Origin of the sequence: Thermophagus xiamenensis (assembly GCF_900112795.1) — a bacterium.
Taxonomy (GTDB): domain Bacteria; phylum Bacteroidota; class Bacteroidia; order Bacteroidales; family Marinilabiliaceae; genus Thermophagus; species Thermophagus xiamenensis.
Genome location: NZ_FONA01000025.1, coordinates 1 through 57,671, shown reverse-complemented (window position 1 = coordinate 57,671; position 57,671 = coordinate 1). Strand labels below are relative to the sequence as shown.

The 57,671-nt window shown below is 39.0% G+C and carries 47 protein-coding genes (1 of these 47 running past the window's edge); 17 read left to right on the top strand and 30 right to left on the bottom strand.

Translation table 11 applies throughout. From position 1 onward, the window contains the following. From nhaD to BM130_RS13630, 3 genes are all read right to left on the bottom strand, one after another. Window positions 1-700 carry the 5' portion of a sodium:proton antiporter NhaD gene (nhaD, locus tag BM130_RS13640; protein ID WP_010528454.1) on the bottom strand. It extends 683 nt beyond the left edge of the window, so only the first 700 of its 1,383 coding nucleotides appear in the window; its start codon is at window positions 698-700; the stop codon falls past the left edge of the window. 311 nt (window positions 701-1,011) lie between these two features. Then, the gene (locus BM130_RS13635) at window positions 1,012-1,281 is read right to left on the bottom strand and encodes a hypothetical protein (RefSeq protein ID WP_010528453.1); all 270 of its coding nucleotides are present in this window, start codon (window positions 1,279-1,281) and stop codon (window positions 1,012-1,014) included. A 177-nt stretch (window positions 1,282-1,458) separates the two neighbouring features. Continuing rightward, a complete protein-coding gene (locus BM130_RS13630) occupies window positions 1,459-2,136 on the bottom strand; it encodes a phosphatase PAP2 family protein (RefSeq protein WP_010528452.1) in 678 nt (225 codons plus the stop codon). Between the two features lie 102 nt (window positions 2,137-2,238). Here BM130_RS13630 and BM130_RS13625 point away from each other — a divergent pair, with 102 nt between their 5' ends. The 5 genes from BM130_RS13625 to BM130_RS13605 all read left to right on the top strand — a co-directional run bounded on the left by BM130_RS13625 (window position 2,239) and on the right by BM130_RS13605 (window position 6,940). Then, window positions 2,239-3,171 (top strand): diacylglycerol/lipid kinase family protein, encoded by a 933-nt coding sequence (locus tag BM130_RS13625; RefSeq protein WP_010528451.1) that lies wholly within the window; start codon window positions 2,239-2,241, stop codon window positions 3,169-3,171. Between the two features lie 362 nt (window positions 3,172-3,533). Next, on the top strand, window positions 3,534-4,106 hold the full coding sequence (locus BM130_RS13620; protein WP_010528450.1) for a YceI family protein: 573 nt from the start codon (window positions 3,534-3,536) through the stop codon (window positions 4,104-4,106). A 37-nt stretch (window positions 4,107-4,143) separates the two neighbouring features. After that, entirely contained in the window at window positions 4,144-5,430 is a 1,287-nt protein-coding gene (locus BM130_RS13615) for a hypothetical protein (protein ID WP_010528449.1), read from the top strand. A gap of 35 nt (window positions 5,431-5,465) precedes the next feature. After that, complete coding sequence (locus tag BM130_RS13610; RefSeq protein ID WP_010528448.1) at window positions 5,466-6,155, top strand: YceI family protein; 690 nt, start codon at window positions 5,466-5,468, stop codon at window positions 6,153-6,155. Window positions 6,156-6,484: 329 nt separating this feature from the next. Further along, window positions 6,485-6,940, top strand: coding sequence for an RrF2 family transcriptional regulator (locus BM130_RS13605; RefSeq protein WP_044138813.1), 456 nt, complete (start codon window positions 6,485-6,487; stop codon window positions 6,938-6,940). Here the strand turns inward: BM130_RS13605 and BM130_RS13600 are convergent. Next, the gene (locus BM130_RS13600) at window positions 6,937-7,686 is read right to left on the bottom strand and encodes a GIN domain-containing protein (protein WP_237706162.1); all 750 of its coding nucleotides are present in this window, start codon (window positions 7,684-7,686) and stop codon (window positions 6,937-6,939) included. The genes BM130_RS13605 and BM130_RS13600 overlap by 4 nt on opposite strands. Before the next feature lie 179 nt (window positions 7,687-7,865). Beyond that, window positions 7,866-8,996 carry an acyloxyacyl hydrolase gene (locus tag BM130_RS13595; protein ID WP_010528445.1) on the bottom strand — a complete coding sequence of 377 codons (1,131 nt, stop codon included), beginning with the start codon at window positions 8,994-8,996 and terminating at the stop codon, window positions 7,866-7,868. Window positions 8,997-9,633: 637 nt separating this feature from the next. Here BM130_RS13595 and queC point away from each other — a divergent pair. From queC to BM130_RS13580, 3 genes are read left to right on the top strand one after another with little or no spacing between them, the layout of a single operon-like run. Further along, window positions 9,634-10,305 carry a 7-cyano-7-deazaguanine synthase QueC gene (gene queC / locus BM130_RS13590; RefSeq protein WP_010528444.1) on the top strand — a complete coding sequence of 224 codons (672 nt, stop codon included), beginning with the start codon at window positions 9,634-9,636 and terminating at the stop codon, window positions 10,303-10,305. Next, on the top strand, window positions 10,302-11,159 hold the full coding sequence (locus tag BM130_RS13585; protein WP_010528443.1) for a 7-carboxy-7-deazaguanine synthase QueE: 858 nt from the start codon (window positions 10,302-10,304) through the stop codon (window positions 11,157-11,159). Before queC ends, BM130_RS13585 begins: the two co-directional genes overlap by 4 nt. A 40-nt stretch (window positions 11,160-11,199) precedes the next feature. Continuing rightward, a complete protein-coding gene (locus tag BM130_RS13580) occupies window positions 11,200-12,075 on the top strand; it encodes an NADPH-dependent 7-cyano-7-deazaguanine reductase QueF (RefSeq protein WP_010528442.1) in 876 nt (291 codons plus the stop codon). A gap of 35 nt (window positions 12,076-12,110) precedes the next feature. Here the strand turns inward: BM130_RS13580 and BM130_RS13575 are convergent, their stop codons facing one another. From BM130_RS13575 to proS, 3 genes are all read right to left on the bottom strand, one after another. Then, a complete protein-coding gene (locus BM130_RS13575; RefSeq protein ID WP_029626701.1) occupies window positions 12,111-12,617 on the bottom strand; it encodes a SixA phosphatase family protein in 507 nt (168 codons plus the stop codon). 77 nt (window positions 12,618-12,694) lie between these two features. Continuing rightward, on the bottom strand, window positions 12,695-13,927 hold the full coding sequence (gene pepT, locus BM130_RS13570; RefSeq protein WP_010528440.1) for a peptidase T: 1,233 nt from the start codon (window positions 13,925-13,927) through the stop codon (window positions 12,695-12,697). A 605-nt stretch (window positions 13,928-14,532) separates the two neighbouring features. Beyond that, the gene (proS, locus tag BM130_RS13565; protein WP_010528439.1) at window positions 14,533-16,008 is read right to left on the bottom strand and encodes a proline--tRNA ligase; all 1,476 of its coding nucleotides are present in this window, start codon (window positions 16,006-16,008) and stop codon (window positions 14,533-14,535) included. Window positions 16,009-16,313: 305 nt separating this feature from the next. On the opposite strand from proS, the gene BM130_RS13560 reads away from it, so the two are divergent. Continuing rightward, window positions 16,314-17,804 carry a hypothetical protein gene (locus BM130_RS13560; RefSeq protein WP_010528438.1) on the top strand — a complete coding sequence of 497 codons (1,491 nt, stop codon included), beginning with the start codon at window positions 16,314-16,316 and terminating at the stop codon, window positions 17,802-17,804. A gap of 96 nt (window positions 17,805-17,900) precedes the next feature. After that, window positions 17,901-19,469 (top strand): OmpP1/FadL family transporter, encoded by a 1,569-nt coding sequence (locus tag BM130_RS13555; RefSeq protein WP_010528437.1) that lies wholly within the window; start codon window positions 17,901-17,903, stop codon window positions 19,467-19,469. Window positions 19,470-19,612: 143 nt separating this feature from the next. On the opposite strand, the gene BM130_RS13550 is transcribed toward BM130_RS13555, so the two are convergent. From BM130_RS13550 to BM130_RS13490, 13 genes are all read right to left on the bottom strand, one after another. Beyond that, complete coding sequence (locus BM130_RS13550; RefSeq protein WP_010528436.1) at window positions 19,613-19,906, bottom strand: PG0541 family transporter-associated protein; 294 nt, start codon at window positions 19,904-19,906, stop codon at window positions 19,613-19,615. A 296-nt stretch (window positions 19,907-20,202) separates the two neighbouring features. After that, window positions 20,203-23,328, bottom strand: a complete 3,126-nt coding sequence (locus BM130_RS13545) for an efflux RND transporter permease subunit (protein ID WP_010528435.1) — start codon at window positions 23,326-23,328, stop codon at window positions 20,203-20,205. A 51-nt stretch (window positions 23,329-23,379) separates the two neighbouring features. Next, window positions 23,380-24,417 carry an efflux RND transporter periplasmic adaptor subunit gene (locus BM130_RS13540; RefSeq protein ID WP_010528434.1) on the bottom strand — a complete coding sequence of 346 codons (1,038 nt, stop codon included), beginning with the start codon at window positions 24,415-24,417 and terminating at the stop codon, window positions 23,380-23,382. Window positions 24,418-24,512: 95 nt separating this feature from the next. Further along, a complete protein-coding gene (locus tag BM130_RS13535; RefSeq protein WP_010528433.1) occupies window positions 24,513-25,904 on the bottom strand; it encodes a TolC family protein in 1,392 nt (463 codons plus the stop codon). 300 nt (window positions 25,905-26,204) lie between these two features. Next, complete coding sequence (locus BM130_RS13530; protein ID WP_010528432.1) at window positions 26,205-26,831, bottom strand: TetR/AcrR family transcriptional regulator; 627 nt, start codon at window positions 26,829-26,831, stop codon at window positions 26,205-26,207. 253 nt (window positions 26,832-27,084) lie between these two features. Then, window positions 27,085-28,362 (bottom strand): sulfate adenylyltransferase subunit 1, encoded by a 1,278-nt coding sequence (locus BM130_RS13525; protein ID WP_029626699.1) that lies wholly within the window; start codon window positions 28,360-28,362, stop codon window positions 27,085-27,087. A gap of 99 nt (window positions 28,363-28,461) precedes the next feature. Then, window positions 28,462-29,367, bottom strand: coding sequence for a sulfate adenylyltransferase subunit CysD (gene cysD / locus BM130_RS13520; RefSeq protein ID WP_010528430.1), 906 nt, complete (start codon window positions 29,365-29,367; stop codon window positions 28,462-28,464). A gap of 249 nt (window positions 29,368-29,616) precedes the next feature. After that, window positions 29,617-30,462, bottom strand: a complete 846-nt coding sequence (locus BM130_RS13515; RefSeq protein ID WP_010528429.1) for an enoyl-ACP reductase FabI — start codon at window positions 30,460-30,462, stop codon at window positions 29,617-29,619. A 275-nt stretch (window positions 30,463-30,737) separates the two neighbouring features. Then, a complete protein-coding gene (gene recN, locus BM130_RS13510) occupies window positions 30,738-32,396 on the bottom strand; it encodes a DNA repair protein RecN (protein WP_010528428.1) in 1,659 nt (552 codons plus the stop codon). An 8-nt stretch (window positions 32,397-32,404) separates the two neighbouring features. Continuing rightward, complete coding sequence (porD, locus tag BM130_RS13505) at window positions 32,405-33,304, bottom strand: type IX secretion system protein PorD (protein ID WP_010528427.1); 900 nt, start codon at window positions 33,302-33,304, stop codon at window positions 32,405-32,407. A 2-nt stretch (window positions 33,305-33,306) separates the two neighbouring features. Beyond that, on the bottom strand, window positions 33,307-34,506 hold the full coding sequence (gene coaBC, locus BM130_RS13500) for a bifunctional phosphopantothenoylcysteine decarboxylase/phosphopantothenate--cysteine ligase CoaBC (RefSeq protein WP_010528426.1): 1,200 nt from the start codon (window positions 34,504-34,506) through the stop codon (window positions 33,307-33,309). A gap of 166 nt (window positions 34,507-34,672) precedes the next feature. Next, window positions 34,673-35,017: a DNA-directed RNA polymerase subunit omega gene (locus BM130_RS13495; RefSeq protein WP_010528425.1), complete on the bottom strand. Its 345-nt coding sequence runs from the start codon at window positions 35,015-35,017 to the stop codon at window positions 34,673-34,675. Window positions 35,018-35,039: 22 nt separating this feature from the next. Next, window positions 35,040-35,843 (bottom strand): outer membrane protein assembly factor BamD, encoded by an 804-nt coding sequence (locus BM130_RS13490; protein ID WP_010528424.1) that lies wholly within the window; start codon window positions 35,841-35,843, stop codon window positions 35,040-35,042. A 480-nt stretch (window positions 35,844-36,323) separates the two neighbouring features. Between BM130_RS13490 and BM130_RS13485 the strand changes: the two genes are divergently transcribed. After that, window positions 36,324-37,547, top strand: a complete 1,224-nt coding sequence (locus tag BM130_RS13485) for an aminotransferase class I/II-fold pyridoxal phosphate-dependent enzyme (RefSeq protein ID WP_237706161.1) — start codon at window positions 36,324-36,326, stop codon at window positions 37,545-37,547. Between the two features lie 228 nt (window positions 37,548-37,775). After that, window positions 37,776-38,531: an MBL fold metallo-hydrolase gene (locus BM130_RS13480; RefSeq protein ID WP_044138814.1), complete on the top strand. Its 756-nt coding sequence runs from the start codon at window positions 37,776-37,778 to the stop codon at window positions 38,529-38,531. Window positions 38,532-38,611: 80 nt separating this feature from the next. Here the strand turns inward: BM130_RS13480 and BM130_RS13475 are convergent, their stop codons facing one another. Together BM130_RS13475 and BM130_RS13470 are read right to left on the bottom strand one after the other, a co-directional pair. Beyond that, window positions 38,612-38,998: a DUF3127 domain-containing protein gene (locus BM130_RS13475; RefSeq protein WP_010528421.1), complete on the bottom strand. Its 387-nt coding sequence runs from the start codon at window positions 38,996-38,998 to the stop codon at window positions 38,612-38,614. Between the two features lie 18 nt (window positions 38,999-39,016). Next, a complete protein-coding gene (locus tag BM130_RS13470) occupies window positions 39,017-39,469 on the bottom strand; it encodes a peptidylprolyl isomerase (RefSeq protein ID WP_010528420.1) in 453 nt (150 codons plus the stop codon). Between the two features lie 174 nt (window positions 39,470-39,643). On the opposite strand from BM130_RS13470, the gene BM130_RS13465 reads away from it, so the two are divergent. Beyond that, a complete protein-coding gene (locus tag BM130_RS13465; RefSeq protein ID WP_010528419.1) occupies window positions 39,644-41,221 on the top strand; it encodes an endonuclease/exonuclease/phosphatase family protein in 1,578 nt (525 codons plus the stop codon). A 5-nt stretch (window positions 41,222-41,226) separates the two neighbouring features. On the opposite strand, the gene BM130_RS13460 is transcribed toward BM130_RS13465, so the two are convergent. Beyond that, a complete protein-coding gene (locus tag BM130_RS13460) occupies window positions 41,227-41,829 on the bottom strand; it encodes a plasmid pRiA4b ORF-3 family protein (RefSeq protein ID WP_010528418.1) in 603 nt (200 codons plus the stop codon). 608 nt (window positions 41,830-42,437) lie between these two features. Then, on the bottom strand, window positions 42,438-43,667 hold the full coding sequence (locus BM130_RS13455; protein ID WP_010528417.1) for a transaldolase family protein: 1,230 nt from the start codon (window positions 43,665-43,667) through the stop codon (window positions 42,438-42,440). Between the two features lie 411 nt (window positions 43,668-44,078). Between BM130_RS13455 and BM130_RS13450 the strand changes: the two genes are divergently transcribed. After that, window positions 44,079-44,933, top strand: a complete 855-nt coding sequence (locus BM130_RS13450) for a hypothetical protein (protein ID WP_010528416.1) — start codon at window positions 44,079-44,081, stop codon at window positions 44,931-44,933. Window positions 44,934-45,273: 340 nt separating this feature from the next. Then, window positions 45,274-45,783 (top strand): UpxY family transcription antiterminator, encoded by a 510-nt coding sequence (locus BM130_RS13445; RefSeq protein ID WP_010528415.1) that lies wholly within the window; start codon window positions 45,274-45,276, stop codon window positions 45,781-45,783. A 141-nt stretch (window positions 45,784-45,924) separates the two neighbouring features. Here the strand turns inward: BM130_RS13445 and BM130_RS13440 are convergent, their stop codons facing one another. The 3 genes from BM130_RS13440 to BM130_RS13430 form a co-directional block, all read right to left on the bottom strand. After that, the gene (locus BM130_RS13440; protein WP_029626697.1) at window positions 45,925-47,235 is read right to left on the bottom strand and encodes a TolC family protein; all 1,311 of its coding nucleotides are present in this window, start codon (window positions 47,233-47,235) and stop codon (window positions 45,925-45,927) included. Between the two features lie 106 nt (window positions 47,236-47,341). Next, window positions 47,342-50,512, bottom strand: coding sequence for an efflux RND transporter permease subunit (locus tag BM130_RS13435; protein ID WP_010528413.1), 3,171 nt, complete (start codon window positions 50,510-50,512; stop codon window positions 47,342-47,344). A 3-nt stretch (window positions 50,513-50,515) separates the two neighbouring features. Continuing rightward, window positions 50,516-51,631, bottom strand: a complete 1,116-nt coding sequence (locus tag BM130_RS13430) for an efflux RND transporter periplasmic adaptor subunit (RefSeq protein WP_010528412.1) — start codon at window positions 51,629-51,631, stop codon at window positions 50,516-50,518. 623 nt (window positions 51,632-52,254) lie between these two features. Here BM130_RS13430 and BM130_RS13425 point away from each other — a divergent pair. After that, the gene (locus BM130_RS13425) at window positions 52,255-53,160 is read left to right on the top strand and encodes a DMT family transporter (RefSeq protein WP_010528411.1); all 906 of its coding nucleotides are present in this window, start codon (window positions 52,255-52,257) and stop codon (window positions 53,158-53,160) included. On the opposite strand, the gene BM130_RS13420 is transcribed toward BM130_RS13425, so the two are convergent. Together BM130_RS13420 and rpiB are read right to left on the bottom strand one after the other, a co-directional pair. After that, complete coding sequence (locus BM130_RS13420; protein ID WP_010528410.1) at window positions 53,157-54,044, bottom strand: DMT family transporter; 888 nt, start codon at window positions 54,042-54,044, stop codon at window positions 53,157-53,159. The genes BM130_RS13425 and BM130_RS13420 overlap by 4 nt on opposite strands. A 329-nt stretch (window positions 54,045-54,373) precedes the next feature. Continuing rightward, entirely contained in the window at window positions 54,374-54,811 is a 438-nt protein-coding gene (gene rpiB / locus BM130_RS13415; protein WP_010528409.1) for a ribose 5-phosphate isomerase B, read from the bottom strand. Window positions 54,812-56,001: 1,190 nt separating this feature from the next. Here rpiB and BM130_RS13410 point away from each other — a divergent pair. Next, window positions 56,002-57,378 (top strand): methyltransferase RsmF C-terminal domain-like protein, encoded by a 1,377-nt coding sequence (locus BM130_RS13410; RefSeq protein WP_010528676.1) that lies wholly within the window; start codon window positions 56,002-56,004, stop codon window positions 57,376-57,378. The last annotated feature ends 293 nt before the right edge of the window (window positions 57,379-57,671 follow it).

Genomic DNA, 57,671 nt, shown 5'->3' with positions numbered 1-57,671 from the left:
GCGTAGTGGCACCCTTCATTACCAAAGAGAATATACAAAGCGGAACCAGCATTGAAACTAAACTGGGAATCAAAAGAGATTTTACAATTCCGGCTGCCGTTACTTGCCCGCCAATCCACAACATTATGGTCGTTACATCCCCCATTGGCGACCATGCTCCACCGGCATTGGCGGCCAAAACAACCATGCCTGAAAACAACCATCGATTATCTTGTTTACTTAATAATTTCTGTAGAAGAGTAATCATGACAATGGATGTTGTCAAATTATCCAATACAGCCGAAATGAAAAAGGTTATAAAACTAATTATCCAAAGCAATTTAATTCGATTGGTGGTATGTATGCGATCAGTGATTATCCGAAAGCCCTGGTAACGGTCTATCACCTCCACTATGGTCATGGCACCTAAAAGAAAAAAGATAATTGATGCAACATCTCCCAAATGCTCAATGACGGCATGATGCGTTATAAAATCCATCACCTCACTCGCAGTCCCCAAACCTGAATCAGCAGAATACTTAAGCCATTCTGAATTCAAATTCAATTGCATAATCCTTGGCCCATCAATCACTAACAATGTCCATAATAAAGCACCGGTTAATAGTGCAGAAGCTGCCTTATCAATTTTGTTAACGTGTTCCAACACAATGAATCCATAGCCTATGATAAAGACTATGACCATAGCATAAAAAACAATCATAATGCCTTTCTTTTAAAAACTCATTAATAATTTATTTCTCTTACTTTTTTATTTAAATGCCTATCCAAATAGAATTTGCATAAAAATTAAATCAGAATTAATAACTATACTTGATTATATCAGAAATAGGTAGCGTTTTGCGTGGTGCAAAAGTATATCTTCGAATTAATTTTCTGCATCCTAATCACAATTTTAATATTGTTTAACGCTGCCCAGTAACTGAAGCAATAAACACAGATTCTATCAAAACAAAAGCGGGAAAGCTCCCATATAGGAACTCTCCCGCTTTTGTTTTTAAAGTGATATTAATTCTAGTTGGTTAGATGTATTTCTCTTTTCCCTTCCAAAATTTCTCTAGCCATTTCAAGAATAGTTGTGTCGTCCAATACAACAATTCCACCATCAGGTCCCTGTTCCAGATGGATTCCTATGCTTTTACCCCGATCGTAGTTAGCACCACCGAAATAGTTTCTTACTGTTTCTACGTCGAGGTTTAATGCCTCAGCGATGCTTCTCATGCTTCCTTCAGGAAGACTGTCTTTTATCCTCCTGAGCTGGTTAAATGTTATTGTTGCACTCATATCTAAAATATTTTTAAAGGTTATTGAAGTGTCATAAAATTAAGGATAATAACACAGATTTAAAACAGTTTTAACAACAAAAGTATAGGTTTTAACAATTATTAAACTCTATTTATTTCATAAGTTATGCTTAAAACATCAATAACCTTTAAAGTTTAACCCGGCAACTTACCAATCTTACATCAATTCTAGCAACAATACTGAGGAAATAAAAACAATAATAATCGTCAAGATCCCGGTAAAAATAACAGGAGAAACAGAAGATAATTGAAACGAGTAATCTCTTGCGGCATAAGTGATAACAAAGCGTCTGGAAATCTTTTTATAAAGCCAGAAAACAAACCACCCAATCAATGATCCTAAAATCATCCCCCCCAATATATCTCCCGGATAATGAAGCCCCATGTAAATACGGGAATAGCTGTTTAATAAGGCCCAAAAAATAATAAAAATGGAATACCATCTTTTTCTAAACAACAAAAGGGAAAAGATGGCTAGTCCGAATGAATTGGTGGCATGTGACGACACAAAACCATATTTTCCTCCTTTTTTCCCATTAATCAAATCAACCAATCCCGAAAGAGCCGGTTCATGAGAAGGTCTAAAACGTTCAAAACCTTCCTTAAATATATTCGTAGAAATCTGATCAGATAAAACAAGCATAAGAAGCAACGCCAGTAACGTTACAATCCCTTTTAATCCCTGCTGGCGAAATATTACATACAGAATCATAAAATACATTGGAAACCAGATGCTTTTACTGGTTACCACCCAAAAAAAGTTGTCAAATAATGGTGAAGTAAATGAATTTAAATAAAGAAGTAATTCCTGGTCGAGATGAATTAATGTTTCCACTTTTTTTTATTTCAAAGAAAATAAAAATTCTGCAATTACTCCAAACAGTAGAATTACAAAAATATATGTATAAATTTGCGCAACGTTAACCAACGCTTAAAAATGGATAAAAAAGCTTTGTTTATAATAAACCCTGCCTCGGGACAAGGACGCCAGAAGGAACTGGAGCGAAGTCTTATTAATCAAGCCAAGTCCTCCGGTTATGATATTATTTTTTCGGAAAAACCGGGACACGCTTTTCAACTGAGTTCGCAAGCTGCAGGGAACTACGACATAGTTGTTGCAGTTGGTGGCGACGGTACCGTTAATGAAGTGGGTAGAGGGTTAATAAATTCCTCAACAGCATTAGGCATTATTCCGACCGGTTCGGGAAACGGACTGGCGCGTTTTCTTCAAATCCCCGTAAAAATTAACAAGGCTTTTGAAGTCATTAAAGAAGGTTCGGTTAAATCGATAGATGTAATAAAGATAAATGACTATTATTCATTTAATGTTGCCGGCATCGGGTTTGATGCATATATCAGTCACAAATTTGCCCACAAAAAAAAGCGGGGCCCGCTGGCTTATATGCAACTAATATCCAAAGAATTCCCCAAATACAAATCAGAGAATTATACCATTTTCGTAGATGGAGCAAAAATTCAACTCGATGCTTTTTTAGTTAGCTTTGCCAACTCCAGCCAATACGGAAATAATTTTCATATTGCACCGGGAGCTTTAATTGACGACGGTCTTATAGATGTATGTCTCATTAAAGATTTCCCGAAGTTTTCAGCCCCCGCTCTCTTGATCAGCATGTTGGATCAATCTATCGACAAAAACAAATACGATACCATTATTCGGGCGCGAAATATTACTATTCGGCATCCTAAACCTTTATTTGGCCATGTGGATGGCGAACCGGTAAATTTAGGTGTAGAAGCTCATATTAATATTTTGCCACTGGCACTTAAAGTCACAACTCCACCCGAACATCTTATCCAGGCCCCAAATATTCTTCAACCGCTGATGGATATGATTCCTCTGGGAATTTAAAAGAAGTTTTGTCGAAAACAAACCTTAAACATCTTAAACAAAATATTGAATTTTAATATTGATCTCGCCGCGCTCATTCAAGTAAATTTGTCTGGCATCCCTGGCCCCAGCATAAATTTATCTTAACCTCTGGTCGAAGAATAAAACACGATTCCCCAAAACAGTGAAATACAAAGATCAATATCTGTCTATTCCTCTCTGCCTGTACTCTTTTTATACATCTTCTTCGTTTGATAATCTTGAATTTGGTCATACTCATTTCATTTTCTAATTTTTTTGATGGGTAATTTTATATAAACGGTATTTAATTACTCATTTTTTTACTACTTTTGCGCTAGGATTAAAATTAAAACAATTATAACATGACTAAAATTAAATTAATTTCCGCTTACCTACTGGCTTTGTTGGTATTACCCTATATAGTTAATGGGCAAGAAATTAACCTTACAGGAGACAATAATACCTTAAAAGTTACGGGGACGTCAACACTTCACGATTGGGAGATGGAAATGAAAAAGTTTGATGTATCAGCCAGGTTTGAACAAACTGAAAACAGCAACTTCCTTCTTTCCAATACAAAGTTTACAGCCAATGCCAAAGATCTTTTAAGTTCTAAATCTATGATGAACAATAAAGCGCATGAGGCATTGAAGGCAAAAAAGCATCCGTCGATTTCTTTCACACAAGACAAGCCAATCGAGGTAAATAAAAACCAACAAAATTATTTCGTCCCGGGTCAACTGACAATTGCCGGAAAAACCAATTCGGTTACAATTCCTGTTCATCTTTCTTGGAATGAGAAAAATGAATTAAAAGTTACCGGGGATATAGAACTAAAAATGACCGATTTTGATATGGAACCACCCTCAGTGATGTTTGGTTCGATTAATACCGATGACTTGGTTAAAGTTAGCTTCAGTATATCATTAAAATAATTCATCTGTTTTTAACCATAATTTAAGAAGAGACGTTATGAAAAAAAGTTTTTTGCACATAATTCTTTTTTCGGGCCTAATTGCGTTTGCACTTCCGGCCCTAAGTCAAAGAAATATTAATTATTATCGCTACCCCGACAAAAGAGGAATTAACCAATTTGAAGCACCCAAAGAGGCCGAAAGCGAATTTGATGGGGTTAAAATTCGCATTGGAGGTGCCTCTACCCTTCAGTTTCAGGCTTTGGATCATGAAAACTCGGGAAGTGTGGCTTTAGAAGAGATTGGAAGCAACTTCAATCTGGCAACGGCTAACCTTGACCTGGATGTTGCACTTTATGATGGCGTGAGGATGCATTTACGCACCTATCTGTCGTCCCGACACCATACCGAAACGTATGTAAAAGGCGGGTACTTCCAGATAGACAAACTCGACTTTATCCGCGAAGGTTTCCTCCAAAACCTGATGCAATATGTCACCATCCGGGTTGGGCATATGGAGAATAACTATGGTGATGCTCATTTCCGCAGAACCGACAATGCCCAGGCTTTTTTTAATCCCTTCGTCGGCAATTTAATTATGGATGGCTTCACCACTGAAGTGGGAGGCGAAGTCTACTTTAGAAAAAACGGCTTTATCAGCATGTTAGGATTAACAAACGGGAAGCTCAATCAGGCGGTTACTTCACCCGGTACTACTAAACCTTCATTTATTGCCAAACTGGGCTATGACAATTATTTAAATTCCGATTTTAGATTAAGGCTTACCGGTTCTGTTTATTCTACAGGTGAAAGTGCCAGAACCTATCTATATGCCGGCGACAGGGCCGGGGCTCGCTATTATTTCGTAATGGAAGAAGTGGGTGCTACTTCATCCGGTAATTTCCGCTCCGGGCGGTGGGACCCCGGTTTCTCTAATGAGCTTACAGCACTAATGTTTAATCCATTTATAAAATATAAAGGATTAGAATTTTTTGGGGTTGTAGAACAAGCCAAGGGAAAAGCTAATGACGAAACATCCACACGTAAATTTAATCAGTATGCCGCTGAGCTAATATATCGATTCGGTGCCAACGAAAATTTCTATGTGGGTGGCCGTTACAATATCGTTTCAGGCGAAGGCAAATTTACAAATGAATCAGATGTAACAGAATTTGCCGACGTCGATATTAAACGTTTTCAATTAGGCGGCGGATGGTTCATGACACAAAACATTCTGGCTAAAGTGGAATACGTCAATCAATCCTATAACAATTTTCCTACCTATAACAAATACAATGAAGGAAAATTTAATGGTTTAATGTTAGAGGCTGTAATTAGTTTCTAAAATATTAACAAAACCATTTCTAAAGCCTTATTTTTATGATGGTTCAAGAAAAACAAAAAACAAGGAGTTATTTTCTTAAGTTTTTCCCAAATATTACCTTACACAAACTATCTAAAATTAGTGGACGGAAAAACTTCAGGAAACTAATACCCCTGTTTTTTGTTTTTCTTACCTATGATGTTATTGCACAATCAGACATTGATATAAATACCCAACCAATTTTCAATACTGAAACAGAAGGATGCAAAGATTTCATAAAGATTGACGGCTCAACCAATGTTAATCAATTTTATTTTATCCAAAAGTTAGACGATAATCCTAGGGTTGTAAAAAGTAAAAACCCTTCCAATGATGTTCTTATCTTAAAAATCCCCGCTCACGACTTCGAGCCTTCTAACCCAATGATGTATAAAGACTTCCTCGACTTCATTAAAGCTAAAGAATTCCCGTATATCGACATCACCATTTTTTTCGATAATTTAAGGTTACCTGTAGGAAATACCACTACCGTAGTCCCCAAAATTAAAGTAGGCTTAGCAGGACACACACAAACCTATGAAATACCGGGCTATGTTAATGAATGCCTGGATAAAGAACTCCACATAAAAGGGAAGGTAAAGATTAACCTCAAAGATTTTGGATTGGAACCCCCATCCAAATTTTTAGGTATGGTAAAGGTTAGGCAGGAAGTTTTTATTAACTTTGGCTTTACATTAGAAAATTGACCCTGCCGCCTTGAATCGAGACCAACCAACCAAAGTTTGCCTCAATTGGAACATGATTAAAAAGATAAAGGCAGAAGTGCTGTTAGGTCAATAGGTCAATAGGCCGATAGGCAATTAGGTCATTAGTCAATTAGTTATTAGTGTTGATTTACTAATGACTAATTAACTAACCACTAACCATTAATTTTAAGAATTAATAATTCAATGAAATAAGAAAATTTTATATGAATGAAACGAGCATGGCGGCTTTAACCACAAAAGAACATGTATAAATTTGATTAAGCCATGCGAGTTCCATCCAGCCAATAACTTAGATAAATTTTATACGGATGAAGTTAAATACCAAAACAAGGTATGGACTTAGGGCAATGATAGAAATTGCCAGAGAAACCTACAAAGGAGGAATATTTCAAAAAGAAATTGCCAAACGGCAAAATCTTTCCAATAAATACTTAGACCACATTATTTATGCCCTTAAAGTTGCCGGGCTTATTACCAATGTTAAAGGGAAAAAAAGTGGATATATTTTAACAAAACCTGCCTCAGAGATTGCTATCATCGATATATACAACGCTTTTGAACCGGGAATTTGTATTACCGATTGTTTCGGTGATAATTACAAATGTGAGCGGGAAAATTACTGTGCCGCCAAATTATTTTGGGACGACTTAAACGAAATAATCATTAAATATTTTAAATCTACTACTCTACAAAACTTACTCGATAAACAAATTCGGCTAGAGGAAGAAGTTTTACAGAATAAAGAAAAGAACATTGTAATTTAGTTTAAGGGTATAGCATTACCCAATTCCACTTCATACAAAGGATAGTCTCTCTTAACCGTAGTGTCGGGATTTCCATAATAATAGACATTTCCTGAAGAATAAATTTCCACCGACAACTTCTCCCGGGCGCGTAAATAGGCGTCATTAACCGACCTTTGGATATATTTTACCTCATTGGCTATCAATTCCGATGCATTAACGCTTGTCAATCCTTCGGCCACAACATTTAATTTTTCTGCCTTTCCCTGAAAAATATGGTTCCCCACATTACTGCCGTATACATTAAGAGATACCTGACCGGCATCCAATAACATATGGCATTCGGTAAAGGTGCCACGCCCATTCACCACTATTGTTAAATTATCAATAATTAAGGTATCGAGCGTAGATATTTCAGAAGGAAAATTAGACGTAATACGTATTGTGTTTGGTGCGGCAATAATAACATCGGGCATTTGCTTTTGCCTAAAGCCTATGTTTCCTTCTGCTTCAACGACAAGCGTCGTCCCATTTTGACTAATGTTCAATCTATCCAAAATAAAATCCAGCCCGCGGGCTCGTACCCGAACAACTGTATCATTAGACAAAACCAAACGCACTGAAGTTTCTATTTCCACTCGGTCAAAGGCTTCAACTGAAATCTCCCGGGTTATTAGTTCCCCATCTTCATTTAACGCATCGATGTAATTACATCCTGAAAAAATAATTAAGACCAGTAGAACCGGAATAAAAACCTTTTTTATCATCACCATAAGATTAACTAAAATAATTATTTTTAAGCTCATTGAAGCCAATACACAACCCATATTCCCCAAAAGTTACCCTTCCTGCAAATTATGTTTTTGAAAAGTTACCATTAAGCCATCTGCCTGTGCACTTTTGCCTAAGTAGTTTTCTTTGGCTGCCACGTCAATAACAAAGGCAATTATAATGTACTTTCTTTATAAGGTATTCGATATCCCAACCCCACTTCAATAAATTCGGAACGGAAAAAGCTGGCTTTCACACTAAAATTAAATAACAAACGGTCAGTAATTTGATGACGGATTCCCAACCGCGGATATACCGGCTGGGGTGGGTTAATATACGAATACAAATATACACCCACCTGTGCAAAAAGTGTGGTTTTACCCATTAACCAGTGATGCCCCCCAAATACGCCATAAAACATCCGATGAATATGAGAAATATATTCGGTATTATAAGGATAAGCATAAGGTGCAGCACCAAAATAAATCATATCCAGGCCGGCACTCCATGCCGATTTTACCGACCGGTACCATAAATGATTGATGCTTAAACTCCCCGACGAATAGATATTGAAGTTATAATCGTTGGCCTGGCTACGTCCGTAATTCACAAATACCTGAATATCCCTTGAATTTATCCGTGGTGCTTCCAATTTGCTTAACTTAGGCATCAAATCATCCATAAAATGATATCTTGCACCAACACTAAATGTCAGCGTATTTATACCATTATTGGGTTTACGTAAGGCACCATTCGACATATGGTTCAAAGAAGCTGAGCCATTTATGGACCAATGGTCGAAAACGCGGTAACCCGCATATAGGCCAAAGCCCACATAAACATTCCACCGGGCTCCAAATATCTGATTCCGGGGGTTTTCCTTATAATCGAATGGTTTATTCGTATACCCTATTCCTACCGCTACTTTATTTTTCAAGGAAAAACGAGGGGTTCGGACTATTGGAAAATGAAGATAGGGATATAGCGCTATTCCCTGACCATAAATATCCGGGTTCCCAAAGGAATTATAAAAAAGTCCCACACCTGCTTCGGGATAATTGTAATATTGCTGCCAACCCTTGTTGTCAATCCTCAAAAACCCATAATTCACCTCCACACCCCGCGAATAGTCATCAATAAAATATATCATATTGGCATGGTGTGGAATAACAATACCTTGATGATACAAGACGGTAATATGATTTTGATTGGGTGAAACCTCATCTAAAGAGGATTGTGCATTAACAGATGAATTACCGGCAAATATCAGCAGACTGAATATTACTTTTAAAACGTCTCTTCTCACTAAATTATTTTTTGTGGTTAGGTACTATTTGGGGACAGACTGTTGCCCGGGAATGCCATAAGCTGCAATAACAAATGTTGCATCAAAGAATTACTTAATACCTACCCCGCCAGTTTTGTCATATTATGGACGGGTATAGCAAGGCATACCATATGGCCTCAGCCATTTTAAAATCCATACAAAAATGCACATTTTGATTAAAATACCGCTATGCAGGCACAAAAATTAGTATCTTTGCACTGAAATTAAAGACAGTTCGAAACCATCCTGTCTATAAACAAAACTATGGGCCATGGACTTCATGAGCAAAAATGCCTTTTTGATGCTATCCGTTACTTATCGACCAATTTCATCAAAAAAGAGCTTTTGGCTTTCTCATTGGTTGGTTCCCCCATTGTTTTACACCAGGCTGGTTTCTTACCTTTTTAAGTACACAATATAACCTGAGCATTCTCTGCTAATCCATTACGATTAAGACGCTGTCGAATGTCAGCAGAGAAATAATTTACTTAAAACATCTAAAAAGTTACGATGAACACGGTCATTATGCCCACAGAAGGGACTGACCGCTAAAACAGGCATCACCAAACAGATAAAACATAAAAATACTTCAACAGCAACATTAAAATATTTAATAATGAAGAAAGCAGTAGTATTATTATCGGGTGGATTAGATAGTAGTGTAGCCTTATATCTTGCAAAATCTCAAGGCTTTAAATTATATGCTCTTTCATTTGATTACGGTCAGCAGCATGAAAGAGAATTACAGGCAGCCAGGGCAGTAGCTCAAAGTGCCCGGGTAGAAGAACATCAAGTGGTTAACATGAAACTCGACCTGTGGGGGGGGTCCTCACTGACCGACAAATCGATAGAAATAAAAGACGGGGATGTAAACCGCAAAGATATTCCCGACACTTATGTGCCGGCACGCAATATGGTTTTTCTCTCCGTTGCAGCCTCATATGCCGAAGCCATAGGTGCTCAAGACATCTTCATTGGCGTTAGCCAGGTCGATTATTCCGGATATGTCGACTGCAGGGAAGAATTTATAGAAGCAATGGAAAAGGCCATCAACAAAGGAACAGTCATGGGTGCCGAAAAAAATCAGCCCATTCGTATTCACGCACCGTTTGTATACAAGACAAAAGCTGATGAGATTCGTTTAGGCCGGCAATTGAATGTACCTTTTGAATTGACCTGGAGCTGCTACCGAGGCGGGGAAAAACCCTGTGGAAAATGTGATAGTTGTCTGCTTAGAGCCAAAGCCTTTGCCGAAGCAGGAGTTGAAGATAAAGCTTTGAACCAATGAGTTATTTAGCACTGGCCAACGAAGGCGTTTTCCCTATAACCAAAGATAAGGATGGGCAGTCACAGTCAGAATTACCCGCCACCGGTTTTTCGTTCCCCGGAACCATTCAGGGGGAAGGGAAACTGGCTGGTGTCCCATCCCTGTTTATTCGTTTATCCGGATGTAATTTAAGATGTATATGGTCTATGCCTGATGGTTCCTTTTGCCGGTGTGATACACCCTATGCCTCTTTTGCGCCCGAAAGAACCTTTTCAATGGCTATTGATGATGTTGTAGCACTGGTACAACAGAACTTAGGGGCTATGAAACATGTTGTTATTACCGGCGGTGAACCCTTTTTACAACATAAAGCTCTGGCTGATTTATGCCTGGAACTAAAAAAAATACCTCAACTGCATCTGTCGGTCGAAACCAATGGAACCCTTTTTTCCAGGGAAGTGGCCCAACACATCGACCTTTTCAGTATTTCGCCCAAATTATCAAATTCTAATCCCACCGATGAAAAAATAACGTTTTATGGGCTTAAACCCTCCGGGCCCCTCTCCTACCATGCCCAAAGACGAAAAAATTTGCCGGTACTTCAAAAGTTTATCGATTTTTCGAGAGAAAACAATAAAGATTTTCAGCTTAAGTTTGTTATAGGGAATCACAACGATTATTTGGAAATAAATAAAGAATACCTTTCCGAACTAAAAAACTGGAACGCCGATGACATTTTACTGATGCCTTTGGGTGCCACAATGGAAGAATTAAAGAAAACATCAAAAATGGTATTGGAAATGGCCATACAAAATGGTTGGCGTTATGCTCCTCGTGTCCATATCGAATTGTTTGGTTCAATAGCCGGCGTATAATTTAGTCTTACATCCTATTATTTAAGATTATATTAATATCATGAATGAATCGAAGTATTTGGGAAAATCTGTTCAATATCCGCAACAGTATGCCCCGGAAATGTTGGTTCCCGTACCCCGACATCTGAACCGGGAACAATATGGGCTATATAACAACCAATTACCATTTACGGGATATGACGTATGGCATGCTTACGAATTTAGTTTTCTCACTCAAAAAGGACTGCCGGTAACAGGTATTCTCAAAATGGTTTATCCTTCCGATAGTCCATTCCTTGTAGAGAGTAAATCACTTAAATTGTACCTCAATTCGCTCAACATGGAACGGTATGGAGCTACCCCGCGGGAAGGCATAAAAGAAGTGATATCAATAATTCAGAAAGATATTAGCAAAGTATTGCAAACCGAGGTAACACTGCATTTTTTTGATGCCAAAGAATCTCAATATTTTGATTTTTGGGGATATGAACTTCTGGAGAAGACCGGAAGGATTGAAACGGTAACCTTTTCTGAGTACCGGGAAGCACCGCATCTGCTTTGTTCGGAGCAGTCATCTTCAGAAAAAAACATCCTAAAAGTGGCCACCCATCTTCTGCGAAGTAATTGTAAGGTAACCTTCCAACCTGATTGGGGCAGCGCTTTCATTTATCTTAAAGGTAAGGATATACCCGATAAAATTGGGTTATTAAAATATTTAGTATCTATCCGTAATGAAAATCATTTTCATGAGGAGATTTGCGAAATGATTTATAAACGATTATGGGATAGGTTTACCCCTGAACAACTTATGGTGGCATGCCTTTATACACGACGGGGAGGGATTGACATATGCCCGGTTCGGGCCAGTCAACCCCATCTATTGCCGCAATATCTTATTAATCCTTACAAGCTAACAGATAAACTTCTAAGACAATAAGCTCATAAGACAACTATCTTGTAACCACAAAATATTTATTTTCTGTCTTTCAACTCTTTAGGAAAAACAAAGAGTTCTGTACGACCGCTACCAACTTTAATCTGATTCCAATCTGAAACAGAAAAAACAATGGAGGCGGTAGCGGTAGTAGGAAAATTGAAAAATCTATCACCCGTCAGTTGCACGGCAGTCATGGCAATTTCAGGATTGTGACCAACTACCATCAGCGAATCCACCATACGTGCCCGCAGAGCAATTTCTTTCAAAAATTGCTCTATGGTATATCCTTCGTATATCAAAGGTAACTTAATAATTTCTATTTCGGGGATACTATAAGCCCCGGCCATAATTTGTGCTGTTTGCAAGGCTCTATGAGCCGGACTGGAAATGATAGTATCCGGGACAATGCGCTTGCCAATTAAATGGTCTGAAATCAATCGGACGTCTTTAATCCCTCTTTTTTTCAGTTGTCGGCCAAAATCATCTTTGGCATCGGTAAGCGGTTCCGCTTTTGCATGTCGTACTAAAATCAACCTTTTCATCTCTGCAATAATTAGGTAATACCAAATTGCACTTAAATAAATCCAACCTAACACCAAATTTATGAAAGTCAGAAAAATTATTTTTTAATAGAGGGCACCAATGCAGCAATCTTAAGTATTACCTCCATCGCTTTTTCCATCGAAGGAATAGGTAAGAATTCATAGCGTCCGTGGAAATTATGTCCGCCGGCAAAGATATTGGGGGTAGGCAGCCCCATGAAAGCCAACCTGGCACCATCGGTGCCTCCTCGTATAGGTTTAATTTTGGGCACAACCCCTGCTTCGCGCATAGCTTTTTCGGCCAAATCCACTATATACATCACCGGCTCAATTTTTTCGCGCATGTTATAATATTGGTCTTTTATCTCAAGCTCCATAGTCCCCTCACCAAATTCTTTGTTAACCTTTCTAACCAAATGCTCCATCTCTTTTTTTCGGTCTTCAAAACGGTCCCGTTTAAAGTCACGAATCAAAAACTGCATTTCGGTCTTTTCCACATCACCATTAAAAGACATCAAATGGTAAAAGCCCTCATAACCCTCCGAATGTTCAGGCGTTTCGTGACGCGGCAGCATGGATATCAGCTGATTAGCTATTCGCATAGAATTTCGCATCTTCCCCCGGGCATATCCCGGATGAACGTTACGACCATGTGCTGTCACTTTAGCCAATGCTGCATTAAAATTCTCGAACTCCAGTTCACCGATTTCACCACCATCGATGGTATATGCAAAGTCGGCCCCAAACTTTTCAACATTAAAAAGATTTGCACCCTCACCAATTTCTTCATCAGGGGTAAAACCAACCCGTATTTTTCCATGTTTTATTTCCGGATGTTGAATCAGGTATTCCATGGCCGAAACAATTTCGGTAATTCCGGCCTTATCATCGGCGCCTAATAAGGTGGTGCCATCGGTTGTTATAATGTCCTGACCAATATATTTTTTTAATTCCGGAAATTCTTCCGGTTTTAGTACAATACCCTCTTCTTCATTAAGAATAATCTCACCCCCGTCATAATCTTTAATTATTTTGGGCGAAACATTTTTACCCGTAAAATCGGGGCTGGTATCCATGTGAGCAATAAAACCTGCAACGGGCACCTCCCGGTCGATGTTAGATGGCAATGTGGCCATTATGTAACCGTTTTCATCAAGGTCTACATCCTGCAACCCTATCTCTTTTAGTTCTTCGGCAAGATATTTGGCAAAAATCATCTGACCAGGCGTACTGGGCGTTAACCCGGTATTGGGGTCGGACTGAGTATCAAACTTTATGTATTTAAAAAAACGCTCTGTTAAAGATGTCATATATCTATTGATTTTATAAAAAACTATTGCAAGATAAAAAAAATAACAGAAAGACTTTGCCTCAATCCGCGAATTTAGTTGACCTTTACCCCTATTATTTATTTGTTATTCAATCAAACAATCCTTTTGTTATATTTTATCACACATCTAACTTGCGAAAATACAATCAGAATCACAACAATACTTACCTCACTCCGGAAGAAGGTATTCCCCGGCCCCGTAGTGAGACCCTCACTTGCCTCGTAGGGAGACCCTCACTAGCCTCGTAGGGAGACCTTCCCTAGCCCCGTAGGGAGACTCTCACTAGCCTCGTAGGGAGACTCTCACTAGCCCCGTAGGGAGACTCTCACTAGCCCCGTAGGGAGACTCTCACTAGCCCCGTAGGGAGACTTTCACTAGCCTCGTAGGGAGACCCTCCCTGGCCCCGTAGGGAGATGCTCACTTGTGCTTCGGAGGGCGGCTCGTGGAAACAACTTATTTATTTTCACATTAAATGATAAAAACATAAAAAAACCCCCTCATCCAAAACAAGGGGGTAGTAATAATTATCTTAAAAAAATAACAATCAAGAAAGTACTTTAGAGCCCTTTGAATAAATTAAACACCTAATAAGCCCTGGCAAAAACAACTCTTTGTGAAGAAGGTTTACCGGTAACCATACACTTTCCCTCTTCTTTTTCATTGTTGATAGGGATACAACGGATGGTAGCTTTCGTTTCCTGTTTTATTTTTTCTTCCGTTTCCGGGGTTCCATCCCAATGAGCCAGAATAAATCCACCTTTTTCATCAAGCACCTTTTTGAATTCGTCATAGGAATCAACCTTCCGGGTATTTTCATCTCTAAATTTCAGGGCTCGTTGATAAATTCCGTTTTGAATTTCGTCTAACAGTTCGGAAATGCGTTTCTCAATACCGGTAACCGGTACCACTTCTTTAGAAAGGGTATCTCTTCGCGCTACTTCAACGGTACCGTTTTGCAGGTCGCGCGGACCTATGGCTAATCGCACCGGAACACCTTGCAGTTCGTACTGAGCAAATTTCCATCCCGGCTTATGTTTGTCGTCATCATCAATTTTGACCAAAATGCCAAGTTGTTTTAAGGCCGTGGCAATTTTTTCGGCCTGTTCTACAATTTGTTTCAGTTCTTCTTCCTTTTTATAAATAGGAACAATAACCACCTGAATGGGAGCCAGTTTTGGTGGCAATACCAATCCGTTATCGTCGGAGTGCGACATGATTAAGGCCCCCATTAATCGGGTAGAGACGCCCCAGGAAGTAGCCCAGACATATTCTTCTTTTCCTTCTTTTGTCTGGAATTTCACATCAAAGACGCGGGCAAAATTCTGGCCCAAAAAGTGAGAGGTTCCCGACTGAAGAGCTTTCCCATCCTGCATCAGTGCCTCAATGGTAAGGGTTTCGACCGCTCCGGCAAACCGCTCACTGGCGGTTTTATATCCCTTCAAAACAGGCATGGCCATATATTGCTCGGCAAATTGAGCATAAACTTTAAGCATTGTTTCGGCCTCTTCGATAGCTTCTTCACGGGTGGCATGAGCCGTATGTCCCTCTTGCCATAAAAATTCGGCGGTACGAAGAAAAAGCCGTGTACGCATCTCCCATCGTACCACATTGGCCCATTGATTAATTTTTATTGGCAAGTCACGGTACGACTGTATCCAATCGCGATATGTATTCCAAATGATGGTTTCGGAAGTGGGTCTAACGATATACTCTTCTTCCAGCCGCGCGTCGGGATCTACAACAACACCCTTTCCATCCGGATTATTTTTTAGACGATAATGAGTAACCACTGCACATTCTTTTGCAAACCCCTCTACGTGTTCGGCCTCACGGCTAAAGAATGATTTAGGTATAAAAAGCGGGAAGTAGGCATTTTGATGACCGGTTTCCTTAAACATGTCATCCAGTATACGCTGTATCTTTTCCCAAATGGCATAGCCATAAGGTTTAATCACCATACATCCGCGTGCAGCCGAATTTTCCGCAAGGCCGGCTTTTATCACCAAATCGTTGTACCATTGTGCATAGTTCTCGCTCCTGGGCGTCAATACTTTTGCCATAATCTTATAATAGAAATTTATAATTCGTTATTGAACCAACCACCTAAAGTATTGGTTGGAAAAGAAAACAGGCACGAAATTAATAAAAATGAATTAACATTGTGACCATCCGAGAACTAAATCGTATCTATTGTGGCCAAATTATTGTATTATTATGATGGAAGAATCAATAATTCGAATTGAAAAAAGGCTTAAATGAGGGCGAGGGCACGGTGTGAAAACATTTTTTAACAAACCGCTAAAAAAAACAGTCTTTTGGTATGAAATTTGCTTGAAAATCACTATAAACAACAGGAGGATGCCTCATGAAAAAGTTAGGATTAATCACAACAGCGGCTGTTTTGCTGATAGTGTCAGGAGGATGCGCTACCGGCCGAATGGCATCAACCGGGGTATATTATGACGATATTTATTATGCGCCGGATTTGACGAAGGAAACTATGGAGCAGGCATTTGCACCGGTGCCCTCTATCGCTAAAGAAGAACAAAAAGAAATTAAGCAGGAAGAACGTCAATTAATCCGCTCATATCAAAGCAGTGATTTGGCTAAAGAACAACGTGACACCCGTGATTTTTCTGACATTCAACAAAAATATGCTTCTATCCTGGCGGATGAAGATAAGGACGAAGTGGATTCGTTGATATATTATAATGAAGAAACCGGCTACTGGGTAGGCGGATTTGACGGCAGTGAAATGGATAGAGATTATGCCGAACGCCTTATCCGTTTCCACGGACCATTTACCCGCATCCCGTATTGGTCATCGCTGTATGATCAATTTGTCTATTTTGATGATCCCAACTGGAATGTATACGTAGACGGAAATTATGCGTATGTTTTCCCGACCTGGAGTAATCCGTGGTACGATCGCTATCGGTTCGATCGTTGGAGTACACCCTGGCATTTCTCCTTTGGATATAGCTCTTTCTGGGGTGATCCCTTCTATTACGGATACTACGGCATAGGATGGTACGATCCATTCTATAGTCCGTTTTACTATGGGTGGCCATATTATCACAGACCCTATTATTCATATTGGCATCACCCCTATCACCATCCCATTTATCGGGATAAACATAAAGATCGATACGTATACAAAGGTATAAAACCCACATTGAGTAGTAATACAAGGCGAGTCAGCACGGCTACTACTCAAAGTAATACATTAAAAAGAAGCAGTGGCGAAGCCGGCAATACCATAACAACCACACCTAGCGGAAGCAGGATTGTTCAAAATGCCGATGGCTCCACCAACGTTATTAGTAGCAACGGGAATACCCAACGTGTAATACAAGGTTCCGGACAGGAAACACTTAAGTCGGCCACTAGAAGTAGTTCGCAGGAACGCACCATAAGCCGTTATCAAGGTAGTGGTGCCTCTACAGGGACGGTTCAAACCACATCCCGAAGAAGTTCTACACCAACTTACAGTCAGCCCGATAATGCGTCCAAACCTTCATATAACCGTGCCAGCAGTTATACTCGTCAGGTGAAAAGTAGTAACGTTTCTACTCAATATCTTAAATCAGGGAGTTCAGGAAGCTCTACCAGACGGTCAGTTTCCACACCAAGCAGAACATACAATTATAATAGCGGTAGCAGTACCCTCCGACGAACCAGTGTCCAAAGAAGTACCTATACGCCTTCCCGCAGTTCAAGTTCATCATCAGGATATCGCAGCACTTCTACCACTCGGAGCAGCAGTTCCTATTCGGGAAGCAGCTCATCAGGCAGTCGAAGCAGCGGAAGTAGCGGATCAAGTAGCGGAAGCACTATAAGAAGTGGAAGAAGATAACTCACCAGTATTATTAAGATAGCATTTTTCATAATCTGAATTCCCTGATTCCGGGGTGAATGCCCCGGAATCTTAAAACTTCCAAATCCTTTCAATATGTTTAATAACAAGATTTTAATACCGGTTTTTATATTCTCACTGTCGACTGTTGTATCCAACGGACAGAATGAAGATAATGCCCTCAATTATTCTTATCAGCGGCCCACAGGGACAGCAAGAAGCATTGGTTTGGGAGGTGCTATGGGCGCTTTGGGAGGTGATTACTCGGCCATAAGCATCAATCCGGCCGGTATTGCGGTATACCGAAGCAGCGAGTTCTCATTTACTCCCTCATTAATATATAACAATACTGAAAGTGACTATTATGGCACTACATCAAGCGATGATAAATTCAGTTTTCCCATTAACCATATATCCTATGTAGGAACTTCGCGATTAATGCGAGAAACCAGTGGACTGGTAAGCACTCACTTTGGTATTGGATACAGCAGAACAAACAATTATAACCGGAAAAGTTTTATTGAGCATGATGGGGTAAAATCTTCTTTGTTGCATATGTTTGCAACCAATGCATATGGCCTCGCTCCCAATCAGCTTGATGACTTCTATACCGGCATTGCCTATGATGCCTATTTATTGGATTTGGTCCCGGGCAGCAGCGTTAATGAATATATGCACGCCTATGAATTTGTTAATGACGAAGGCTTCCTAGAGCTCGGGCCAGTTGATGGCATTAACCAAAAGAAAATGATTAGCGAAAAAGGGTACTCCGGATTATTTGACCTGTCGTTTGGGGCCAATTTCGGAAATAAATTTTATACAGGAGCCAGCTTGGGTATAGCTACAATCCACAATAAAAAAGAGTCTCAACATTATGAAAAGGCCGGTAGTGAAGTTTACGATGACTATATTGCTTATCGGCAAAATAATGGAATGGAAATACTCGATGATTTCTATTTCGATGAATATGAAAAAACTACGGGAACGGGTGTTAACCTGAAATTTGGTGTAATATATAAACCAATCCATAGTATACGTCTGGGGGCTTCTTTTCATACGCCTACCTACTATTCAATGAAAATGGAATATGATACAGGAGCCAAGGCCTATTTCTTTGATGCCGATAATTATGAGATAGAATCTGATCCGGGTGAATTTTCTTTTAATTTCAGAACTCCAATAAAGGCTGTTGGAAGTGTTGCTTATGTCTTTGGAACCAAAGGCCTGGTTTCTTTCGATTATGAATATACCGACTATTCTAACATGAAATATAAAAGTAAAAGCAACGATGTTTTGGAAAAAGATTTCTTAGAACAAATAAATGACGTAATTTCAAATACCTTTCGTGCCACTCATAATTTCAGGGTAGGTGCAGAATATATGGTTACTCCAATGTTTGCCTTACGTGGTGGCTATGCTTATTTCCAAAACCAAAACCCTTATAAAAGTGAATTTCTGAACTCAGACGGAAAACACTATAACATAACAGGCGGTATGGGATTTAGAGCAGGAAACATGACTATTGATATTGCTTATTTATACAACAAAGAGACATACATTCATTCACTTTATTATTCAAATGAAATACAAGCCGATGTCCAGGAACCTGCAGATATGACTTCAATTGATCACCAGTTAGCCGTAACCTTGGGTTGGCGATTTTAGCAGATGATTAAAAAAATAACGAAATATAAACCCTCAATCAAAAGAAGGGGCTGGCCAAATGAGAATGGCTGGCCCCTTTTCTTTGCCTTTAATTGGATAAAGTTTATGGGTTTCATTCAAAGTTACCCCGAAGAAGAATTTTATTAAATTCCTATTTCCGCATCCCAAATAAAAGCTCTAAGTCCCTGCATCTCTGCCTTGTCATTCAAGCGGCGCAAGAGGGTCATTAATTCCTCTACTTTCGCATCTTCTACCACGGTTAAGACAGCTTCATTCAATGCCGGCCATGTATGGGTACCCTGATGGGGTTCACCATTAATGCTTCCCCTGCCCTGCACCTGAGGCCATCGCGAATACCCGCGAATATTCAGCTTGTCGAGGATATGCTCTACGCGTTCGGTAAGTGCCTGGTTATATACAATAAACACTGTTTTCATTAGTATAAAGTTTACTTAGTGGTTAGTGATTAGTCATTAGTGATTAGTAATAAGTTTATCAACACTAGCCACTAATGACTGTTTAACTAATGACTATTGACTTCTTCTGCCTTCTGCCTGTGCACTTCTGCCTTGTCATTTATACATGTCCTTTTGTGGCAAAAAGTCGTCATGCTCGTTTCATCAGTATAAATTTAAATTATTGGCCAGAGTGGTTCGTCATAATTCATGGGCAATAGACATGCAATAATAAACCATAGGAATTTATTTATCCCCATAAATAATTGTCAGAAAACCTAAGCTTCAATTTCTTTATCCAGTTTGGCAATTCGTTTTTGTTCTCTCTTAAACCGGTTGGCTCCTAACATGGTATACACCACAGGCATCAGAACAAGAGTTAGCAAGGTAGAAAATGTAAGCCCGCCAATAATTGCCACACCCATGGGTTGCCATATTTCGGCACCTTCGCCAATGCCGATGGCTAATGGTAACATACCCAGAATGGTGGTGAGAGTGGTCATAAGAACAGGCCGGAGTCTGGATTTACCACCTGAAATTACTGCTTCATTCAAATCCAACCCTCTGTCACGCAAAAGATTAATATAATCAACCAACACGATACCGTTCTTCACCACAATACCCACCAGCATTACTGCACCAATCAATGATATCAGATTTAATGTTGTGCCGGTAATATAAAGAGCCAAAAAGACACCTGTAAAGGCAAAAGGTAAGGTAAACATGATGATGAATGGCGAACGCAAAGATTCGAACTGAGATGCCATAACAATATAAACTAATAAAATAATCAGTATCAGCAGAAGCCCCAGGTCGGCAAAGGACTCCTGTTGGTCTTCGGCGGTACCGCCAATATCTACCCCAACCCCTTGCGGAATTCCGATATCATCCACTGCAGCTTTAATCTGATTGACTACATCCGAAATAGATGCTTTATAAAGCGAACCGGTAACAGTAATAACCCTTTGCCGATTTCGTCGCTCGATGGAAGGGGGTGCATTATACTCTTCGACATGACCTAATTCACCGATAGTGACAGCTTCGCCCCTTTGGTTAAAAACACGGATATTTTCAATAGTTTCGACAGACTTTCTAAATGGTTCGTCGAACCGGACGCGCACATTGTATTCGTCCCCTCCTTCCCGATATTGGGTAGCAACTAAACCGTTAATACGATTACGGACAGCAGAGGCCACAGCCGACGTAGTCAGACCGTGTAATCCCAATTTTTCACGGTCAAGAACCAGCTGGTAAGCTGCTTTAGACTCCTCCCGACTAATATCAATATCCCTCAATCCCTCTATATTTTCCATACGTTCGGCAATCTTTTCACTTAACGCCCCGGTAACATCTAAGTCGTACCCGGAAATAATAACTTCAACATTACCGGCACCGCTGCCCATTTCTCCTCTTCCTCCCGGCCACACCGAGAAATCTTTAATAATGGGTATTTTACTTAAATCTTTCCGCATCAGGTCACCAATAAGATAGATATCTCTATCTCTCTCAGTACTGTTGGATAGCCTAATATTAAAATTAATGATATGGGAACCGTTTTCACCAAAAGCAGAAAAGATATTACTCTCGTCAGCCACCCCTGCACTGGTCGATATAACTTCTATTTCCGGATAGTTTTCTTGCCAAATTTGTTCAATCTGCCTTGCAAGTTCCTGTGTTTTTTCCAACCTAAGATTCATGGGCAGTTCTACGGTAGCTTCAATATGAGCATTATCGGCCGGTGGTATAAATTCGGTTCCAACGACAGAAACCAACGAAATGCTTGCAATAAAAATAATGGCAGAACCAACCATCACAAATGCCTTGTGATGGACCGCCCATTTAAGCAGTCGCTCATAAAAACGGTCCAGTTTTTCGAGCCATTTTTCAATAGTTCCGAAAATGGCTTTTGATAACCCCGGCTTGCGTGGCGGCATCAATCGCAGCATATGCGACGAAAGCATGGGCGTAAGCGTCAGGGCCGCTAAAGTTGAAACAATAACCACCAGTGTAACAATCATCCCCAGCTGCCGAAACATAATACCGCTCAAACCCTGTATCAGCGTAAGCGGGAAAAATACCGCCACAACAGTTAAGGTCGTTGCCACAACCGCCAAACCCACTTCATTGGTACCATAAATGGCAGCTTCGCGAGGTGAACTTCCTTTCTCTATATGACGGGTAATATTTTCAAGTACCACAATAGCATCATCAACCACCATCCCTATGGCAATGGAAAGTGACGACAGGGAAATGATATTGAGTGTATTACCACTCACAAAAAGATAGATGAATGAGACAATAAGTGAAACGGGAATGGTAAGAATGATAATAAAAGTAGCCCTCCACCTGCCCAGGAAAAACAGAACAACCAAAACCACAAATATTCCGGCATAGAGAACCGTGGTAGCAAGACTGTTGATAGAGTTTTCGATGAACTCAGAAGTATCAAAGATGGTATCAATTTTAATATCGGGCGGTAGTTGCCGCATTAATTCGGGAAGTTTTTCTTTAACCTCTCTGGCAATGGCTACAGAATTGGCTCCCGATTGTTTCTGAATCACAATACGGGCCCCAACTCTCCCGTTACTTCTTTCGTCGATAGTCATTTCGGCAATAGTATCCTTTACTGTTGCCACATCGGCAATCTTTACAGGACTCCCATTAAAAGTTCCGACTACCAGATGTTCAATCTCTTTGCTGACTTTAAACTCACCTTCGATACGAATAGGAATGGTATAACTCCCAATATCGAGGTCCCCGGCCGGAAGGTTGAGATTTTCCTGACCAATAACCGCCCCTATTTGTTCAACACTAATATTATAAGCTTCTAATTTACGCGGGTCCACGATGACCTGAATTTCCCGTTCGGGACCACCGGAAAGGGATACGGCACCAACGCCCTCAATTCTGTTAAGCGGGTTAACGATACCCTCATCCAGTATTTTAGACAAAGCCGGATAACTCTCGTCAGCCGTTGCCGACAACAACATAATGGGAATCATGCTGGTACTGAATTTGAAGATAATGGGTTTTTCAACCCCTTCGGGCAGATAGGACTCAATCCGCCCTATGGCATCCCGTATATCGTTGGTAGCTTCATCCAGGTTGGTACCCCATTCAAATTCCAGCATAACCAACGAAGTGTTATCCTTAGAGATGGATGTTAATTCTTTTAAGTTGCTAACGGTATTTAAATTATCTTCCAATATACGGGTAACATTGGTTTCTATATCGGCTGCACTGGCTCCTTCATAAAAGGTAAATATACTTACTATTGGTGGGTCAATCTCGGGATACAGGTCGATGGGCAGGTAACGCAAAGAGAAAAGACCTAAAATAACCACACCAATGAAAATAAGTATAACCGTAACGGGTTTTCTTACCGCATTTTCGTATATACTCATCGTCTACTAATTATCGATTACACAACAACTTAATAAACAAAACACATTAACTTATTCAATTACGTCGACTTTGGCACCATCCAAAAGCCCGGCAAGGCCCTCAACAACTACTTCTTCTCCGACATCTAATCCCTGAATAACTTCAAAATATTCTCCCACATGCTTTCCTATTTTGACCTCTTTTCGATTTACCCTGCCATTGTTTACAACAAAAACAAAATAATCATCGGTGCCCTGTTGCTTTTGAACGGCCAAATCGGGTACGGTAACCCGCTCGAGGGTCTCAAATACAATATTAATGCGGCCAAACATTCCCGGACGAATTAACTCCTGACGGTTTGGGAATAATGTCTCCACCGTAAATGTTCTGCTACCAGAATTTAAAGCCGGATATTTCAAATGAACGGTTCCCCGGAATATGGTATCGGGATAAACATCCAGTCGAAGCGATACAGGCATTCCTTTATGCACAGAAGGATAATAACGTTCCGGTATATTAAGATTGACCTGTACGGGATTTATTTGCATCACGGTAAGAATGCCTTTCCCCAATGCCATGTTGTACATGTCACCATCTTCAAAATTACGGGCTGTGACAATGCCATTTCCCGGTGCCACAAGCCTTGTGTTTTCCTGAAGATTTTGATAATTGGCCCGAAGTACATCAAGCTCTGTTTTAATCTGTTCTAATTGTTGTTCAGAAACACTACCTGTACGAAAAAGAGTATCCAAACGAGCATATTCTTTCTCAAGATTATTTAGTTGTGCCTTTGTTTGAATCAGTTGAGAAGGATCCATTTGTACCAGTAGTTGACCTTTTTTGACCCTATCGCCCACATCCACATAAATTTTCTTAATGCGAAGCTGCAAAGCAGGACTTATGGTATACTGTTCAAAGGGTTCTACATTACCTGTAAAATCCAGGTCCTGTTCCACGTTCTGAAGTTTCGAAAAAGCAGTTTTAACCTTTCTGGTGCCACTGTCCGAAGAATCCTGATTAACATCTTTAGGGCCACCACAGGCAATCATACTAAGCATCAAAATAGCTGTACGGAAGAAATTAATATGATAATACCTTTTAATTTTCATCACTCTACAATATTTATATTAAGGATATTATAACTATCATTAAAATCCGGATATAAAATATTCTGAATAACCGGTAAAAAGCAGTAAGCAAATACTTAATCTTCAGGAATTAAGAAAGAATTTGCATCGATCTTAATGCCTAAATTTTTCTCATATTCAGCATGAGCGGTAAGAAAATCATACCTGGCCTGGTTAAGGTTAAGCCGAGCTTGAGTAAGTGCCACTTCGGCATCATTTAGTTCAAGCAACGTTCCAGCCCCGGTTTGATATCTCTTTTGGGCAATATCATAACCTCTTTGAGCCTGGTAAACAGCCGCTTTTGCCGATTCAATCTTATCGAGAGCTGCCTCCATAGAACGATAAGCATTCAGAACGGAAACTGCTACCTGACGCTCCAAATCCTCTCTCTGAAAGGAAAGTTGTTCCTTGCTCACTGCCAACTGCTTTTCCTGATACCGTTTGGCAAAACCACTGAAAATCGGAATTTGTAGCTGAACCCCTGCCACCACAGGTTTAACCCACTGATATTCATTAAATTCAAAATCGTTAGCTTCGGTCTGAAACTGATATCTAAGAAAAGCAGATAGCGTAGGATAGCGCGTAGCGCGTGTTAAATCGAATTGTTTATCAATTAACATTTTCTGGATGTCCAGTTGTCTAACATCAGGATTATTGGAAATATCCAGAAGTGGTTTCTCCGGCATATTATCAATTAACTCGTTAAAAGTTGAAAGGTCTTGAGCAAATTTAATGGGGACATCATTATCAAGACCTAATAAGATTTTGAGCATTAAAACAGCCATTTCACGACTATTGGCAGCCTGGGTAAGTGAAGGTTCAATATTTCGGACCTGAACATCGGAACGGATAACATCATATTCGGCAGCAGCACCTTGCTTATACATACGTTGGATGCTGTTATAGTTTTCTTTAGCATTTTGCAGGCTACGATGCAGCACATTATATGAATCGTTGGCAAGCAAACAGTTAAAATATGCTTTTTCGACTTCGTTAATCATATTAATTCTCGATTGACGAGCTTTTTCCAGTGCGCTTTTCATTTCCACCTCTGTCATCTGGATATTTCTAAATAGGGATAGATTAAAAAGCGGCATGGAAGCACTGACACTGGCAGAATAACTGTTATCGTAACCTATCTCAATGGTATTTTTTCCACCAAAACCTGCCGACATATCTTCGGGTAAAAACATTACCGGTTTTCTGACATTACGGCTGTAACTCCCGGAGGCAACGACCGAAGGAATAAGGTTTGACCAAGCCTCTTTACGAGAATAATCGACCCTTTTAATTTCTTTATCGGCAACTTTAATGGTAGGATTTTCAGATAAGGCAATTTCTATAGATTTCTCTAATGTAAGAACCAAAGTATCATTAACCTCTGAAACCTGTGCGTTTACCGTTAAGGGAAATAGAGTAAGTATAAAACTCAAAAGCCCCAAAATCGTCCTTTTGCATACCATTTTCATAGCCTTTTCTTTTATTCTTCAAATCGAATTAAGTTTTGTTTTGATTATAAAGATTAGTCTTTAGTGATTAGTTATTTAGTCAATAGTCCCACTCGACACTAAAGTATACTGCCTGTTGACCCACCACGAACGCCTTTTCAAAAATCACTAAAAACTTCTGCTGCCTCCTGTCAGGGCAATTTCTGCCTATGTACTTTTATACAAGTTCTTTTGTAACAAAAGTCACCATACTTGTGCCTGTTTTTGGTAGCATAAGATTGGAACATCCTGTTAGTTGCATTTATAAAGACTTTTCCCTTCTTACAATCCAAATCTGTTAGTTTTAGGGTCGGTCAATAATTCTTCAAGCATTTTTAAGCCTTTTAAAGTGCATATACCTCTGGCGAAATTCAAGAAGATATTTTCGTACAATTCTTTGGTGGGGAACTCCTCTTCAGGGAAAATATCTTTATTGTGCACCAAAAACATTTGTTCATAAAAAATCCGAGCCACCAAACGAGAATTGATATCGTCACGGAATACCCCCTCCTGTTTCCCTCTATCCAATAACTTTTGCAGTTTATCGTGCGAAGATTCGCGACTTTTGCGAATGGTTTCATCCCACACTTCAGGATAAAACTTCTTAAGCTCATGTAAATAAATAGGGGTCACCAGTTTGGTGCTTTCAAGCCCCAAATTCAACATCCTTACAATGCTATCAATAACATTCTCAGAATGGTCAATTATATTCTTCAGAAGCTGTTCACGCTCATTCTGAAAGAAATGGATGGATGCTTGAAGAAGGTCATATTTATCTTTAAAAACTTCATAAATCGTTCGCTTTGATACGCCTACCTCCATAGCCAACTCGTCCATAGTGACATGCTTAATGCCTCGCGTGAAAAATAACTGACTAGCCCTTCTTAATATTTTCTCCCTAGTATCCATCCAAATTATTTTTCGCGACTCAAAAGTAAACCGAAAACTTAAAAAACCAAAATAGTTTTCCGGTTTTAACTTTGCCTGCCTCGAAAACGAGAGTACCCTGTTAAATAAGATATTTTAGGTCTGAGGTAATTATTTTTTTGTATTAAGAGCTTACAGCCAACGATAATAGGGACTATAGCAAAAGGGAATAGCATAAAAAAACCGCCAACTCCACAAACTGAAATTGACGGTATTTTTGATGTGAGAAATATGCCTAAACAATCATTCCGGCAGCCACGGTTTCATTGGTGCCTTCATCTATAAGGATGATGCTACCGGTTGTTCGGTTAACATTATAAGAATCGTAAAACAAGGGTTTCGTAGTTCGTAAATGTACCCTGGCGATATCATTCATTCCAATTTTCAAATCATCATAATCTTTTTCCAGGGTATTTATATTCATCTTATACTCAACATCGGTAACCATACAGCGCATTTCTGTAGTTGTATGTCGGATAAGATATTTGCCACGCGGTACCAGGTTTCGTTCATTAAACCAACAAAGCATGAGGTCAATGTCCTGGCCAATGTTAGGTCCACGTCCGTTGTTTTCTTTGACCAACATATCTCCCCTGCTAATATCGATGTCATCTTCAAGAGTAATAGAGACTGACTGAGGCGCGAAAGCCATTGGCAAGCTTTCGGAAAAAAGGTCAATAGACTTAACTTTAGAGGTAAAACCCGAAGGTAATACTTTAACGGTTTCACCCACGTTAATGCTTCCGCTCGCGATACGTCCGGCATACCCTCTATAATCGGGATAATCTTTAGATTGAGGCCTAATTACATACTGCACCGGATATCTGAAATCTTCACGATTGATATCGCTTCCGATATGAATATTTTCCAATAAATACATTAATGTTGGTCCCTGGTACCAATCCATTTTATCGGAACGAGTCACCACATTATCCCCCACTAAGGCACTAATAGGAACATACCGAACATCTTTAGCAGACAATTTGGAAGCGACATCTTCCATGTCATTTTTAATGTTCTCAAAAACCTCTTCGCTATAGTCCACCAGGTCCATTTTGTTAACGCAGATAATAATATGAGGAATCTGTAAAAGCGAAGCGATATATGCATGCCTTCGGGTTTGTTCCAGCACACCATGTCTTGCATCGACCAAAATGATCGCGGCATTGGCAGTACTGGCACCGGTAACCATATTACGGGTATACTGAATATGCCCCGGGGTATCTGCGATGATGAATTTTCGTTTGGGTGTGGCGAAATAGCGATATGCCACATCAATGGTAATACCTTGTTCACGTTCTGCTCTAAGGCCGTCGGTAAGTAAAGCCAAATTAACGTTTTCGGCTCCGGTACGGAGGCTCGCCCTTTCAATAGCTTCCAATTGATCTTCAAAGATAGCCTTTGAATCGTATAATAATCGACCTATAAGAGTACTTTTGCCGTCATCCACGCTTCCTGCAGTGGTGAACCGCAAAAGTTCCATATCTAAATATCCGGAATCTTTTCCACTCATTTTTTTTAATTATATCCCAATTAGTAATGTTCCAAAGAAATAAAAATAAGATTATACGTTTACGATCACAGGTTAAAGGATATCGGGTAAAATATACCATTAAAAATATCCTTCGCGTTTGCGGTCTTCCATCGACGATTCGGAACGTTTGTCATCAGCACGACCGCCTCTTTCAGTAACACGTGTTGCAGCAACTTCCTTAATAATATCCTCAATACTATTGGCTTTAGATAAAGTAACCCCTGTACACGTCATATCTCCAATGGTTCGGCACCGTACGTCACGCACCTCCACTTTTTCTCCCTCTTTTAACTGCATAAAAGGTGCTTTAGCGAGCCAAATTCCATCACGCTGGAAGACTTCCCGCTTATGGGTAAAATATAAGGAAGGCATTTCAATATTTTCCATATAGATGTACTGCCATACATCCATCTCTGTCCAGTTACTAATGGGGAAAACTCTAAAGTGTTCACCCATTTTCTTTTTACCGTTAAAAAGATTCCACAATTCAGGCCGTTGATTTTTGGGGTCCCACTGACCGAACTCATCGCGGTGAGAAAAGAAGCGTTCTTTAGCTCTGGCTTTTTCTTCATCGCGTCGTCCTCCCCCCATAGCAGCATCAAATTTTTCTTCCTCTATTGCATCTAACAAAGTAATGGTTTGAATTTTATTCCGGCTGGCATTTATTCCGGTTTCTTCAACAGCCTTACCTTGATCAATAGTATCCTGAACATACTTAACAATACACCGGGTTCCGGTTTTTTCCATTAATCGGTCCCTGTATTCCAAAGTTTCAGGGAAGTTATGGCCTGTATCGATGTGCATTAACGGGAATGGCACCTTTGCAGGCCAAAAGGCTTTTCGGGCCAGATGAAACATCACAATAGAATCTTTCCCGCCGGAAAATAACATGACAGGATTTTCAAATTGGGCAGCAACTTCCCGTATAACAAAAATCGATTCGGCCTCTAATTCCTTCAGATGATTAATCTGATATTTATCCATTTATCTTTTGTTTTAATATTCAGTAAAAAACCCAACCGAAAAAATCAAAACTATTAAGCTAACATTTAAACAATCAGTCAACTACCAATTATAGATATTCGGTCTAATAATTAAATTAAAAACGCTGGCTATATTGTAAATGGTTAAAAATTAACCGCGCCAAATATACTTAAAATAAAAGCCACTCCCAAAAATTTGGGGTGGCCTTGATATTTGTTTATCTCACAATAACAATGAATATGATAATCGTTAATACATATCGTCGACGTCCCCCGTATCAAAACTTTTGTTGTATTGTTTCATTGCTCTCATACTCATCCCCATGCTGGAGAAGCCACCGTCATGATATAGATTTTGCATGGTAACTTTTCTGGTATAATCAGAGAACATCACCATACAATATCTTGCACAATCTTCAGCGTTGGCATTGCCTAAAGGCGACATTCGGTCGGCAAAATCCATCAATCCGTCAAAACCTTTAACGCCACTTCCTGCCGTAGTGATAGTAGGTGACTGACTGATAGTATTAACTCTCACTTTTTTCTCCCTGCCCAAGATATATCCAAAACTTCGTGCGATAGATTCTAATAAAGCTTTGGCATCAGCCATGTCATTGTATCCATATAAAGTTCGTTGTGCGGCCACGTATGACAAAGCCAGGACGGAAGCCCACTCATTAAAGGCATCCAATTTAAATGCCACCTGCAACATTTTGTGAAATGAAATGGCCGATATATCCAGTGTTTTTTGAAGGTAGTTGTAATCCAAATCGTGATATACCCTTTTTTTCCGAACATTAAGAGACATACCAATGGAATGGAGTACAAAATCAATTTTGCCTCCAAGAACTTCCATCGATTTCTTGAAAACATTTTCCAGGTCTTCAACATTTGTTGCATCAGCAGGGATCAGCTCGGAATCGGTTTTTTTTGCCAGATTGACCACTTCACCCATGCGGCATGCCACATGCGTATTTGACAAGGTAAAGGTTGCACCTTCTTCCTTAGCCATTTCTGCAACTTTCCAAGCAATAGACATGTCGTTGAGGGCTCCGAAAATTATCCCTCTTTTTCCTTTTAACAAGTTATTTCCCATATTGGTATAGTTGTTATAGAATTGTCATAAAAATTACAAAACTTATTGGGCAAATGCCACCAAAAGGCCAAAAAGCGTTTTTTTCTCTTTGGGTATTAGGCTGCAAATATATTGTAAAATTGTTTGAGCATAAAAGCCGGCGACCTCTTCTTTTTATCAATTCTAATTAAAAACAACAACATACACCTCACTCACAAGCACTTAACACAACAAGAAAAATAATTAATTTATGTTATTAGAATGTTAACCTACCGACAATAGAAGAGAAATTAGGATTAAGAATTTTCCAGTAACAATCTTGCATTTTCGAGAGCGGCTTCTGATACGCTGGCACCACTAAGCATGCTGGCAATTTCAGTAAGTCGCTCCTCATGACTTAACAATTTAACAGAGGAAATGGTTTGCCGCTCGGTTTCAGTTTTAAAAACTTTCAAGTGGTGATGTCCTTTACCGGCGATTTGAGGAAGGTGGGTTATACTGATAACTTGAATATTTTGAGACATTTCTTTCATAATACGTCCCATCCGATCAGCTATTTCACCGGAAACACCTGTATCAATCTCATCAAAAATAATAGTAGGTAATCCTTTAGCTGAAGACAACAAAGCTTTTATACAAAGCATAACTCTGGATATCTCACCGCCTGAAGCTACTTTGGGTATATCAGTAAGTTCGCTATTTTTATTGGCGGAGAACAAAAATGAGATTTTGTCCCGGCCATTAGGTCCATAATCTTTCTCGAACTCATTTTTTAAAGAAAATCTTGCATTGGGCATTCCCAGCTCCCTAAGTTGGGTTTGGATAGTCTTTTCAATTAAAGGAAAAACTTTTTCCCGACTTTGTGTTAATCGATTGGCACACTCATCCAGATGACTTTTTGCCTGATTAATTTCTTGTTCCAGTCGATTAAGCTCTTCTTCAAAAGAAGCCAGCTTTTCCAATCGGTCAGATAACTCAGATTGAATTTTCAATAAATCTTCGACAGTATCGACATGATGTTTTTGCTGCAAAGAATAGATTAAGTCTAAGCGCTCCTGAACTAAAGTTAAGCGAGCAGGGTCATATTCTACCTCTGCCCCACGCTCGGTGACCTCTTCGGCAATATCTTTCAGTTCAATATAGGAAGATTCAAGACGGTTTAATAATTCCTCACCGTTAGATAAATAAGAGGCTATCTTTCTAAATTCTTCCACTAAACGATACAATTCCTGCACCATTGGTTCTTCCCGCTCATACAAAGTTAGAGCAGCCAATGAAAGAGCCGATTTAATTTCCTCGACATGTGATAGTTGCTCCAACTCCATTTCCAGTTCGGACTGCTCACCCTCTTTTAAATTGGCCTCTTCAAGTTGCTTAAGCTGAAATTCCCAGTAATCTTGATCTTCTTTTTGGCGGGCATTGAGTTCTTCCAGATTTTTCTTTTCGGAAATTAACCTTTTATAGTTATTGTAAGCTTCAAGATAAAGCTTTCGCTCATCAGAATTTCCAGCAATAGTATCGACAACATTTAGTTGAAAATAATTATCTCCCAAAAGAAGGTTTTGATGTTGAGAATGAATATCTATCAATCTATCAGAAAGAGCTTTAAGAAAGTTAAGATTAACAGGTGTATCATTAACAAATGCACGTGATTTCCCGGATGGTAAAATTTCACGACGCAATATTGTTTCTTCCTCAAAATCAACATCTTCTTCTTGAAAAAGAGTATTTAAGTTATATTTTGAAATATCAAATACAGCTTCAATAACACATTTACTCTCTTTATTTCCAATAACGGAAACATCACTTCGTTGGCCTAAAACCAACCCCAAAGCACCAAGCATAATTGATTTACCGGCCCCTGTTTCACCGGTAACAACAGTAAATCCCGTACCAAAATCGATACGGGCTTGATCTATCAGAGCATAGTTCTTAATAGATAATGTCTTCAACATATCATAAACTATTTGTCATTCAATATTTCCTGGTATGCATCGGCCTTTGACGGATTAACTTCACTAAAAATTTCAACGGCTTCGACTTTCTCCATAGAATAGGCTTCGGAATAAAGATTAATTAATTCCGAATGTTTGGCATCAAAAAATAACTGTAAAGCATAAGACCCGGGTTCACGACGGTAGACATCTCTCAATAATTTTAAATTATCAGAAATATTGGATCTCCCCTTTTGTGGGTCTTCACTCATCGTATCCAGTCCTTTGCGATGATATTCATAATAAAATTTTCTTAATGACCGATGGTCATTATCCAAAATATTATAAACCAACCAATATCGGTTTTGCCTGCTTTCAAATTGTTTCCATCCGCTTTCTTTGGCATTTTGTTTCATGCCGACAATTTTTTCAGCCTTTTGAAACCAGGGCGTTCCTCCTTCCAAACTATAGGTATCATAATCATACCCGAGAATAATATAGGCGTAATATGCCAAAACAGAAACCAGGTTAGATTTGAGGTTATTCTCGTTATAAACCAAACTTTCGAATTCAGTATACTCAAAATCTATATTTTCATCTTTCAAATTAAGAATTGGACTAGAGTAGGCCGAATTAAAAACCGGACGGCGAGACTGAACCTGTAAAGTACCTTTAAACCGGTTAACACCCTCAATTTCATTAATCGTAAAATGAAAAGTGCACTCAATTCGTTCGGAAGTTTTAAAAACATGATTAGTCCATTGTTGATTATTCATGAATTCATAAATGGCTTCACGCAACGAATTAAAAACACTCCTGTTAGTTCCCTGAATTGAAGGTGCAACGACTTGTACTGCACATTTCAACTCTTGCGATGATGCAGGTACAAAGCGCAATAAAAAAAGTACGATGAAAAACCAGGATCGCATCACTAAAGAATTTTTTCCACAGCTGAAATGATGTCTGCGGCAACCTCTTTTTTACTTTTTAATGGAAATTTTTCCATTCTACCATCCCTGTAAATGATGGAAATACGATTGGTGTCAGCCATAAATCCTTCACCTTCATTGTTGGGTGAATTTAGAACAATAAAGTCTAAATTTTTATCATTTAGCTTTCGGCGGGCATTTTTTTCTTCATTATTTGTTTCTAGAGCAAAGCCCACAGTAAGCTGATTGGCTTTTTTCATTTGGCCCATTGATGCAGCGATGTCAGGATTCGCCTTTAAATGAAGTACCCAATCGTCATTATTACGTTTAATTTTTTGTGAAGCAACACTATCGGGAGAAAAATCCGCAACCGCAGCGGCGAAAATGGCCACGTCACATGCAGGAAACCACTCCCGGCATGCCTCATACATTTCTTTTGCAGATATTACATTACGCCGATAAATGGACGAATAGTTTGTTTCTAAATTAACCGGACCACTAATTAAGAACACTTCTGCCCCTCTTTTAGCGGCTTCTTCAGCTAAAGCAAAACCCATCTTACCGGAGGAATAATTCCCGATAAAACGAACAGGATCAATATTTTCGAAGGTAGGCCCGGCAGTAATCAATATCTTACGGCCTAGCAGCGATTTAGGGGTTGGCGCCAACACTTCCTTTATCCGTTGGACAATAACCTCAGGTTCTTCCATTCTTCCTTTGCCCTGCAGTCCACTGGCCAATTCACCTGAAGCAGGCTCAACAATTTGCGTCCCAAATCGACGAAGCAAATCGATATTCCGTTGATTGGCCGGATGTGCATACATGTCTAAATCCATTGCAGGTGCCACCAAGACAGGACACTTGGCAGATAGGTATGTAGTAATCAACAAATTATCACAAATAGCATTAGCCATTTTCCCCATAGTATTGGCCGATGCTGGGGCAATAACCAAAATATCGGCCCATAGACCAAGATCTACATGACTATGCCAACTACCATCTGCATTTTCGAAAAAGTCGGACAATACCGGTTTGCCCGATAAAGCAGATAATGTAACGGGAGTAATAAATTCTTTTCCCGCCGGCGTAATAATAACCTGCACCTCCGCCCCTTCCTTAACCAACAGCCGAAGAAGATAAACAGCTTTATAAGCAGCGATACTTCCGGTAATTCCCAAAATTACCTTTTTCCCTTTGAGCATCTGTAATATCCTGAGTGATACGAAAATAAATCATGAAAGTTGAAAAGAAAAGATTCTCCCCTGCTGAATACCATTTCTTCCCTTTTATCTTGCAATTAAACCAAGCATCGAAATTTTACCATATAAAATACAGAAAAATAGAAAGGAAAGAATAAGAGGGGGAAAATTATTCCTCCTCTTCCACTTGTTGTTTATCTTTTGCAGGATTTCGGTAATAGATTTTGCCTTCAACAAATTCTTGAGTGGCAAGCAGGGCGGGTTTTGGCAAACGCTCATAAAATTTAGAAATCTCAATCTGCTCTCTGTTTTCAAATACCTCTTCCAGATTATCGGTATAAGAAGCAAATTCCTGCAGCTTCTTATTGAGCTCTTCCTTCATCTCAACCCCAATCTGATTAGCCCGCTTACTAATAATCATTACCGACTCATAAATATTTTCAGTTTGAGCCGATAATTGATTGGTATCCCAAGTAACTGTGGTAGAAGGGGCTTTTGACTTCTTATAATCCATTGCACTAACGATTTATGTGAAATTAATTATATTTTTTTAAAAGTTTGGTTACTTCCTCGAAAATTCTATTTGCTTGTTTTAAGTAGGAACTTTCCGGAAATTCGTTGATAAACGCATAGTATTCATCGAGCGTTCTTCTTAAACGTTCCTCCTCTTTTTCGGGAACACTATTCACTGCTTGAATATAAAGCGAATCGAGAATTAAAAAAGAAAGTTCTTCTCTATATTTGGTATCAGGAAAATCATCAAGGCTGTTCCGGGCGGTAATCACAGCTGCTTGATAATTATTGCCCAAATAAGTTCCAAGGTTGTAATATAATTTGGCATTTAAATAAGATTTATAAACCAATTTATTCCTAAGCTCTTCAACCATTTTATTAGCTTCTTCAACTTTGGGGCTTTCGGGATATAAATTCATAAACAATTGAAAAGCTTCTATAGCATTATTAGTATCCGTTTGATCTAATCTGGGATTTGGGGAAAGATGATAATAATTGACCCCAATCATAAAACGGGCATCTTCAGTGTATTCACTATTAGGATATCTTTTTACAAATTCTTTAAAATGATATACCGACGAAATATAATCCCGCATTTTAAATAAAGCATAGGCATACTTATAATGTGCCTCTTCTGCTCGGTCGGTCCCCATAAAAACCGAAATCAATTCCTGTAGCAAAGTAGAAGCTCTCATATAATCACCCTGGTCATAATACTCGAGAGCCTTTTCATACTTATAACCGTAGTCGGTACTTTTCAATATTTTTTGATATTCACTACAGGAGGCCAAAAATATAATGGCCATCAGAACGATTAATTTCCTCATTGTAATTAGGCGCTTTTGTGCATCTTCCGGTTTTAGGTTCAACATCACTCTATTACCGGTATAATTCCTTGCAAAGATACAGGTTTTACTTTGAATAATAAATTTCCTTGGATGGGTTTTTAATTTTATTTTTTTGATTAGATTCTTCATAAATCAAAAACCAAGCCATAAAGTATGAAATGAAAGTTTCATTTTTGCAATTTGGATAACGAAAGCATAAAAAAAAAATTAACTGATTGCCTTCTAGCCTATCGAGCAATATTACAATTAATTATTTTCCATAGTCTTCAACCAATCCATCAATGTAGCTTTGTGGAATTTTTGTATCCCTTCACAAATGGAATAATCCTAATCTAAAACGTATTATCTAATCAAATATAGGCTGAATAAGATTTGAAATAAACAAAAAACATTACCTTTGTCCCATTAAAATCAAAAAGCAATAGTACAGTGGACATTTTTGACAAAATAAAGCAAAACATGGGGCCCTTGGGCAAATATGGAAAGGATGCCCAAGGATATTTTATGTTTCCCAAGTTAGAAGGCGAGATTCATCCCCACATGACTTTTAGGGGTAAAAAAGTACTCACATGGAGCCTCAACAACTATTTAGGCCTAGCCAACCATCCGGAGGTAAGAGAAGCGGATGCACAAGCAGCTAAAGAATGGGGGCTTGGTTACCCAATGGGAGCCCGCATGATGTCCGGACATACCAGCAAGCACGAAGAGTTGGAAGCCGCCTTGGCCGAGTTTGTAGGAAAAGAAGATGCTTATCTTCTCAATTATGGGTACCAGGGCATGGTGTCTATCATTGACAGCCTGGCAGCAAGAAACGATGTCATTGTCTATGATTCTGAATGCCATGCATGTATCATGGATGGTATTTTCCTTCACAAAGCCAAAGGTGGCAAAAGCTTTGTCTTTCCGCATAATGATATGGAGAGATGTGAAAAAATGCTTAATATGGCCACCAAAAGGGTAAAAGAATCGGGCGGAGGCATCCTCGTAATTACAGAAGGTGTGTTTGGAATGGCAGGTGATTTGGGACATCTTCACAAAATTGTTGCTTTAAAAGAAAAATACGATTTCCGGATTTTAGTAGATGATGCCCATGGTTTTGGAACAATGGGGCCAACAGGCGCAGGAGTTGCCGAGCATTATGGCGTAACCGATAAAATAGATATCATATTTGGTACCTTCGCCAAATCTATGGCCGGTATAGGTGCTTTTGTTGCCAGCCGTGAAGATGTAATCCAATATCTGCGGTACAACATGCGCTCTCAAATTTTTGCCAAATCCCTACCCATGCCCATGGTTATTGGTGCAATGAAACGACTTGAATTATTACGCACTCATCCCGAACTAAAAGAACAACTGTGGACAGTGGTTAAAGCCTTACAGAAAGGGTTGCGTGATGCAGGCTTTAATTTGGGAAATACAGAGTCGCCTGTAACACCCGTATATTTAAATGGTACCGTACCCGAAGCGACCAATTTGACCATGGATTTAAGAGAAAACTACAATATCTTCTGCTCTATTGTTGTATATCCGGTTATTCCTAAAGGTCAGATTATGTTACGCTTGATTCCTACGGCTGCTCATACCCTCGAAGATGTTGAGTTTACCATCAAAGCCTTTTCGAAAATTAAAGAAAACCTGGAAGCCGGGAAATATCAAAGTGATAAAATAGCAAGCTTGTCTTAATTTGACATTAAAAAGTTTTTTTACTAAAAGGCGTTTTCATTTTTGAAACGCCTTTTTTTTAGGAAAAAATCCTGCTAACTATGTATTCCTTACCATTTTTTCCGAACAAATTTTATTAATTAATTGTTTTTCAAGTAATATTTGAAAGACATAAATCAAATAATAATGTTTTTTTCAATCTATAATGCCCCAACATTTAGAATGGTAAATTCGTTAAAATTCAGACCTATGAAATCAATACAGTTTATAGTAATGTTTCTTTTAGCCACTTTGGGCTCTTCGCAAGGAATATCCCAAACACTGCCTGCAGACACCATTCAGACATCTGCAGGGCCTTTAGAAATATATCACGTAGGTCATGCTTCTCTTTATTTTATTTTCAATGATAAAGTTATTCATGTTGACCCATTCAGCCGCATGGGAGATTATTCGACCATGCCCAAAGCTGATCTGATTTTAATAACCCATGCACATCCGGATCATTTTGACCTCAATGCAATAGAAGCAATTTCTAAAAAAGAAACAAAGATTGTTCTTAACCAAGAATCCTATCAAAGCCTTAAAAAAGGGGAGATTTTAAAAAATGGCGATAAAACAAAAATTTTAGGCCTGCAAATTAAAGCTGTCCCGGCTTATAACATTGTACACAAAAGAGACAATGGCGAACCCTTTCACCCCAAATATCGCGACAATGGTTATGTAATAGATTTTGCGGATGTAAGAGTATATATTGCCGGCGATACAGAAAACATACCAGAAATGAAAGATATTAAAAATGTAGAAATTGCTTTTTTGCCAATGAACCTCCCTTATACAATGACACCAGAAATGTGCAAAAGTGCCGCCCAAATGGTAAAACCGAAAATACTTTTCCCATATCATTACAAAATGGGAAAATCAGACCCCGAAAAATTTGCTCAAATTATGAAAGATGTTCCTAATATTGAAGTTCGGTTTCGACAAACCCGCTCGGAAAACAAATAAAATTATTTAATAGTAACACAATAACAAAACAGGGACTGTTTTAAACTAAAAGCAGTCCCTGATATTTTTAAAATTTGAACTTAAAAGGGAAATTCATCTTCCTGCTCACTTGGTGGTAGCTCATCGAGCTGATCGGGCAAGGGTATTGAGGGTGACGAAGGTAATTCATTATCATTATCCTCGACCTTTTCAACCCGCCATGCATCCAAATTAGTGAAATAATTTACTCTACCATCTCTCTCCCACCTATTCCCTTTAATATTAAAGCTGACTTTTATTTTATCGCCCAAATTAAATGGGTCAATGATAGAAACTCTATCCTGAACAGATTGAAATTTAACAAAATCGCTCCACTCCGCATTTTTTTCATTAACCACCTCAATAACAAACTCTCTTTTTTGAAATTTATCCGAAACCTTTACTGTTTCTTCCTTAACAATTAACGTTCCAATCAATTCAAAACTCATACAAATTCTTTTGAGGAATTATTCAATAACAATTTTTTCAATACGATCACCTTGTTCAATATTATCAATTATGTCGAGGCCTTCGTAAACTTTTCCAAAGCAAGTGTGCTGGCGATCTAAATGTTTGGTGTGTTCTCTATTGAGGCAAACAAAAAACTGTGACCCTCCTGTATTCCGGCCGGCATGTGCCATACTTAATACACCACGATCATGATACTGATGTTCTCCATCAAGTTCACAATTTATAGTGTATCCGGGTCCTCCGGTTCCCACTCTGCGATCACTCATATCAACAGAATAAGGACAACCTGTTTGAATTACAAAATTTGGGATGACACGATGAAATGCTAAACCGTCATAAAATCCACTTTTAGCCAGTTTTATAAAGTTTTCTACCGTGGCAGGTGCATCATCGTAATAAAACTCAACTTTCATTTCTCCTTTCGAGGTGTAAATAATGGCTTTTTCCATACTAATTTTATTTAGACCATAAAAGTACGCTTTTTATAGATAACATCAAGAATTTATTGCATAGGATGACCTATTATTCGAATAATGTCAAGCCAAACAAATTAGCGGTAAAACCACCTCATTAAATTAACTTTCCTCATTTTTTTATATCTTGTCAATTTCAAAATCAAGCATATGAAACCCGTATATTTTGTTTTGGCACTAGTATTGTTTATTCAAACAGGCTGTCAAAAGAGAACATATCAGGATCCCGGACCCTCTCTCATTTATTTGAACTTTAATAATAAAATAACCAATGCAGGCATACTACCTGTCCAGTTTCAAGGCGATCAATATGTTTCATACACTAAAGGGATTGCCGATACATGCTTAAATTTAACGAAAACAGCATTCTATCGAAAACCTTTGATCATAGACAAGGGATTTAATAACAGCTTTAGGGAATATGAAGGCTTTACCATTTTGCTATGGCTTAAGACAGATGCCTGTGATCCTTATGAATATGTTATTGCAGGGCAAAAAATTCCCACAAATGATTTTAACAACTTTATAGGTTGGCAAATAAGTAAAACTGTAACAGGAGGGTGGTACTGGCAAGCTTCAGATGGGTTAAATCACATTCATTATCGCCCTTTGGTGAGTCAACAACCTCTAAACGATGGACAATGGCACCAATTAGGGTTCTCTGTCAACAAAAAACTTCGTGAAGCTCGATTCTACTTTGATGGAAACCTCAAGGCCATTTTCAGTACTGAACAACTTGACAATATATTTCCTGGTGCCTCACTTTACATTGGCGTAGATCCTCTTGCCAGATATATCCGTCAAGAAACATTTAATGGTTTAATAGATGAATTAGGTGTTTGGTCGAAAGCTTTATCCGACGCACAAGTTGCTTATTATTACCAACAAATTTGTGGAAAAAAACTAAAACCATTTCCTGAATATAAAGACTCAGTTACAGTAATGACTTGGAATATCTGGAACGGTGGAACCAACCGAGGAAAATTCACCGGGATTCAACAAATTACAGATATCATAAAAGAGTCAAAAGCAGATATAATTTCTCTTCAGGAAACCATGGATGCTGGCGAAATTATTGCTGGCCAATTGGATTTCTTTTTATATAAACGTAGCGAAAATTTAAGTATTATTTCCCGATATCCTCCTACCCGAAGTTTTAATATTTTTCAACCACAACACTTTGGTGCAGTTATGCTGAATATAGGTCAAAACCGTAAACTTCTTATGAGTCCTTTATGGTTAAGCCTTCAACCTAATTTACCAGCCTATTTTATTAAAGAAAATGCCCGGTCCGACACCATTGAAGTCAGAGAAATGGAAACCAGAGGAAAGGAAATCAGATTCATTTTAAGTGAGCTTACTCCTCTAATTCAAGAAGACACTCCACATGCTACAATTATTGCAGGTGATTTTAACAGTGGCTCTCATCTTGACTGGACTACCCGCAACAAAAAGAGACACAACAACCTGGTAGTTAATTTTCCGGCTAGTCGCTTCATGTATGAGGCTGGATTTTTTGATGCCTATCGAACTCTATACCCTGATGAAACAACATTTCCCGGATATACATGGTCACCTGTTTACAAAGAAGGCCTCCAAACACGGATGGATTTTATATACTACAAGGGAAACACTTTAAAACCCTCCTCTGCCAAGGTCATCGACACCTGGCCGTACGGGTTTCCCTCAGACCACGCGGCTGTATTAGTTTCGTTTATTATAGAATAAAGGATTTATTCATCTTCCTGGTCATCAAATGGGAGTAAGCAGCCATAGTCTTCTTCTAAAAGAATGTCGTTAATTTGTTCAAGGTCAAAATATTCAGGATCTAACCCATCGGGAAACAATTCTTTAAAAAATCGATGTTGTGGATTGGACGGATCTTTAACTGCTTCGACCAACGCCTGGTATCCTATTGGTCCTCCGCAATCTTCCGGCGGGCACTCCCTTGCACCGTCGATACAAACGGGATAATATGCCATTGGGTCTGGGGCCAATACTTTTTCCAAAGTTATTCGATGTCGCCAGTCATCGCCAAAATCATAATGATAAATCATTTCATCCCCAGGCTTACGTAACAAATCATTAACCCTGACAATAGTATAATCTTGAAATAGCGTACCTTTATTCCATTCTATATCCCCTTGACCAAAAAAACGTTTTCCTTTTATAAAAACATGCATATGTTGATTTTCCCATCCCATAGTGGTTTGCAATACTTTATGAAAATCATGGAGAAACAAATCGGCTGGAATTTGCAATCGCCTCCAAATCAATGGCTCTATTTCTTGTAATTCCACTTTTACCTGATATATATATGGCGCTAACATATTCATAATCTTAACAATATTCAATGTTTATATTCCGCAAAAACTGGATTAATTTGTTTCCAAAGCTATAAAATTTTATCCAAATTCATTGTTATATTTAGAATTCAGTTTAGCCAAATTGTTTTACTATTTGATGAAATTGAAAATTAACTTACTAAGCGAAAGATTATACCCTCAGAAACACAAAGCATTTAAATTTAGTCTCAGGCAATTTATTACAGTAATATCCGTAAAAACCAACTTAATTTATTAGTTTTAAACTTTTTATGGCCAAGGTTTACCCCCTCCGACTCTCCTCCAGAATGGCTTATGACATAGCTCAACAAAGCTCATGCCGAAGGCTAGAGTCTTGAAATGATCCTGCCCCAACGGGAAAATCAACTTCCTACAAATCATAGAATTGATTAATTCACCATTTGCCAAAGCACTTTTGACAATTTATTATTGCGTTAAACTTAAGTTGATCATACTCATTTCTTAGTAATAAGGTCAACTTTGAAACAAATTAAGAAGTTATATAAGGCTTCAAATAGTGAATACCTAAAATCGTAAATTTCCCCAACTCTACCCCTTAATAATAAAGCAAATAATCAAAGAATCCCAAACCGCATGATCTAAAAGATTAAATTGGCAATTCTATCATCTAAAGCTTTTTGATCATTAGTAAAAGCAGCTAATCCGGCAAGGTTTAAAAGAGTGTCAATGGCTATTTCACCTTTCAAAATGGCATTTGCCCATCGTTCATGTTTTGGAATTTTCCCATCACTATCAATAAATAATGATTCGGCAGGCGTTAGATGAGGAAAAATATCAGGAATGCCTGCTTCTCGCAATCGGTCCTCTAACTCCCATGCATTTTCAGGCAATTGGCGGGCAAGATCACGAAATACTTTTTTTTCTAAATCGGAAACTTCCCATAACTTATTTATTTTTATCTCGGAAGTAGCCACACCAGGTTTATAAACCACATGAAAATCATGATCGGACATTGGTTGGCAAGGACCTTTAATTTTTCTCAAGGCATCGGAAACCACTTGTGGCGGAATAGTCATAACATCAATGCCACATAATAAAGGTAATTGCGAGTAATCACGAATACTGGCTGCAATAAGTTTTGTAGTTATACCCTCCTCCTCTCTAAGCGTTTTAATCAATTGTTGGGTATTATGAATCGTTTTTTCACCAGGCCCTTCAGCTTCGCCTAAACGATTTTGTTTCAAATATGCACCAATTCTACCTAAAAAAACATTCGTATAAGCAGGTTTGGCTAAAAGAGCTACCATCATATTTTGTCGGGCACTAAAAAGAAGGGTGAAATTTACCGGGATATTCAACTCATGTAGCTTTCTGGCGCCTAACACACCTGAAGGAGTCAGCGGAACTTTTACTATAAAATGATTTGGTTCTATATCATGAAAACGTTTTCCATAGTGAACAATACCTTCTACATCATGAGAAAGATCGGTATGAAGCTCAACACTAACCTTTCCTCCATAACGTTTAACCAATCTAAGACCATGTAAAGCATTTAATAAGAAAGCTATTTCAATAATACGCTTTTCAGAAGGGATCTCTTTAAATCGAGGAGCTATATCTTTAATTATACCATCGTAAATACCTTTTTGAACTTCCTTATTCAATAGAGTATTATTTGTGGTCAAGGCACTCACCTCAGGCGAGATAAGTTGATCAACTGCTTCCATATCACCGGTATCGAGCCAAATTTCGCTACCTGTTTTTTTACATTCTTTGAGACAAGGTTGCGATGGGTTAATTACTTTTTCATCTTTAAATCTATCCAAAAGTTCGGGTAACAGTTGCTCGGGAATATTTACTTGTGACATAGCAGTAGGTTTTGAGGTTTATCTTGCACCAAATTAATCAACAATTTATAAATTAACAACATTAGAATCTTAATTTTCATTCGTAATTATTTTAGTTAACTCTCTTTTGTCGCCTCGAATATACAGGCGATGAGGGTTTCATTCGTATATAATTTATTTAACTCATTGGCCGAATGGAACTCGCATGGCTTAATAAAATTTATACATGTCCTTTTGTGGCAACAGCCGCCATGCTCGTTTCATCCGCATAAATTTTATTTAACTCATTGTCCGAATAGATCTCGCATGACCTATAGTTTATAATTATTATTTAGGTAACTTTTGTTAGTCATGCTCATTTCATCTTGTATTGCCCCAAAAAATCGATAAATTTGCTTTCTTAACAACACCGTTAAACAAATATCTCGAAACATGAAAACACGACATATTACCTTTTTTATATTATTTAGTTTGATGAGTTGCGGCCCCTCACGAGAAGAAATTGTTTCTAACAAATTAAATGAGGCCATTATGTTGCGTGATAGTGGCCAGTATAATCTGGCCAAGCTAAAACTAGATACAATTATCAATCAATTTATAGATATGACCGATGAAGTAGCTTATGCTATTAAAATACTCGACGAAATTAAACTCCTCGAACAACAACGCAATCTTCAATATCTGGATAGTATGATATCGCTAAAAGAGAAAGAATTGGAACCTCTTTTAAAAAATTTTATCCGCTCCGACGAATACGGAACGCAACCTATTTATATACATAAACGTCAAAGGCCTGAAAATAGCTACAATCGCACCTTTCTTCGTGCCCACCTCGACACAAATGGCGAATTTTATATATCCAGCAGATATTATGGTCGCACATGGATACAGCACAATCAAATTAAAGTATACAATGCAGGACAATCGGTAACCTCTGAAGTAGTACCCGAAGATGGTTACCTAAACAGGCGCTTCCAGGATGGTGAAAGTAAATGGGAAATTGTGACCTATAAGGATGGTGCCGATAACGGTATAATAAACTTTATTGCATCAAATGCCGACAAACCGCTCAAAGTCCAGTTTATTGGCAAAAAACATTATTTTATTGTCATGGAATCATTTGACAAAGAAGCCATTCGCGACGGTTATGAAACATCTTTTGTCTTACGTGAACTTGCCGGGTTAAAGAAAGAGCGCAAACAAGTTTTACAGCAAATTGAGCAACTGGAAAAAATCATCAACACGCATCATTCGCCTCAGAAAGAAATTCGGCATGCCATGCGCTAATGATTTATTTATCCCTATTTCAAAACTTATTCCCATATAGTCCATCATACTATATATTATTAATTAAAAAAATCATAGAGATTCTGAACCATTAATTGGTGTCCAAACATCAATGCCATGTTCATTTGTATAAAATTTAAATCATTGTGAGAATAAAATTCTCATGTCGGTAACGATAAGTTTCTTATAGTAATAAGCTCTAAAATTAACTTTCTTGATTATGCTTGTTTAAATTTTCCATTTGAAATAGATAACCTATTTTATAAGCCATTTTCCTTTTCTTTTTGTTTTACAATTCCAAAACAGCTATCTTCGTCATCCAATAAAATTACATAGCATTGTGGAGAAACAGCAGCAATCCCGATGGTATGCCCTATATACCCGCTCTAGGGCCGAAAAAAAAGTTTATACCCAATTAAAAGAAATGGGTATTGAAGTATATCTTCCACTTCGCCGGGAACTTCGACAATGGAGTGACCGAAAAAAATGGATAGAAGTCCCGGTAATCAGTTCTTATGTTTTTGTAAACATTATCCCCCGCCAGTATCGCGATGTATTCAATGCCAATGGGGTTGTAGCTTATGTGTCACACAAAGGCCAGGCTGTTCCAATTCCTGACCACGAAATTGAAGCAATGAGGCGAACGGTCGAAAATCAATTCAATTTTTCTGTTGAAGCAGAATGCCTTCGCAAAGGCGAAAAAGTGACGATTTCAAGCGGTCCTCTTAAGGGCATTGAAGGCGAGGTGGAAGAAGTGCAAGGATCCAAAAAACTTTATATACGTATCAGCCACATTGGATATATGCTTGTCTTAAATATGGACGAGGTAATTAAGCAAACAAATGAATAAAAATCGGCTAACCAAACAAAATTAAGAAACATTCTATTTTGGCATATAAAATGTAATCGGGTCAAATAAAAACTCTTTACAAACCACAAATTAATAGAACAAATAAACGACTTCAAAATCACTTATGACAAACCAAATAGCTTAATCATATACCCCAACAATACCACCGGTTAACCGAACCAACTCAGTATAGGTATCAATTAGGTCAAGAACAGAAAGAAAGTAATTTACCGAGGTCTGAAGATAGCTCAATTGAACATCTCGAAAATTAAAAGAGTTAACAGCCCCTGCCCGGAACTTCTCTTCGGTGAGTTGCATATTTAACCGTGAGGCTTCCATATTTTCTTTACTTACCTGAACCAACTCTTTACGCACTTGATAAGTATCATACAAATTTAGAATCTGATTTTTTAAACGGTGCTTCATCTCCTGCAGAGTAATTTGTCCTATAGCCTCTTCCATTCGGGCAATCTCTATGTTTCGGTTGATTCGGTTACCGTCAAATAAGGTAAAACTTAAAGAGAAATTCACATAATAAGAAAAGTAACCATCAGAAAAACCATCCACATCCAAAGCACTGTTCAGCGATTCGGGATAAACATTATGGCCGGCACCTGCAGCTGCACTCAAAAGAGGAAAGCGTGAACGTTTTTCCAAAAGTTTTTGCTGCTCCAACAGGGCCAGATTTAAATATTGATTGCGAATGCTGCGGTTGTTACTCTCTACTTGAGAAATCATTTCTTCAAGATTAACCTCAGGAGCATCAAACTGCAGTTCACCCGATATTTCAAGAGTCTCTCCTTCCTCCATTCCCGTAAGATATTTAAGTTCCCGAATTACGCCGGAAACGGTAGCCTCTTGTTCCAGATAAGCTGCTTTATCGGTTAAATAAGCCGTACGGGCCTGCAACACATCGTAACTGGTTGCCGCTCCTATTGCCATGCGATCTTCAACATATTGAAGCCTGTCGGCCGACAATTCCATAATTTCCCGAAGCAATGCCAACTGCTGTTTAACAAAAAGAGCACGATAATAGGCCATTACAACAGCCTGTATCGTATTTTCCACCACTAAGGCAAGATTTCCTCCTGCCAGCTGCTCCAACGTTTCAAGTCTATCTTTCCGAATATGAGCAGAAAACCCGTTGAATAAAACCCAGTTAAGACTAACACCATTTTGCACAATCCCACTTTTCGTATCTTCCCCATAACGATCATTAAAACTATTGTTTAATGAACTCTCCCACATCAGGGTAGGCAACATTCCTGCATTACCATAGCTATTATTTAGACCCGCAATATCCAAATCGGCCCGGCTTATCCGAATATCATAATTATTCTCTAAGGCGGTCTGAATTAAAGCCTGAAGGGTATAACCACTATCGTTATTCTGAGCTTTTGCGGATAAGAAAAATAATCCGCTGATTATCATATATGTGAAAATCTTCTTCACGAGCCTTTATGTTTTGTTGTTTACCTTTTTGTCGCTACCCGGCGATCAAACAATTACAATTTATTGAAATATTTATAAACTCCTTATAACCGGAAAAATATCTGTTTCACGATTCAAAGGATTGTTGTTTGTGAATATTAACAACTTCCACCTCTTCAGGTGAAGGACGCCGTCCGGTAAATATCCACTTTAATATAACCCTTAGATCATTCAAAGCTAAGATGATCGAAGGAAAGAACAGCAAGATAAAAGCCGTCCCAAACAAAATACCGTAAGCCAGAGCCATGGCCATAGGAATCAAAAACTGAGCCTGACGACTGGTCTCAAAAATTATGGGGAATAACCCTAACGTTGTCGTCAGCGTAGTTAGAACTATGGGTCGGAACCTGGAAAGTCCGGCTTCGAACACGGCATCTTTCACGGTATATCCCTCTTCCAAAAGAAGATTATATTTCTGTAAAAAGACCACGGCATCGTTAACAATAACGCCCGAAAGAGCCACCATACCCCAAACACTTAATATCGACAGTGGAATACCGTGAACAGCATGTCCCCACACGGCGCCAAGCCATCCAAGAGGAACCATCGAAATGATTATCAAACCCTGTCCAAAAGATCGGAAATGGAACATTATCAGAACAATAATAAGTCCAAAGGCTGGAATAAAATATTTCATGATCTCATTTTGCGACTCCGCAGCATATTTCTGCTGTCCTTGATAATAATAGGAAACACCGGGATATTGCGCCTGCATAACCGGCATAATCTCATTACTGATTTTTTCCAAAATAGGAGGTACCGGTTCGTAAGGGTCCACCAAATCAGCATCAATACGCATTTCTCTTTTCCCATTGAAGTGACGGATAGCCACAGGCCCCCTCTCCAGAGTATATGTTACCAATTCAGATAAAGGATATTCTCCCTGAGCGGTTTTTATCTTCATATTTTCCAGTTGCCCGAGCTGTCGGCGGTCATCGGGAGGATAACGGACCCATACTCTTACCTCATCTTTTCCCTGCTGTAAACGTTGTGCCTGAGCACCGAAGAAGGCATTTCTTATCTGGCTCATAATGGCAAACATGTCTAACCCCAAGAAATAAGCTTTGGGCTTTAATTTAATTCGCACCTCTTGTGCACCCGGTGCCTCATTATCAATTACATCAGTTATCTCTGGAATATCTTCCAGCTTATCCAGCAGGAAATTACGGGCTTGATCCAATTCTTCCAGGTTATCACCCATTAAACTGATGGATATGGGTTCGCCCCAACGGTTTCGACCGGCAACCGAAAATTTATCGGCAGCAGGAACTTTACCTATATGCTCCCGAACCCGGGTGGCAATGTCGAATGCCGACACTTCGCTTCCCTCCAGATTACGAAGGTTAACGGCGATATGTCCGGCATGCGGCCCGCTTTCTTCACCATCGAAAGCACTTCCCATCACCAAATAGGTGTAATTGACAAAATTGGAAGTATCGTTATACTCTTCTTTCAGAGCTTCATTCACTTCCCATACGGCTTGTTCAAATTTTAACAAATATTCGTAGGTTTGACGTTCCCCTTCTCCCGGCGTAAAAGCCACATTCACATTAAAACTGTCGGGAGGTATGTTTGGAAAAAAAGTGGAAGCGATAAAACCTCCGCCAAAAAGACCTGCGGTAATAAGTATCAATGCAACCGGAACGGCTAAAGAAATATGCCTGTGCCGTAGAATGAAACGCAGCAAGCGCCCGTATAACCTGTTTCGCATCCAAACTATTATACTTTCCAATCGGTCACGAAAACGGTTTCCGAAATTAAGTGCTTCCTTTCTCCTTTGCAAAATATGAGGTGTCCCGATATGGGCCGGAAGTACCAAAGAGGCTTCGACCAGAGAAAACGCCAAACTTGCCACTACCACAAAGGCCATTTCACGCATCCGCTCCAAATTACCTTGAATTAACATCAACGGTAAAAAGGCCAAAATCGTTGTTGTTACCGATGTCAATACCGCCGGCAACACTTCCAGGGTACCGTCCACGGCTGCTTGCTTGGGCGATTTTCCTCTCTCAAAATGCGAATAGATATTCTCTGCAATTACAATCCCATCATCTACTAAAATACCCACAACGAGGATCATCCCAAACAATGAGATCATATTAATGGTCACGCCATACATTCCGGCCACTACAAACATAGCCAGAAATGAGGAAGGAATACCCCATGCCACCCACATGGAAAGACGGAAACTCAGAAAAAATGCCAGAATAATAATCACCAAAACCAGACCCATTCCCCCGTTCTTATAAAGCAGATGAAGGCGGGAATTTAACAGATCCAGAAAGTCGAAGGTCACAATTAATTCCGCATCATCATGTGAACGGTTAAATTCCTCCACATATTCATTGACATAGTTGGAAATGGCTTCCAAATCTTCGGTTATCAACTTATCTATTGTAAGGAATAGTGCTCTTTTACCGTTCAGCCAGGCACCACTCGGCGTTTCGGAAAATTGCAGGTACACATTTCCCAAATCACGAATTCGGATGAGCTGTCCATTAGCATCGGCAGTAACCACATATTCAGCAATTTCATCAGGATCGACGGTTCGCGACCGCGCACGAATAATTAAATATTGTTCATCACTTCGCAGCTCTCCTCCCGAAATATCACGATTATTGCGTGCTATGGCCTCACTGATATCGGCGTGGGTCAAACCATAGCGTAACAACATCTCTTCATTTACTTCCACAGCTATTTCCACTGACGGATAGCCTCCAATGCTGATCTGGCTCATCAGTCCACTCTGCAAAAAATCATCCTCAATCCTCTGAGCCAGGGTTTTGAGACGCATCAAGTCGGCACTGCCATATAATCCTAATCGAATAGCAGGAGTTGAAGAACGACGTTTAAACACGATTGGTCGTTCGGCATCGACCGGCAGGCTGGAAATACCGTCAACGGCATTTTTAACTTCCTGCAAAACCTCATCTATATCAAATTCACCGGTTGTTTCGATACTGACCTGACAAAAATTTTCCCGCGACGTGGAAGTTATCTCCTTAATTCCCGCTAATCCACGAATGGCCTGTTCAATTCGTAAGGTTATTCCCTCTTCCATCTCTTTCGGACTGGCACCCGGGTAGCTTACAGTAACATAAATATTTCGTGTTTCCACTTCCGGAAAAAACGACTTATTTAATTGCAAAAAGCCATAAATACCGGAAACGATAATTACCAAAATGAACAAATTGGCATAAAAAGGATATCGTACAAAAGTCTCAATTAATTTTCGCATAATTCATCGAAGGATTTTGTAAATGGGATTTCCCGAAACATTTAACAACGGTTCTACAACCAACTCTTCGCCTTCGTCCAGTCCTCTAAGGTAGAGGGTTTGGTCGTTTCGTTTAACAATTTCAATAGTCTTTTCAACCAGCCGCATATCTTTTATCACATATACATGATTGGTATTAAACACGGCATTTCGGGGCATTTCCATCACATCAGGAATAATTCGGCCATATAATTCTGCCGTTAAATACATCCCATCGTACAGACCGGCATCACCAGGCAACGACACAAAAACGCTTACGGCCTGCGAAGAAGGGTTAACCACCGCACCAATACGTCGAATTACTCCCTTTCGCCTTATTTTAGCCGTTTCATCCGAAACCCATACCGAATCGCCGGGCGACAACAGCTTAACCTCTTCAACGATCACCGGCACTTCCAGTTCGTAAAGATCCGTTCTGACAATGGTGGCCAGCTGAGTACCCACATTTACAACTACCCCCACATCCTGAAGTATTTCATTGAAAGCACCCGAAAAAGGAGCACGTATCAGATATTTATCCAGCCGTGCCTGATCGGCCAACAAAGAATAGTAACTACTTAAAATATTTCGGGAAGCCAGAAAGGTCCGTTCCTGTGATGAGCGAGGCTCAGGAAGGTCGGGCAATGGCTTATCAATGTCAATGCTTTCGAAGAAGGATTGCCAGGCCGGATATGACTCGGGAAAGTCCAGTTTCAGGTCGGGAAGTATAAGAGCCAGATTCTGCAGGAAAGTACTTTTACCGGCTTTAAGACTTAATGGAAATTCCGGATTAATAACTTTTGCGATAACCTGTCCTTTTTGAAATTTTTGTCCGTTTCGGAATGGCACATCTCCCTCTCCCAATCGTCCGGATACTTCTGAGCTAACAACAACTTTATTGTAAGCGTGCAATCGTCCGGAAGAATATATGACTGCCTGAAGATCCCGGTATTTCACTGTTTCTGCCTTAACAAAAACCTCTACTTGCGGACGAGGCGTCTTTTGAGGTTGTTTCTTAAGAGAAAATAAAATCATCATAATGATAAAACCAACGGCAACAATGCCTAGAGCAATTCCCAAAATCAAAAGTCTTCTCTTCATCCGTATTAAATTTGTTTAAAAAAATATGAAAAAACCGTCTGGAAAATATTTCACCTAATCAGAAAACAATTTACTTCCCATGCATGGTCAATCTTTTTTCAAAAAAACATCAATATAAAAAATGTAAATTACTTAATTCCATAAACTTATTCAATTCATGGAGTAATTATTTTACCAAATGAAACGAGCATGGCGGCTTTTGCCACAAAAGAGCATTTATAAATTTTATTAAGCCTTGCGAGTTCCATTAGCCCAATGAATTAAATAAATTATATACTAATGAATAAAGATTTGTTTTGCATGCACAGAATCCATTGACCAATACTAAGACTCATGGTTTAATTGACCCCAAAACCTACCTTACCGTTTATTCTGAACTCTTTCTTATCTTCACACCTTTTTCCATTCCGTATATTCACAACAGCCAACTCCTGAAATCGACACAGCCCATATCCTATGTTTTAGAAATTTTTCTTGGCAATAATACGATAATTCAAATTCTAATAACACACAAGAATGATAATTTGGTTAAATGGGAAAGGTGACAATCCGTTTCTAAAGTTAATTTCCATGAAAATTGTTTTCTTTGCTCTGCAAAAATATCATTTCTATAAAATATTTGAATGGATTACTTCAATTCGCATTTAGGCGAACTATCGGCATTGGTTACTGCCGTTTGCTGGACGGCAACCAGTATGGCTTTTGAATCGGCAGGAAAGAAAGTGGGCTCTTTGTCGGTCAACCTTATCCGCCTGGTAATGGCTCTTTTTTTGCTTGGTATTTATACCTGTCTGACCAAAGGACACTTTTGGCCATCAAACGCCGGTGAGCATGCCTGGTTTTGGTTAAGCCTTTCCGGACTGATTGGGTTTGTTGCCGGGGATTTAATGCTGTTTCAGGCCTTTGTGGTGGTAGGTGCCAGGGTATCCATGCTAATCATGTCTCTTTCTCCACCTCTTGCAGCCTTGTTTGGGTTGATTATTCTGGGAGAAAGAATGACTCTTATCAACCTGACAGGCATGATTGTAACACTAACGGGTATCATTTTGGTGGTATTAACCCGCCCCGGAAATGGCAAGAAAATTCACTTTAACTTTCCGTTAAAAGGATTGCTCCTGGCTTTTGGTGGTGCATCGGGACAGGCACTGGGTTTAGTTCTCAGCAAACTGGGCATGGGCAACCTGGACCCTTTCATGTCGACCCAAATACGAATCATCGCCGGCATTGTCGGCTTCACTATAGTGTTTACTCTCCTCCGTCGATGGGCCAACGTGTGGGAGGCATTGAGAAATCAATCGGCTATGAAACGCATTTCTGTCGGTGCTTTCTTTGGCCCATTTCTGGGCGTATCGTTCAGTTTGATGGCAATAAAATACACAAGTACCGGTATCGCCTCAACGTTAATGGCCCTTACTCCGGTTATGATTCTGCTGCCGGCACGCTACATTTTCAAAGAAAATATCACTACAAAAGAAGTTGTTGGCGCTTTTATCGCGGTAGCAGGCGTTGTGGTGTTTTTTGTGTTTTAACCTAATAACAACAATGCAATTCCTATAAGAATGCCCCCAAGGTATAAAGCCTTCTTCTTCACATTTTTTTCACCGAATATCAAGGCACCAAAAAGGAAGGGAATAATCACACTACTACGTCGAAGAGCTGAAATGACTGATATCAAGGATTCAGGCTCACTAATGGCATAAAAATAGAGGAAATCGGCCACCACCAGAAAAAGCCCAATAAGCGGGATGGTCCAACGCCAGTAAAAAGGTACCCGCTCCGGTCTTTTGCGACGGACAAACCATAAAACAGGTAACAGTAACAATACCTGATAAAACGAAAACCATGCCTGTACGGCAACACGGTCAACCTGACGTAGGATATGTTTATCGTAAAGTGCACTCACCGACCCCGCAATGGTTCCCGCAATGATAAACCACATCCATTTATTGTTTCGGAATGACAAACCCTCAAGCTTCCCCACAGTTGAAAATCGAAAAAAGAAAAATAGTGTCAAAACCATACCCGCCCACTGATAAATATTTAATTGCTCGCCGAAAAGGATTAATGCCCCTACCAGAGTCCAAAGCGGTCCGGTAGCCCTCACCGGTGCAACAATCGTTAGCGGAAGGTGCTTTAACGCAAAATAGTTAAACACCCAGGATATTAGCACAATAAAGGTTTTTAGCAAAACCATCAGGTGTTCCTGGGTTGTCAGGCGCGGTGCGAAAATAAAATCACCACTTTTTAAAATACCGCATTCCGACATCAACACGATTGGGATAAATATCAATGTACTGGTTAAAGCCCCGAAAAATAAAACCGGCCATACAGCATTGTCCTTTAAAGATTCTTTTTTTAATATGTCGTAAAAACCCAGAAAGAAAGCAGAAAACAGTGTTAATATCAACCACATATATACTACACAATAGATTAACTATTTAAATAATCAGCAATTAAACCAATAATGACCCGCAACTAATAAGAAGCTAGGTCAGTAATAAGCAATTTCTTTAAAATTTATCAAAACTTGCATGGTCATCTAAACCTATGCAGCATCGTATACTTCAACGATACTACTTATAAGACAAAAACTAATTAGGTCCATAAGAAAACGCTTTCCTTACGGACAAAAAAATACCTTACTACCAAAAGGTTATATGAAAATGTACTAAATTAAATGTTATTATTTAAACAACGACAGGCCTATAATTTATAATCATCAATATTTTATAGGTAAGCAATCTATAAATCAATTTTTTCAATTCGGCGCTGATGACGCCCTCCTTCAAATTTGGTAGTCAAAAAAACATCCACGATCTCTTTAACCTGTTCGGGCGAAAGGAAACGGGCAGGCATTGCACAAACATTGGCATCGTTATGGGCTCTACCTAAACGGGCTATTTCCGGATTCCAACTATAGGCCGAACGAACACCTGCATGACGGTTTAAGGTGATATTGATACCATTTCCGCTTCCGCAAAATGCTATGGCACGAGTAATTTCGCCCCTAGATATGGCATCACCCAACGGATGAGCATAATCAGCATAATCAGTACTTTCCGAACTATGGGTACCATAATCTTTCACCTCGAATCCTTTTTCTTTTAGATATTCTTTAACCATGCTTTTCATTTCATATCCTGCATGATCAGAGGCTATGCCTATTACTTTTGTGTTCATTTTTATTTATTAAAACAATTTTTAGGTAATTATAAGGTATCTAATAAATTTAATTGTAGGGCACAATTTAATCAACATTGATTATTCAACCAATTATTTTGCAAATAGAAAAAGCTTGATTAGCAGATTTATTGCATTCAATTTAACATATCGCTCTAGACAAATCCTACAAAGCATCAATAAACCAAACTAATAAACAAAAATTCCTGCCAAAACATTTAGGTTTTGGTTACACGTATTTAAAAAGTTAAGGTTTATGGTTTGAAAAAATATTCAGGTCTGCCCCTTCAAATAATAAAGGGGCACATGTCTAAAAAGCTGGTATTTCTCATGGTCATTCGTTTCATCCGTATAAAATTTACTTATTTCGTTGATATACTGCCTCTTATAAGCAGTCATTAGTGGTTAGTCGTTAGTTACTAGTTATTTTACACTAACCACTTGTTAACTAATAACTAATCACTTCTTCTGCCTTCTGCCTGTGCACTTCTGCCTTGGACTATTTTATACATGTCCTTTTGTGGCAACAGCCGCCATGCTCGTTTCATCCGTATAAAATTTACTTATTTCGTTGATATACTGCCTCTTATAAGCAGTCGTTAGTGGTTAGTCGTTAGTTACTAGTTATTTTACACTAACCACTTGTTAACTAATAACTAATCACTTCTTCTGCCTTCTGCCTGTGCACTTCTGCCTTGGACTATTTTATACATGTTCTTTTGTGGCAACAGCCGCCATGCTCGTTTCATCCGTATAAAATTTATCTTAGTTATTGGCCGGATGGAACTCGCATGGCTTAGTCAAATTTGTACATGTACTTTTGTGGCAAAAAGTCGCCATGCTCGTTTCATTTAACTAAATTCCCCTGACACTTAATTGGGACAGCTAAATTAAAAGGTATTATTTACTTTTAAAATTTTTGTAAGAAAAATTTTTCAAAACTATATATTTCTAAGCCTTATTAACCTCAATTCTCAAAGGTTTCTCTCTAATTACATTCCAACTTTTTTGTGTTATTTTGCACAAAGTAAATAACAAGGTTTGATAAAATTAACATAATATCATGATGCTTAATGGCAAACTATTAAAAAGTCATCACATCGGGATCACGAGTAAATTTCACACTGATTATCAAAAGCGTAACATGCACAGACAAATCCAATTTTGTTCAATAAACCAACCAATTAACCATGAATAATAAAACCCCTTTACCGGAAGCCTTTTTGGCTCGTATCCGTAAGACTTTTCCCCTTCCTGAACAGGAACAACTGGTACAAAGCCTGGAACTTCCACCAATTAGTTCTGTGCGTATTAATCCAAGAAAAACCAACATAAATTTCCCTGCCAGCCAACCAGTACCCTGGTGCAAACATGGCTTTTATTTAAAAGAAAGACCTCTTTATACAATAAATCCTTTGTTTCATGCCGGCGCTTTTTATCCTCAAGAAGCCAGCAGCATGTTTTTGTGGCATATTTTAGAACAGTTGTTACCAAAAGCTGATCGGGAAGACATAAAAATCCTGGACCTTTGTGGTGCTCCTGGTGGCAAAGCCTCTTTGATAGCCTCCTTGCTCGATGGCCAGGGTCTGTTGGTAGCCAATGAAGTCATTCGATCAAGAGCTGAAATCCTAAAAGAAAACATGCTTAAATGGGGGGCACCCAATGTAGTGGTTACACGATCCGATCCCGCAAAATTCACCGAACTATCAGGCCTTTTTGATATTATGGTTGTTGACGCACCATGTTCTGGCGAAGGAATGTTCCGAAAAGGCGATTGGGCACGCAGTCAATGGTCTCAAGATAATACGGCTCTTTGTGCTGTTCGTCAACGACGCATATTACAAGATGCATGGCCGGCACTGAAAGAAAATGGCCTTCTTATCTATTCCACCTGCACCTTCAATCCCGAAGAAAATGAAGAAAACCTGAAATGGCTTGTAAAAAAACAAATGGCCGAAGTACTCACTCTTACAACCCCGTCTGAGTGGAATATAACCGAAATCCCCGTAGAAACCGGTAACGGACTGGCATTCTATCCTCATAAAGTTAAAGGTGAAGGTTTTTTTATTGCCGTAGTCAGAAAAAACGAATTTCAAAAACCTTTATCTGTACGGAAACCAAAGAAAAAATCTGTCATTACCCCCACCAGTGACGTTGCTGCATTACTCAAATATCCTCAACAATTTTCATTTTTTGAAAATCTCAATCAATGGTCTGCCTTCCCGCAAAAATATGAAAGCCTGCTGTTTCTATTACAAAAGCAGTTAGATATTATTAACTTTGGAATTGTTTTGGGCAACCAACAACGAAAAAAATTCACACCGGCATTGACATTGCCGTTCAGTTGGGAGTTTAACAACCGTTTCCCAACAATTGACCTGGACAAAGAAGAGGCTCTTCACTATCTTAAGGGTGAAACACTACTCCCGAAACAAGGTCTGCCCAACGGGGTTGTTTTATTAACCTATCAAAACATCCCAATTGGATTTGTAAAAAATGTAGGAACGCGTTGCAATAACCTGTTCCCAAAGAATTGGAGAATACGCATGGAAATTGACTTTAGCTGAAAAAAATTATCTTTGCCGCCGAAAAAATGGCATCCATGAATATAAGACTCGTTCTGAACATTTTGGGAAGGGTACTCATAATCCTCGGATTATTTATGTGTACCAACTTTATCTGGGTGATTGCATATCATGAACCCACCTTCTGGGGACACTTTTATGCCTGCCTTATTACTCTGTTGGGAGGGATAGGCCTTTATTTAGGGAAATTCCGAAATACTCTATTTCTTTGACGGAAAAGCTATTATCACTATCTTTGAGCAAACAAAAAACCCCGAAATTAGGCACATTTGCCT

Excerpts from the sequence above, each read along its gene's own strand:
- BM130_RS13475 (WP_010528421.1), bottom strand. The coding sequence starts at position 38,998 with ATGAGTTTTGAATTGATTGGAACGTTAATTGTTAAGGAAGAAACAGTA.
- BM130_RS13575 (WP_029626701.1), bottom strand. The coding sequence starts at position 12,617 with ATGAAAAGGTTGATTTTAGTACGACATGCAAAAGCGGAACCGCTTACC.
- queC (WP_010528444.1), top strand. The coding sequence starts at position 9,634 with ATGAAGAAAGCAGTAGTATTATTATCGGGTGGATTAGATAGTAGTGTA.
- BM130_RS13550 (WP_010528436.1), bottom strand. The coding sequence starts at position 19,906 with ATGAAAACAGTGTTTATTGTATATAACCAGGCACTTACCGAACGCGTA.
- BM130_RS13535 (WP_010528433.1), bottom strand. The coding sequence starts at position 25,904 with ATGAAAATGGTATGCAAAAGGACGATTTTGGGGCTTTTGAGTTTTATA.
- BM130_RS13465 (WP_010528419.1), top strand. The coding sequence starts at position 39,644 with ATGAAACCCGTATATTTTGTTTTGGCACTAGTATTGTTTATTCAAACA.
- BM130_RS13635 (WP_010528453.1), bottom strand. The coding sequence starts at position 1,281 with ATGAGTGCAACAATAACATTTAACCAGCTCAGGAGGATAAAAGACAGT.
- BM130_RS13460 (WP_010528418.1), bottom strand. The coding sequence starts at position 41,829 with ATGAATATGTTAGCGCCATATATATATCAGGTAAAAGTGGAATTACAA.
- BM130_RS13490 (WP_010528424.1), bottom strand. The coding sequence starts at position 35,843 with ATGAGGAAATTAATCGTTCTGATGGCCATTATATTTTTGGCCTCCTGT.
- pepT (WP_010528440.1), bottom strand. The coding sequence starts at position 13,927 with ATGACATCTTTAACAGAGCGTTTTTTTAAATACATAAAGTTTGATACT.
- BM130_RS13430 (WP_010528412.1), bottom strand. The coding sequence starts at position 51,631 with ATGAAGAGAAGACTTTTGATTTTGGGAATTGCTCTAGGCATTGTTGCC.
- BM130_RS13555 (WP_010528437.1), top strand. The coding sequence starts at position 17,901 with ATGTTTAATAACAAGATTTTAATACCGGTTTTTATATTCTCACTGTCG.
- BM130_RS13625 (WP_010528451.1), top strand. The coding sequence starts at position 2,239 with ATGGATAAAAAAGCTTTGTTTATAATAAACCCTGCCTCGGGACAAGGA.
- BM130_RS13525 (WP_029626699.1), bottom strand. The coding sequence starts at position 28,362 with ATGAGTGGAAAAGATTCCGGATATTTAGATATGGAACTTTTGCGGTTC.
- BM130_RS13605 (WP_044138813.1), top strand. The coding sequence starts at position 6,485 with ATGAAGTTAAATACCAAAACAAGGTATGGACTTAGGGCAATGATAGAA.
- BM130_RS13480 (WP_044138814.1), top strand. The coding sequence starts at position 37,776 with ATGAAATCAATACAGTTTATAGTAATGTTTCTTTTAGCCACTTTGGGC.
- BM130_RS13530 (WP_010528432.1), bottom strand. The coding sequence starts at position 26,831 with ATGGATACTAGGGAGAAAATATTAAGAAGGGCTAGTCAGTTATTTTTC.
- BM130_RS13470 (WP_010528420.1), bottom strand. The coding sequence starts at position 39,469 with ATGGAAAAAGCCATTATTTACACCTCGAAAGGAGAAATGAAAGTTGAG.
- BM130_RS13620 (WP_010528450.1), top strand. The coding sequence starts at position 3,534 with ATGACTAAAATTAAATTAATTTCCGCTTACCTACTGGCTTTGTTGGTA.
- recN (WP_010528428.1), bottom strand. The coding sequence starts at position 32,396 with ATGTTGAAGACATTATCTATTAAGAACTATGCTCTGATAGATCAAGCC.
- BM130_RS13450 (WP_010528416.1), top strand. The coding sequence starts at position 44,079 with ATGAAAACACGACATATTACCTTTTTTATATTATTTAGTTTGATGAGT.
- proS (WP_010528439.1), bottom strand. The coding sequence starts at position 16,008 with ATGGCAAAAGTATTGACGCCCAGGAGCGAGAACTATGCACAATGGTAC.
- BM130_RS13435 (WP_010528413.1), bottom strand. The coding sequence starts at position 50,512 with ATGCGAAAATTAATTGAGACTTTTGTACGATATCCTTTTTATGCCAAT.
- BM130_RS13600 (WP_237706162.1), bottom strand. The coding sequence starts at position 7,686 with ATGATAAAAAAGGTTTTTATTCCGGTTCTACTGGTCTTAATTATTTTT.
- porD (WP_010528427.1), bottom strand. The coding sequence starts at position 33,304 with ATGCGATCCTGGTTTTTCATCGTACTTTTTTTATTGCGCTTTGTACCT.
- BM130_RS13560 (WP_010528438.1), top strand. The coding sequence starts at position 16,314 with ATGAAAAAGTTAGGATTAATCACAACAGCGGCTGTTTTGCTGATAGTG.
- cysD (WP_010528430.1), bottom strand. The coding sequence starts at position 29,367 with ATGGATAAATATCAGATTAATCATCTGAAGGAATTAGAGGCCGAATCG.
- BM130_RS13420 (WP_010528410.1), bottom strand. The coding sequence starts at position 54,044 with ATGTGGTTGATATTAACACTGTTTTCTGCTTTCTTTCTGGGTTTTTAC.
- BM130_RS13495 (WP_010528425.1), bottom strand. The coding sequence starts at position 35,017 with ATGGATTATAAGAAGTCAAAAGCCCCTTCTACCACAGTTACTTGGGAT.
- BM130_RS13540 (WP_010528434.1), bottom strand. The coding sequence starts at position 24,417 with ATGAAAATTAAAAGGTATTATCATATTAATTTCTTCCGTACAGCTATT.
- BM130_RS13610 (WP_010528448.1), top strand. The coding sequence starts at position 5,466 with ATGATGGTTCAAGAAAAACAAAAAACAAGGAGTTATTTTCTTAAGTTT.
- coaBC (WP_010528426.1), bottom strand. The coding sequence starts at position 34,506 with ATGCTCAAAGGGAAAAAGGTAATTTTGGGAATTACCGGAAGTATCGCT.
- BM130_RS13455 (WP_010528417.1), bottom strand. The coding sequence starts at position 43,667 with ATGTCACAAGTAAATATTCCCGAGCAACTGTTACCCGAACTTTTGGAT.
- BM130_RS13485 (WP_237706161.1), top strand. The coding sequence starts at position 36,324 with ATGGGGCCCTTGGGCAAATATGGAAAGGATGCCCAAGGATATTTTATG.
- BM130_RS13580 (WP_010528442.1), top strand. The coding sequence starts at position 11,200 with ATGAATGAATCGAAGTATTTGGGAAAATCTGTTCAATATCCGCAACAG.
- BM130_RS13585 (WP_010528443.1), top strand. The coding sequence starts at position 10,302 with ATGAGTTATTTAGCACTGGCCAACGAAGGCGTTTTCCCTATAACCAAA.
- rpiB (WP_010528409.1), bottom strand. The coding sequence starts at position 54,811 with ATGAACACAAAAGTAATAGGCATAGCCTCTGATCATGCAGGATATGAA.
- BM130_RS13410 (WP_010528676.1), top strand. The coding sequence starts at position 56,002 with ATGAATAATAAAACCCCTTTACCGGAAGCCTTTTTGGCTCGTATCCGT.
- BM130_RS13615 (WP_010528449.1), top strand. The coding sequence starts at position 4,144 with ATGAAAAAAAGTTTTTTGCACATAATTCTTTTTTCGGGCCTAATTGCG.
- BM130_RS13515 (WP_010528429.1), bottom strand. The coding sequence starts at position 30,462 with ATGGGAAATAACTTGTTAAAAGGAAAAAGAGGGATAATTTTCGGAGCC.
- BM130_RS13425 (WP_010528411.1), top strand. The coding sequence starts at position 52,255 with ATGGATTACTTCAATTCGCATTTAGGCGAACTATCGGCATTGGTTACT.
- BM130_RS13545 (WP_010528435.1), bottom strand. The coding sequence starts at position 23,328 with ATGAGTATATACGAAAATGCGGTAAGAAAACCCGTTACGGTTATACTT.